General features: G+C 49.4%; 49 protein-coding genes and 1 riboswitch (2 of these 50 running past the window's edge). Of the genes, 22 read left to right on the top strand and 27 right to left on the bottom strand.

All coding sequences use genetic code 11. The features are described 5' to 3' along the window. The 5 genes from lpxA to C510_RS0101315 form a co-directional block, all read left to right on the top strand. Positions 1 to 522, top strand: the 3' portion of a protein-coding gene (gene lpxA, locus C510_RS0101335; protein ID WP_018709537.1) for an acyl-ACP--UDP-N-acetylglucosamine O-acyltransferase. The gene continues 246 nt to the left of window position 1, outside the view; the window shows 522 of its 768 coding nt (coding positions 247–768); its start codon lies beyond the left edge, outside the window; the stop codon is at positions 520 to 522. A 12-nt stretch (positions 523 to 534) separates the two neighbouring features. Further along, a complete protein-coding gene (locus C510_RS0101330) occupies positions 535 to 1176 on the top strand; it encodes a TetR/AcrR family transcriptional regulator (protein ID WP_018709536.1) in 642 nt (213 codons plus the stop codon). A 145-nt stretch (positions 1177 to 1321) separates the two neighbouring features. Continuing rightward, positions 1322 to 2698 carry an SGNH/GDSL hydrolase family protein gene (locus C510_RS0101325; RefSeq protein WP_025892114.1) on the top strand — a complete coding sequence of 459 codons (1377 nt, stop codon included), beginning with the start codon at positions 1322 to 1324 and terminating at the stop codon, positions 2696 to 2698. Continuing rightward, positions 2685 to 3644, top strand: coding sequence for an SGNH/GDSL hydrolase family protein (locus C510_RS0101320; RefSeq protein ID WP_022340551.1), 960 nt, complete (start codon positions 2685 to 2687; stop codon positions 3642 to 3644). The genes C510_RS0101325 and C510_RS0101320 overlap by 14 nt, the downstream gene beginning before the upstream one ends. Continuing rightward, positions 3610 to 5112 (top strand): MBOAT family O-acyltransferase, encoded by a 1503-nt coding sequence (locus C510_RS0101315; protein ID WP_018709533.1) that lies wholly within the window; start codon positions 3610 to 3612, stop codon positions 5110 to 5112. The genes C510_RS0101320 and C510_RS0101315 overlap by 35 nt, the downstream gene beginning before the upstream one ends. 100 nt (positions 5113 to 5212) lie before the next feature. On the opposite strand, the gene rfbB is transcribed toward C510_RS0101315, so the two are convergent. From rfbB to purL, 12 genes are all read right to left on the bottom strand, one after another. After that, entirely contained in the window at positions 5213 to 6352 is a 1140-nt protein-coding gene (gene rfbB / locus C510_RS0101310) for a dTDP-glucose 4,6-dehydratase (RefSeq protein ID WP_018709532.1), read from the bottom strand. A 65-nt stretch (positions 6353 to 6417) separates the two neighbouring features. After that, positions 6418 to 6912, bottom strand: a complete 495-nt coding sequence (locus tag C510_RS0101305; protein ID WP_018709531.1) for a metallophosphoesterase family protein — start codon at positions 6910 to 6912, stop codon at positions 6418 to 6420. 4 nt (positions 6913 to 6916) lie between these two features. Beyond that, positions 6917 to 8377 (bottom strand): potassium/proton antiporter, encoded by a 1461-nt coding sequence (locus tag C510_RS0101300; protein ID WP_018709530.1) that lies wholly within the window; start codon positions 8375 to 8377, stop codon positions 6917 to 6919. A gap of 116 nt (positions 8378 to 8493) precedes the next feature. Beyond that, entirely contained in the window at positions 8494 to 9534 is a 1041-nt protein-coding gene (locus C510_RS0101295; protein WP_018709529.1) for an ABC transporter ATP-binding protein, read from the bottom strand. A 3-nt stretch (positions 9535 to 9537) separates the two neighbouring features. Continuing rightward, positions 9538 to 10569, bottom strand: coding sequence for an iron ABC transporter permease (locus C510_RS0101290; RefSeq protein ID WP_018709528.1), 1032 nt, complete (start codon positions 10567 to 10569; stop codon positions 9538 to 9540). Between the two features lie 16 nt (positions 10570 to 10585). Next, entirely contained in the window at positions 10586 to 11722 is a 1137-nt protein-coding gene (locus C510_RS0101285) for an ABC transporter substrate-binding protein (protein WP_018709527.1), read from the bottom strand. Between the two features lie 16 nt (positions 11723 to 11738). Then, complete coding sequence (locus tag C510_RS0101280; protein WP_022340555.1) at positions 11739 to 12863, bottom strand: YncE family protein; 1125 nt, start codon at positions 12861 to 12863, stop codon at positions 11739 to 11741. Between the two features lie 20 nt (positions 12864 to 12883). Further along, the gene (locus C510_RS0101275) at positions 12884 to 14917 is read right to left on the bottom strand and encodes a TonB-dependent receptor plug domain-containing protein (RefSeq protein ID WP_018709525.1); all 2034 of its coding nucleotides are present in this window, start codon (positions 14915 to 14917) and stop codon (positions 12884 to 12886) included. Positions 14918 to 14971: 54 nt separating this feature from the next. After that, positions 14972 to 15183: riboswitch (cobalamin riboswitch) on the bottom strand. Between the two features lie 281 nt (positions 15184 to 15464). Next, entirely contained in the window at positions 15465 to 16028 is a 564-nt protein-coding gene (locus tag C510_RS0101265; RefSeq protein ID WP_018709523.1) for a chromate transporter, read from the bottom strand. Beyond that, positions 16025 to 16597 carry a chromate transporter gene (locus C510_RS0101260; RefSeq protein ID WP_018709522.1) on the bottom strand — a complete coding sequence of 191 codons (573 nt, stop codon included), beginning with the start codon at positions 16595 to 16597 and terminating at the stop codon, positions 16025 to 16027. The genes C510_RS0101265 and C510_RS0101260 overlap by 4 nt, the downstream gene beginning before the upstream one ends. Before the next feature lie 6 nt (positions 16598 to 16603). Continuing rightward, positions 16604 to 20620: a hybrid sensor histidine kinase/response regulator transcription factor gene (locus C510_RS0101255; protein ID WP_018709521.1), complete on the bottom strand. Its 4017-nt coding sequence runs from the start codon at positions 20618 to 20620 to the stop codon at positions 16604 to 16606. A gap of 111 nt (positions 20621 to 20731) precedes the next feature. After that, positions 20732 to 24439 carry a phosphoribosylformylglycinamidine synthase gene (gene purL / locus C510_RS0101250; protein WP_018709520.1) on the bottom strand — a complete coding sequence of 1236 codons (3708 nt, stop codon included), beginning with the start codon at positions 24437 to 24439 and terminating at the stop codon, positions 20732 to 20734. A 149-nt stretch (positions 24440 to 24588) separates the two neighbouring features. On the opposite strand from purL, the gene C510_RS0101245 reads away from it, so the two are divergent. The 5 genes from C510_RS0101245 (at position 24589) to C510_RS0101225 (ending at position 28506) form a co-directional block, all read left to right on the top strand. Beyond that, positions 24589 to 25248 (top strand): LysE family translocator, encoded by a 660-nt coding sequence (locus tag C510_RS0101245; protein WP_018709519.1) that lies wholly within the window; start codon positions 24589 to 24591, stop codon positions 25246 to 25248. A 1-nt stretch (position 25249) separates the two neighbouring features. Further along, positions 25250 to 25795, top strand: a complete 546-nt coding sequence (locus C510_RS0101240; protein WP_018709518.1) for a DUF4924 family protein — start codon at positions 25250 to 25252, stop codon at positions 25793 to 25795. Between the two features lie 25 nt (positions 25796 to 25820). After that, positions 25821 to 27389 (top strand): peptide chain release factor 3, encoded by a 1569-nt coding sequence (locus C510_RS0101235; RefSeq protein WP_018709517.1) that lies wholly within the window; start codon positions 25821 to 25823, stop codon positions 27387 to 27389. 212 nt (positions 27390 to 27601) lie between these two features. Further along, complete coding sequence (locus C510_RS0101230) at positions 27602 to 28225, top strand: hypothetical protein (RefSeq protein WP_018709516.1); 624 nt, start codon at positions 27602 to 27604, stop codon at positions 28223 to 28225. Next, a complete protein-coding gene (locus C510_RS0101225) occupies positions 28219 to 28506 on the top strand; it encodes a winged helix-turn-helix domain-containing protein (RefSeq protein WP_018709515.1) in 288 nt (95 codons plus the stop codon). Before C510_RS0101230 ends, C510_RS0101225 begins: the two co-directional genes overlap by 7 nt. A gap of 112 nt (positions 28507 to 28618) precedes the next feature. Here the strand turns inward: C510_RS0101225 and C510_RS0101220 are convergent, their stop codons facing one another. The 9 genes from C510_RS0101220 to C510_RS0101185 form a co-directional block, all read right to left on the bottom strand. Next, on the bottom strand, positions 28619 to 29632 hold the full coding sequence (locus tag C510_RS0101220) for an inorganic phosphate transporter (protein ID WP_018709514.1): 1014 nt from the start codon (positions 29630 to 29632) through the stop codon (positions 28619 to 28621). 15 nt (positions 29633 to 29647) lie between these two features. Continuing rightward, positions 29648 to 30295 (bottom strand): DUF47 domain-containing protein, encoded by a 648-nt coding sequence (locus C510_RS0101215; protein WP_022340560.1) that lies wholly within the window; start codon positions 30293 to 30295, stop codon positions 29648 to 29650. A 60-nt stretch (positions 30296 to 30355) separates the two neighbouring features. After that, complete coding sequence (locus C510_RS0101210) at positions 30356 to 31006, bottom strand: DedA family protein (RefSeq protein WP_018709512.1); 651 nt, start codon at positions 31004 to 31006, stop codon at positions 30356 to 30358. 143 nt (positions 31007 to 31149) lie between these two features. Next, positions 31150 to 31569 (bottom strand): hypothetical protein, encoded by a 420-nt coding sequence (locus C510_RS0101205; protein ID WP_018709511.1) that lies wholly within the window; start codon positions 31567 to 31569, stop codon positions 31150 to 31152. 156 nt (positions 31570 to 31725) lie between these two features. Beyond that, complete coding sequence (locus C510_RS0101200; protein WP_025892117.1) at positions 31726 to 32304, bottom strand: DUF4251 domain-containing protein; 579 nt, start codon at positions 32302 to 32304, stop codon at positions 31726 to 31728. A gap of 65 nt (positions 32305 to 32369) precedes the next feature. After that, the gene (locus C510_RS15930) at positions 32370 to 33572 is read right to left on the bottom strand and encodes an efflux transporter outer membrane subunit (protein ID WP_244870441.1); all 1203 of its coding nucleotides are present in this window, start codon (positions 33570 to 33572) and stop codon (positions 32370 to 32372) included. 6 nt (positions 33573 to 33578) lie between these two features. After that, positions 33579 to 33749, bottom strand: coding sequence for a hypothetical protein (locus tag C510_RS17690; protein WP_018709508.1), 171 nt, complete (start codon positions 33747 to 33749; stop codon positions 33579 to 33581). Further along, the gene (locus C510_RS0101190) at positions 33746 to 36886 is read right to left on the bottom strand and encodes an efflux RND transporter permease subunit (RefSeq protein WP_018709507.1); all 3141 of its coding nucleotides are present in this window, start codon (positions 36884 to 36886) and stop codon (positions 33746 to 33748) included. Before C510_RS0101190 ends, C510_RS17690 begins: the two co-directional genes overlap by 4 nt. A gap of 2 nt (positions 36887 to 36888) precedes the next feature. Further along, positions 36889 to 38025, bottom strand: a complete 1137-nt coding sequence (locus C510_RS0101185) for an efflux RND transporter periplasmic adaptor subunit (protein ID WP_018709506.1) — start codon at positions 38023 to 38025, stop codon at positions 36889 to 36891. 198 nt (positions 38026 to 38223) lie between these two features. Between C510_RS0101185 and C510_RS0101180 the strand changes: the two genes are divergently transcribed. Further along, positions 38224 to 39102, top strand: a complete 879-nt coding sequence (locus C510_RS0101180; protein WP_018709505.1) for a helix-turn-helix domain-containing protein — start codon at positions 38224 to 38226, stop codon at positions 39100 to 39102. A 78-nt stretch (positions 39103 to 39180) separates the two neighbouring features. Here C510_RS0101180 and C510_RS0101175 read toward each other — a convergent pair whose 3' ends face one another. Then, positions 39181 to 39591 (bottom strand): secondary thiamine-phosphate synthase enzyme YjbQ, encoded by a 411-nt coding sequence (locus C510_RS0101175; RefSeq protein ID WP_018709504.1) that lies wholly within the window; start codon positions 39589 to 39591, stop codon positions 39181 to 39183. Between the two features lie 170 nt (positions 39592 to 39761). Between C510_RS0101175 and C510_RS0101170 the strand changes: the two genes are divergently transcribed. Next, positions 39762 to 40907: a glycoside hydrolase family 43 protein gene (locus tag C510_RS0101170; RefSeq protein ID WP_025892118.1), complete on the top strand. Its 1146-nt coding sequence runs from the start codon at positions 39762 to 39764 to the stop codon at positions 40905 to 40907. 145 nt (positions 40908 to 41052) lie between these two features. On the opposite strand, the gene C510_RS0101165 is transcribed toward C510_RS0101170, so the two are convergent. Next, positions 41053 to 42129: a YeiH family protein gene (locus C510_RS0101165; protein WP_018709502.1), complete on the bottom strand. Its 1077-nt coding sequence runs from the start codon at positions 42127 to 42129 to the stop codon at positions 41053 to 41055. 318 nt (positions 42130 to 42447) lie between these two features. Here C510_RS0101165 and C510_RS0101160 point away from each other — a divergent pair, with 318 nt between their 5' ends. After that, positions 42448 to 43122: a DUF5715 family protein gene (locus C510_RS0101160; protein ID WP_025892119.1), complete on the top strand. Its 675-nt coding sequence runs from the start codon at positions 42448 to 42450 to the stop codon at positions 43120 to 43122. Positions 43123 to 43126: 4 nt separating this feature from the next. Next, positions 43127 to 43888 (top strand): tRNA pseudouridine(38-40) synthase TruA, encoded by a 762-nt coding sequence (gene truA, locus C510_RS0101155; protein ID WP_018709500.1) that lies wholly within the window; start codon positions 43127 to 43129, stop codon positions 43886 to 43888. A gap of 2 nt (positions 43889 to 43890) precedes the next feature. On the opposite strand, the gene C510_RS0101150 is transcribed toward truA, so the two are convergent. The 3 genes from C510_RS0101150 to C510_RS0101140 form a co-directional block, all read right to left on the bottom strand. Continuing rightward, positions 43891 to 44658: a TIGR03915 family putative DNA repair protein gene (locus tag C510_RS0101150; RefSeq protein WP_018709499.1), complete on the bottom strand. Its 768-nt coding sequence runs from the start codon at positions 44656 to 44658 to the stop codon at positions 43891 to 43893. Then, positions 44655 to 45941: a putative DNA modification/repair radical SAM protein gene (locus tag C510_RS0101145; protein ID WP_018709498.1), complete on the bottom strand. Its 1287-nt coding sequence runs from the start codon at positions 45939 to 45941 to the stop codon at positions 44655 to 44657. The genes C510_RS0101150 and C510_RS0101145 overlap by 4 nt, the downstream gene beginning before the upstream one ends. Before the next feature lie 151 nt (positions 45942 to 46092). Then, entirely contained in the window at positions 46093 to 47205 is a 1113-nt protein-coding gene (locus C510_RS0101140) for a glycoside hydrolase family protein (protein WP_018709497.1), read from the bottom strand. Between the two features lie 406 nt (positions 47206 to 47611). Between C510_RS0101140 and bla the strand changes: the two genes are divergently transcribed. Beyond that, a complete protein-coding gene (gene bla / locus C510_RS0101135) occupies positions 47612 to 48532 on the top strand; it encodes a class A beta-lactamase (RefSeq protein ID WP_018709496.1) in 921 nt (306 codons plus the stop codon). Between the two features lie 143 nt (positions 48533 to 48675). Here bla and C510_RS0101130 read toward each other — a convergent pair whose 3' ends face one another. Then, positions 48676 to 49749 carry a PD-(D/E)XK nuclease family transposase gene (locus C510_RS0101130; RefSeq protein ID WP_025892120.1) on the bottom strand — a complete coding sequence of 358 codons (1074 nt, stop codon included), beginning with the start codon at positions 49747 to 49749 and terminating at the stop codon, positions 48676 to 48678. A 283-nt stretch (positions 49750 to 50032) separates the two neighbouring features. Here C510_RS0101130 and C510_RS0101125 point away from each other — a divergent pair, with 283 nt between their 5' ends. The 7 genes from C510_RS0101125 to C510_RS0101095 all read left to right on the top strand — a co-directional run. Next, positions 50033 to 51283, top strand: a complete 1251-nt coding sequence (locus C510_RS0101125; RefSeq protein WP_018709494.1) for an efflux RND transporter periplasmic adaptor subunit — start codon at positions 50033 to 50035, stop codon at positions 51281 to 51283. A gap of 8 nt (positions 51284 to 51291) precedes the next feature. Then, positions 51292 to 51924, top strand: a complete 633-nt coding sequence (locus C510_RS0101120; protein ID WP_018709493.1) for a GIN domain-containing protein — start codon at positions 51292 to 51294, stop codon at positions 51922 to 51924. Continuing rightward, positions 51921 to 53225 carry an ABC transporter permease gene (locus C510_RS0101115; RefSeq protein ID WP_018709492.1) on the top strand — a complete coding sequence of 435 codons (1305 nt, stop codon included), beginning with the start codon at positions 51921 to 51923 and terminating at the stop codon, positions 53223 to 53225. Before C510_RS0101120 ends, C510_RS0101115 begins: the two co-directional genes overlap by 4 nt. A 6-nt stretch (positions 53226 to 53231) precedes the next feature. Further along, a complete protein-coding gene (locus tag C510_RS0101110; RefSeq protein ID WP_018709491.1) occupies positions 53232 to 54542 on the top strand; it encodes an ABC transporter permease in 1311 nt (436 codons plus the stop codon). 77 nt (positions 54543 to 54619) lie between these two features. Further along, on the top strand, positions 54620 to 55939 hold the full coding sequence (locus tag C510_RS0101105; protein ID WP_018709490.1) for an ABC transporter permease: 1320 nt from the start codon (positions 54620 to 54622) through the stop codon (positions 55937 to 55939). Positions 55940 to 55943: 4 nt separating this feature from the next. After that, positions 55944 to 57242, top strand: a complete 1299-nt coding sequence (locus tag C510_RS0101100) for an ABC transporter permease (RefSeq protein WP_025892121.1) — start codon at positions 55944 to 55946, stop codon at positions 57240 to 57242. 164 nt (positions 57243 to 57406) lie between these two features. Beyond that, positions 57407 to 57671, top strand: the 5' portion of a protein-coding gene (locus C510_RS0101095) for an ABC transporter ATP-binding protein (protein ID WP_025892122.1). Its footprint extends 401 nt past the window's final position; 265 of the gene's 666 nt are visible here — the first part of the coding sequence; it begins with the start codon at positions 57407 to 57409; its stop codon lies beyond the right edge, outside the window.

The raw sequence follows: 57671 nt of genomic DNA, 5'->3' as shown, positions 1-57671 counted from the left end.
AACAATGTTATCCGCGAGAATGCTGTCATTATCCGGGGTACTTTTGCTGGAAATGAAACCCGCATCGGTAACGATAATTTCATTATGACCGGTTCCCGTATCTCACACGACGTTACGGTTGGAAACCGTTGTATCATCGGTAACGGTTCTCAGATTTCCGGTAACTGTATTATCGAAGACCATGCTATCTTGACATCCAATGTCTTGATGCAGGGAAAAACCCGTTTGGGAGCCTATTCTTTGGTGCAGGGCGGTTGCCGCTTCATCAAGGATATCCCTCCGTTTATCGTAGCGGCACACGAACCGATTGAATTCTACAGTATCAATACTGTGGTGTTGGAACATGCCGGTTTTCCTGAGACACTGATCAAGCATATCGCTCAGGCTTACCGCATCCTTTATAAGGCCAATACATCTCAGCACGATGCTCTGCTCCGAATCAAGGAACAGGTACCTGGCAGCAAAGAGATTGACCATATTATTGAGTTTGTAGCTTCATCCAAATTGGGGCTTATTCACTGATAAACGAATGGAATGGCGGTAAAGCGTGTAAAGAAAGATCGATCGGAACTTCGGAATGAGGTGTTGCAACAGGCTGTAAAAGCTTTTTTTAGTCTGGGAATCCGCAATGTCCACATGGACGATATAGCGGCATCACTTTCCATTTCGAAGCGGACGCTTTATGAGCTTTTTCAGGATAAAAGGCAGCTCTTGCTGGAAGTCATGCGCTTTCAGCGGAACGAGATGCATGATTATATGGCGAAGATTGCTTCCAAGGCTGAAAATGCCTTGGAGGTAATCTTTGCCTTTTATGAAAAAAAATCCAGTGAATTGTGTGAGATGAATCCGGTGTTCTTCCGCGATTTGAGGAAGTATCCGGAAATTCTGGAGTTTTTCCGGCAGGAGCAGCGAGATTCGGATAAGGCAGCGGCCGAACATTTCCGCCAGGGAGTGAATCAGGGCATTTTCCGCGAAGACATTAACTTTGATATCATCAGTAAGGCCATGTCGATGCAGTTGGATGTTCTGGTGTATTCGGATTTGGCAGAGAACTATCCGCTGGATGAAATTTACAGCGAAATTACGATTCTGCACATGCGGGGAATCACTACCGAAAAGGGAGCCCGGATGGTGGATCATTTTTTACAGACAGTCCGTGAAAAGCGCGTAAACTGACGGCTCTTTTGCTGCTTCCAACTTTCCCTTTCTTTTCATAAGACTGGAGGCGGTTCAGGATTGTCAAACCTGAAAAACTCTGTTATTCGTTTGCCTCTCCACTCACCTTTCACTATCTTTGCAGCCGTCTTTATGAGAATTCTGTATGAAGAATAGAGTTGCTGCAACATTCCTATTGACTTTATTGCTGGTATTGGGTTTGGGGGCCCTGCATTGGTTGCCCCGTATCGAGCTGGGAGGTAAACCGTTACGGCGTGTGGACCTGTTGGCTGATATCCGTTTGGAGGCATCTCCGGTATCGGCCGATTCGGATACATCGGTCTTACCGGAACCGGTGAAGCCGACTTTTATAGATACGTGTAAATCCGGTATGACTTGTATCGAAGATTTTTCTGATTCTACCATGCGGGGAATGAAATCCTTTTACGAGGCTTTGATTAACCGCTCTTCGTTGGGGCGTCCGGTACGTATCGCTTATTTCGGCGATTCGTTCATCGAAGCGGACATCATGACGGGAGACTTACGTACTTTGCTTCAGCAGAAATTTGGTGGAAGCGGGGTAGGGTATATCCCAGTAGCTTCCAATTTATCCGGTTATCGTCCGACGGTTGTCCATTCCTTCAGCGGTTGGAGCAGCCATGCCATTACCGATTCGGTCTTTTTCGACCGGAAACGACAGGACATCTCGAACCATTATTTTATTCCTCGCCCCGGAGCTTCTGTCACGTTGAGGGGAAGAAAACAGGGGGAATACGCTGATTCCTGCAATATCTCTACGATTTATTTCCGGACCAATGATTCCATCCGTCTGTCCGCTTCTGTCAATGGAGGGGAGGCCCGGCATTTTGCGTTGGGAGGCGATAGCCTGATGCAGTCTGTATCGGTAACCGGAAATATCAAAAGCGTCTCCTGGAAAGTGGAGCAGCTGGATTCTGCGGCTACTGCGACTTTCTATGCCGCCACAATGGATCCGGCCAGCGGAATCGTGCTCGACAATTTCAGTACACGCGGCAGTAACGGACAGCAACTGATACACATTCCTTCCGCAATTTTGCAGCAGTATGAGCGTTTGCGTACGTATGATTTGATTGTCCTGCAATATGGATTGAATGTGGCTTCGGAACAGGGAGTGAACTATGCCTACTACCAGACGGCTATGGAAAAGGTGGTGAATTATCTGAAAAGGGAGTTCCCTCAGGCTTCTATCCTGATAGTGGGGGTAGGCGATCGGGATTACCGGACCGAGACCGGCGAATTGCGTACGATGCCAGGCGTGAAGAACCTTATCCGTTTCCAGAAAGCCTTGGCTGCCCAGACACATGTAGCCTTCTGGAACCTGTTCGAGGCGATGGGAGGAGAAGGAAGTATGGCGGAACTGGTCAACCGGAAGCCGGCTTTGGCAAATTACGACTACACGCACATCAACTTCCGTGGAGGTAAGTATTTCGCCAACTTGTTGTTTGAAACGTTCGTATATGGAAAGGAACAGTATGAAAAACGGAAAGCGTATGAGATGCAGTAGCCGATGGATATTTGGAATACTTTTCTGGGGAATGGCGGTCATGCTTCAGGCACAGGATGCTCTTCCTGAGAAGGTGTTGCCGGACAGGAATTCCGGTCCGGTATTCAGTGAGCAGGCAATGGTCCGTATGATGGGGTTGATAGACTGTGAACCTTCGATGCCCGTCGTGTTCCGGGAGACCCGGAAGAATGAAATCGAGGACCCGGAGCATACGCTTGACCCTTTTTGGAATAAGTTGATGCGTATGGAAGGGCCGGTACGTATTGTACATATCGGCGATTCGCACGTCCGTGGGCATGTGTTGCCATACGTTGTCCGGAAGAAATTGGAGGAGGAGTTCGGAAGCGAAGCGGTAGTGGACGAGGAAGTGACCTACCAGTCGTCCGGTTTGGCGGAAGAGACGGGCGAGCGGGGAATCGTGTATCACATGCTGGGAGTGAACGGCGCGACATACGGTACGTTTTATACGCCTGAACGCATACACGAGATAGCAGCATTGCATCCTGATTTGATTATTGTGTCTTTCGGAACCAATGAAGCTCATGCTCCCCGTTATGTGGCAGCCCAGCATCAGCAACACATGAGAACTTTGCTGGATGCCCTGAAGGAATCGTGCCCCGAATCGGCTATTCTGCTGACCACTCCTCCGGGGGCTTATAAGCGTCAAGGTCGAAGGGGAAGGGTCATCAATACCCAGACTCCTCAGGTGGTCGCTACCGAACAGAATTATGCCCGTGACCACCGGATGGCCATTTGGGACATGTATGACATCGTAGGAGGAAAGCAACGGGCTTGTCTGAACTGGGTAGCCGGCAATTATTACCAGAAAGACCGGATTCATTTTACCCGACAGGGATATACTGTTCAGGGATTATTGTTACACGAAGCACTGATTAAAGCATATAACAATTATGTGGCAACTCAATTTACCGGATCTCGAAATTGATTGGAAGAAACTGACGGACGTATTGACTTACGATCCTCAGCAGCCGATGATTTTCAGCAGTGGGCTTTTTCTTTGGCTGTTCCTCGGATTCAGCCTGATTTACCTGCTTCTGCAGCGTAAAACGACGGCCAGGCTGCTGTTCGTTTCGTTGTTTTCCTATTATTTCTATTATAAGAGCAGCGGGTTCTATTTTTTCCTGCTGGGCATCGTTACGGTGTCCGATTTTCTGCTGGCCCGTTGGATGTACCGGACGGAAACCTCCTGGAAGCGCAAGCTGATCGTCTGCTGCAGCCTTTGTATCAATCTGGGACTGCTCTGTTACTTCAAGTATACCAATTTCTTTTATGAGATGTTGGCACCGCTCTGGCACGGAACATACCATCCGTTGGATATTTTCCTGCCTGTGGGTATTTCGTTCTTCACTTTCCAGTCGTTGAGTTATACCATCGATGTCTATCGGAAGGGCTTGAAGCCTCTGTCCAACCTGCTGGATTATGTGTTCTATGTATCTTTTTTCCCTCAGTTGGTGGCGGGTCCCATTGTCCGGGCGCGCGATTTTATTCCGCAAATCCGGCAACCGTTGTATGTCTCGCCCGAGATGTTCGGTCAGGGAGTCTTCTTTATCGTAAGCGGCTTGTTCAAGAAAGCGGTGATTTCCGATTACATCAGTGTGAATTTTGTGGAACGTATTTTCGATAATCCCGGACTGTATTCCGGATTGGAGAATCTGTTCGGTGTCTATGGGTATGCGCTGCAGATATACTGCGATTTTTCCGGCTACAGCGATATGGCCATCGGTATAGCCTTGTTGTTGGGATTCCGTTTCCCCATCAACTTCAATTCTCCTTATAAGGCAGACAGTGTGACCGATTTCTGGCACCGGTGGCATATCTCTTTGTCCACCTGGTTACGCGATTACCTGTATATTTCGTTGGGAGGAAACCGGAAAGGGAAAATCCGTACCTACCTCAATTTGTTCCTGACCATGTTGTTGGGAGGGCTCTGGCATGGAGCTTCGTGGAACTTTATTGTTTGGGGAGGTCTTCATGGAGTGGCTCTGGCTGTCCATAAATATGTGCGTAGCCTGTTGGGGCGTGCCAAGAATTACCGGAGTACGGGATGGAAACGTTTCTTTGCCGTGGTACTGACTTTCCACTTCGTATGTTTCTGTTGGATTTTCTTCCGGAATACCACATTCGAAGGGTCGGCCACCATGATTCGCCAGATTTTTACAGCATTTCATCCGGAATTGGCCGGACAGTTGTTTACGGGTTACTGGAAGGTCTTCCTGCTTATGGGAGTCGGATATCTGCTGCACGCCTGTCCAGACCGTTGGCAGGAGGCTTGCAGCCGGGGAATGATACGTCTGCCGCTGGTCGGTCAGGCATTGGTTCTGATTCTGCTGGTATATCTGGTCATGCAGGTGAAGAGCAGTGACATCCAGCCTTTCATCTATTTCCAGTTCTGACCCGATTCTGTTCAGGCAGCTAAAAAGAAGACTGCGGTGCGATACTTCCCTTTTTAAGGGAGTATATCACACCGCAGTCTCTTTTTATGTTTATGGTGATTTACCGGTTCTTGTACATGTTTTCGTAGTAGTTCTGGTATTCGCCGCTGGTAACGGTCTTTACCCATTCCTGATTGTTCAGGTACCATTGGATGGTTTTGACGATACCTTCTTCGAAACAGGTTTCCGGATACCAACCCAGCTCTTCCTTGATTTTAGTCGGGTCGATGGCATAGCGTTGGTCGTGTCCCAGACGGTCTTTCACGAAAGTAATCAACGAATCGTTTATCCAGTCGATGCGGATCTGTCCCTGTTCGTCCAGTTCCTTTTTCTTCAGTACCTTGCGGTATTCCGGTTCTTCTTCCATCAGCCGACGGATGGTGGCGATGGTCAGCTTCACGATTTCGATGTTCTGTTTCTCGTTGTGTCCGCCTACGTTGTAGATACCTCCGTCCTGTCCTTTGTGAAGCACCAGGTCGATGGCCTTGCAGTGGTCCTCTACGTACAGCCAGTCGCGTACGTTGCTACCGTCGCCGTATACCGGCAGGCGTTTTCCTTCCAGGATATTCTTGATGATGAGCGGTATCAGTTTCTCCGGGAAATGATAGGGACCGTAGTTGTTCGAGCAGCGGGTGATGGTGACCGGCATCTGGTATGTATCGTGATAGGCCATCACAATCATGTCTGCGCTGGCTTTCGAAGCACTGTACGGACTGTGCGGACACAGAGGAGTCTCTTCGGTGAAAAATCCTTCCGCTCCCAGTGAACCGTATACTTCGTCGGTAGATACCTGATGGAAGCGTACGTTCTTGCGCCAGGTAGGATAACCTTTCTCGTTTTTTCCAGTTACCCACGCACGGCGGGCAGCATCCAGCAGGTTTTGGGTTCCCAGAATATTGGTCTGCAGGAAAAGCTGGGGATTCTCGATGCTCCGGTCTACATGACTTTCGGCGGCGAAGTTGACAATGTAGTCGAATCTGTAGTCGGCAAACAGCCGGTCGGCCAGGTTGTGGTCGCAGATATTGCCTCGGATAAAGATACACCGTTCGTTGTCGATATCATCGGCAATGGTACCCAGATTTCCTGCATAGGTCAGTGCATCCAAGACCACTATCCGGATATCGTCGTATTTCGACAACATGTATTTCAAAAAGTTGGAGCCGATAAAGCCGGCAGCTCCGGTCACAAGATAGGTTCTCATATAAGATGAAAAATTTTTAATCGTGCAAATTTCGGAAAGTTTTTTGAAAGTGCCAAGTTTTTACGTTAGGAATCATGCAGTTCTATCACTTCCAGATTCTGGAAAGTACCTTGTTCGATGCAGAAGCGTACCAGCGTCCGTACCTGGTGGAAGCCGTATTTTCCGGCAGCACCCGGATTGATGTGCAGCAGGTTCAGCCGGGGGTCGAACTTGACTTTCAGGATGTGTGAGTGCCCGCTGATGAACAGGGCGGGAGGCTGTTCCTGGAGCAGGGAACGTACCGAAGGGTCGTATTTGCCGGGATAGCCTCCGATGTGCTTGATGAGTACATCGGAGCCTTCGAGGGTGAAGCGGTTGATTTCCGGAAAACGCAGCCGCAGGTTCTGACCGTCTATGTTTCCGTAGACGGCACGTAGCGGGCGGAAGGCTTCCAGTCTGTCTGCCACTTCCTCCGAGCCGATATCGCCTGCATGCCAGATTTCGTCGCAGTCTTCAAAGTATTTCAGGTACCGTTCGTCCCAGTATCCGTGGGTGTCCGATAAGAGTCCGATGCGTTTCATGGCGTTAGGCTTGTTTGTTGTCCTTGTTTTCAGAGATGAAGAGCAGTTTGTCGCCGGTCTGCAGTTCCACCTGTCCGTTCGGGATGATGAATTCGTTGCCCCGTTTCACCAGCATCACCAGTGTTCCTTTCGGGATGTTCATGTCTTTCAGTCGGTTGCCGTGGGTCAGCATTTCGTCGGTCAGGGTAATGTCGTTCAGCTTGGAGTCGATTTCATCCGGCAGTTCCACGCCGAATTCATTTCCTTCCTTCTCTTCCGGCAGGTCCAGATGCAGCCAGCGTGCGACGGAAGAAATGCTCATTCCCTGTACCACCAGTGACAGGAGGGTGATGAAGAACACCGTATTGAAGAGTTGCTGGGAGCCTTCTATGTGGGCAATGACCGGATAAGTGGCGAAGATGATGGGTACGGCACCACGCAGACCTACCCAGGAGATGAAGACCCGGGCCTTGTTAGAGATGTGTCGGAAGGGCAGCAGGCAGGCGAATACGCTGACCGGCCGGGCAATGAAAATCATGAACAGGCCGATGAGTAGGGCTACTACGGCTACGTCCAGCATCTCGTGCGGATTGACCAGCAGTCCCAGGGTGAGGAACATGATAATCTGGAAAAGCCAGGTCAGACCGTTCATGAAGGTATTGATTTCCTTGCGGTATACCAGGCGGGCGTTTCCCACAATGACTCCGGCGATGTAGACCGCCAGGTAGCCGTTGCCTTTCAGCAAGTCGGTGATGGTGAAGGTGGCGAAGACCAGACTCAGCAGCAGGATGGGGTACAGCGAACTGTTGGACAGGCCGATGCGGTTCACCAGCCATACGGCGAAGCGGCCGAAGGCATAACCCACACTGCCGCCGATGAGGAATTGTACCAGCAGGTCTTTGCCCAGCAGGGCCAGACTCAGTTCGCTGCCGCTGGTGATAATCTGTATCAGGACGATGGTCAGCATATAGGCCATCGGGTCGTTACTTCCGCTTTCCAGTTCCAGCATGGGGCGAAGGTTTTCCTTCAGGTTCATTTTCTGCGAGCGCAGCAGGCTGAAGACCGAGGCCGAATCGGTAGACGACATGGTGGCGGCCAGCAGCAGGGAAGCCATCAGGGTCAGTTCGATGTTGGTACGGTTCCATTCGGACAAAAGGAAGATGAAACTACCGGTCAGCAGGGTCGTGAGCAGGACTCCTACCGTAGAAAGGATGATACCGGGTGTCAGTACCGGTTTGATATCTTGATACTTGGTGTCCATACCGCCGGAGAACAGGATGATACTCAGCGCCATCATACCGATGAACTGGGCATCTTCGGCACTGTTGAACTGGAGACCCAACCCGTCACTGCCGAAAAACATACCTACCAGCAAGAACAGAAGCAAGGTAGGGATTCCGAATCGGTAGCCGGTTTTACTGATAAGAATACTGGAGAAGATAAGGACAGAGCCTATCAGAAGGATGTTTTCTGCTGTAAAAATCATAGATTATGTAATGTTGATGTTTAATGAGTCGCAAATGTAGCGAAAAAAGCAGACACTTCTCTGTCTGTTTGGAAGGAAAAACGGGGATATAGCCCTTTTTTTGAAGCCGTGGCGGGTCAGTCCCGGCTTCCGCCAGTTGTTTGTACGGCTTCCAGCAATTCTTCGAACGAGGTACAGGTACGCGTTCCTCCTTTCGTCCGGATTTCGAAATGACGGGCAGATACCGCATGAAGCCGGGGGAGGGCAGCCGTTTCCGGAGCGTCGGCAGCCGAAAGGCAGAGGAAACCGTTGCGGTTCAAGGCGTTCTGGGTCCAGTGCCGCAGTACTTCGTCATCGGTTTCCAGGCAGATGTGTCGTTTCCCTTCAACGGTAGGCGAGTAGATGCCGTGCATCAGGTCGAACCGGATGTCCGAAGCGTTCGGGAAGAGCGAATCCATGGCGTGGCTCAGGATGAGGTCTTCGGTAGTGCCGCAACGCAGTCCGTCCGTATCGGTGAGCAGCCAGAGTCGGTCGGCCAGTACCAGGGCCTGTTCGATGTCGTGGGTAGACAGCAGGATGGCCTTGTCTTCTTCCTGGGCCAGCCGGTGGAGCAGGTGCATGATTTCAATGCGGCTCACTACGTCCAGAAAAGCCGTGGGTTCATCCAGCAGAATCAGCGGACATTCCTGTACCAGTGCCTTGGCTATCATGACTTTCTGCCGTTCTCCGTCGGAGAGCTCGGCGGTATAGGTCCGCGCTTTGTGGCCGATGCCGACAGCTTCCAGGGCATGGCCGATGATTTCCTTGTCGTGCGGATGAAGGCGGCCGAAAAAGCCCGTGTGGGGTTGTCGGCCCAGGGCCACCAGTTCGTATACCGTCAGTCCGCCGGCCTGTGTCTTGTCGGTGAGTACGACACCGATGTTCCGCGAGCGTTCCCGTTCCGAAAGCGAGGACAGGTCTTTTCCGTTCAGCGTGATGTGTCCTTCCAGCAGCGGCTGTGCAGCTGCAAGGGTACGCAGCAGGGTCGATTTACCGGCTCCGTTCGCGCCCAGCAGGCAGGTCAGTTCACCTTTGTGGAGTGTGAAGTTCAGGTGGCTGTGTACGGAGCAGGTATGTTTTCCGGTGCGGTAGCCTATGGTGGCGTCGGTAGCTTGCAGAAGGATGCGCGAGATGTCCATGGGTCAGTTGAAATATTGTATCTTACGTTGGTTGATGATGACATAGATGATGACCGGCGCGCCCAGTATCGGGGTGACGGCATTCAGCGGGATGACTCCCCAGCTTCCGGGCAGGATGCACAGCAGGTTGCACAGCAGGGCCAGTGCGGCGCCTGTCAGCAGGGTAACCGGCATCAGGCGGTTGTGGTTGGAGGTGCCCAGCAGCAGGCGGGCCAGGTGGGGCACAGCCAGGCCGATGAATGATACGGGACCGCAGAAGGCGGTGGTCACGGCTGTCAGGAGGCCGGTTGCCAGCAGGAGCAGGTTCCGGATGCGGCGGATGTTGATGCCCAGGTTCTCGGCATAGCGTGGACCCAGCAGCAGGGCGTTCAGGGGTTTGATGAGCAATACGGACATCGCCAGTCCCGTCAGGGTCAGCAGGGAGAAGGCGGGAAGCTGGCTGAGGGAGACGCCTCCGAAGTTTCCCAACCCCCAGATCATGAAGGAGTGTACCCCCTCTTCGGTCGCGAAGAAATTCAGCAGCGAAATGAGGGAAGAGGCGATATAGCCTATCATGATGCCGGCTATCAGAAGCATGATGCTGTTTCTGATGAGGGTAGACAGGAACAGGATAAGGCCCATTACGGCGATGGCGCCGGCAAAGGCTCCCAGCATGACCGTAACGAACCCCGACAGGGTGAATGTACCGGCAGCAATGCTTCCTCCGCCTGCCAGCATGACAAGGGCCACCCCTACGCTGGAGCCGGAGCTGATACCCAGGATGGACGAATCGGCCAGGGGATTGTTGAATACGGTCTGCAGCATCAGTCCCGAGGCGGACAAGGCGGCACCGCAGAGCAGGGCGGTAAGGGTTTGCGGAAAGCGTGACTCCCGGACGATGAAGGTCCAGCTGGCCTTTTCCACTTCGTTGCCGCACAGAATGTCCCATACGGCTCCTGCCGGAATGTGGACGGATCCGATGAGCAGGTTTGCCGCTATCAGTCCGATAATCAGCAGTATCAGTATGATTTCGTATGTAAATCCGTGGTGTCTCACTGGTCGTTTCGTTTTTTCAGTCGGCTAAGTTAGTGAAATATTTCAACGTATCGGCCGGAAAGACTTCCGGATGGAAGATTTTTACAATGTCTTTCAGCAGCAGGTCCGGCCGGAAAGGCAGTTCTTCGTAATAGGCGATGCGGTTGGTGTTGCATCCGTAGATACGTTTGTTCCGGTATGCGGCGAAGTTGGCATACGGCGCGTAGTCCGAAGCCAGTTCACGGTAAGTCTTGTCGGTGGCCTGGTTGTACTTGATGAGCCAGTAGTCGGCATCTTGTCCCTGGTCGAATACGGCTTCGAAGGACAGGGGAACGGAACCGCTGTTGGGCAGGGAGGCGAAGACGTAGCGTGCTCCGGCATCCGCATAGAGTTGACCGGTCGTACTTTTCCCTCCGGCTATGTACCATACCGAGCCGTATTTCAGGTCGCTCAGAACGGTAGGGCGGGTCTGGGTGGCGGCTGCTTTTCTTTTAATGTCCAGATAGGACTGCTCCACTTTTCGGAACAGGGAGTCGGCTTGGGCTTTCCGTCCGGTCAGGAGTCCGTAGAAGTACATCCATTCGGCTCTGCCCAGGGGAGAGGTTTCCATGTAGTCGGCACATTCGATGATGGGTACGTTGAGTTTCTCGATGCGTCCGTAGCCTCCGCTGTTCTCGAAGGGAGAAAGGAGGATGGCATCGGGGTGTATGTCGATAATCTTTTCGATGTCCGGGTTCATGCTGTTACCGCAGTCGGTCACGCTTCCGTTCCGGCAGCCTTCCTGTATTTCGGGTACTTTGATGTACTGTAGTCCGCATACGCCGGCTACGGCATCCAGGCTTTCCAGTTGCTTGAACAGGTTACAGTGTACAGACGAGTAGACCATGCTCCGCTCCAGGGGTACTTTCACCACGGTCCCTTCGGGCAGATGTGTGGGGGTAGGTTTCTCCTTGTCTACCAGGATATAGGTATGCAGGATGTTAGGCTTGTGCCAGGGATCCTGTAAGGTAGCTACCGTATAGTCGGGGTAGGTCGTCAGGCAGAGGTTCTCGGCATATTTCAGCCGGAGCGTATCGCCGCCGTCAGAAAGCGAAGAAGTCTTACTTCCTCCGCCGCAGGCAGAGAGAAGTAAGACTGAGATTACTATATGGGCAGATAGTAAGAATTGTTTCATGACAGGTATCTTTTCCTTAGTCTACAAACACCATCTTCTTCGGGTTCTGACCGCCGCAATCGAATTTTTCTACAAAGGTACCGTCCTGCTGGAATCGGTAGATGGTACCGTTGCTGTTTGAGTAGAAGGTAACACCGATGTAGATGTTTCCGTCTTCATCGTCTACGTCCATCGAGTAGATGCTGGAAGTAGCCAGTTCAGCCGGCGCATCCTTCAGGAAAGAGGTCTGGTTCAGTGTAGAAGTAGCGATGTTGTAAGAGAAGAAAGTGTTGGTAGTGCTGGTTTCCGGCCAGTGAGAATAGTCGGTTTCCGAGTTTACGAAGTATACGTTTCCGTTTCCGGCTGTCATGCTGGTAGCGGTAGCCAGTACGGTTACGGCATCGTTGTTGCTCGGGTCAATCATCTGGGCAGTGTAGCCTACAGCTCCGTAGTCGCCGAACGAAATCAGGAACACCTTGTCGTTTTCTTCCACCAGCTGGTTCGGGTTGACGGTTACGGTCAGTGTCTTTTCCAGCTGCATGGTCTGCGGGTTGATGACGAACACTTCGTTGTGATACTGGTAGCCTGCATCGGTCTTCGAGTAAGAGTTGGCTACATACAGTTTTCCGTTGCATTCGGCGATTCCTTCCAGGTTACTGCCACCTTCGAAGGTAGCCACTACGTCCAGTGTCTCGGCATCCAGTTTCGATACCTTGCCTCCGTATTGGGTCAGATAGATGTATCCGTCTTCGGCTGCCATGTAGCGCGGGTCACCTTCCGATTCGTTGAAAGCGTGACGGTCCAGTTCTACACCGGCTGTATTCAGGCGGGCGATGTATTTCGAGTTGGCTACGATGACATACAGGTAGTCGTTGTATTCAATCATGGACTGTCCGGTATCTCCCAGGCGGGCGTTGTTCTGCTGGAAGAACAGGTCGTTGATGAAATCGCAGTCCTTGTTCGGCGCATAGAGTGAGATGTTGGCGTTGTTGGCTCCCATGGTTCCTTCGTTCAGGATGAAGGCACGGTGGTGAGGCAGTGTCACTTTCGAGCCTTCGTCGTGGAAGTCGTTGTTCGGGTCATCGTTGTCACTACATGCGGTAAAAGCGGTTCCCAATGCCAGCATGCACAGGGTTGAGAAGAGTAATTTTCTGATCTTCATGTCTTTTGTTTTTATGGTTGTTAAAAAATAAAGTTCGCTGTCAGTTTCCACGACCGTCCGGGCATGGGGTAGAACTTGATGATGTCATACTGTTCGTCGGTGAAGTTTACCGCGTCTGCCTGCAGGCGCATCTGGAATGTCCGGAAACGGAAGGTGCGCGAAACCGACAGGGTCTGTTCTACATATCCGTCTATTTCGTTTTCCGGAATATTCTGCGACAGGTAATAGCGTTTTCCTACCCCGATGAGGCTGTAGCCCACTGTCACCCAGGGAGTCTCCAGACTGGCCGAAGCGCTTCCGTTGTGTTCCGGGGTATAAGGGAGCTGGTCCTTGTAGCTTTTCGAATCCGGATTGGTCAGGTCGATGGCCTTCTGCCAGGTATAGTTCCCGTTCAGGTTCAGGGCGATGCCTTTCCAGACAGCTATCCGGGTAGCCAGGGTCACGTCCAGTCCGGTGATGTGAGCCTTGCCGTAGTTGGCCATTTTCCAGACATAGGTGGAAGGGAAGGCCACAATCTTGTCGGTCACCCGGTTGAAATAGCCGTCTGCCGTGACAGACAGGTACTCGAAGCGGGAGTGTGGTTGCAGGCTCCAGGTGATGCCCAGGTTATACTCGGTCGCCTTCTCCGGGCGTAACGAACGGTTTCCCATCCGGTAATAGTACAGGTCGTTGAACGTCGGCGTGCGGAAAGTATTCTTGTACATGGCCCGCAGGTACAGCGGCTGGCTTTCCCACGGCTGCCAGCTGAGCGATACGGTGGGCGATATTTTCTTCAGGTCGTCGGGCCGTTCGCCTTCCTTCACGTGTTCGGTTATCCAGGTGTTCACCCACGTCGTGCCGAACTTGAAGCGCCGGTAGCGGTATTGTACCTGCAGCGCCGTCAGCGAGGTGAAGCGGGTGGGGAAGGGACAGTCCGGCAAGGTACTGCTCAGGGTATTGACTGCCACATCCTGTGCCAGCGAGACGGAGAGTCCGGTCAGCGGCTGGTAGAGGACTGTTCCTGAAGCGTAATATTCGTGTTGGGTATAGCGGTCGGTCGATACGCCTCCTTCGTACTGTGCGCCTTTATCCTGGTATTTGTTCCAGGAATAGTTGTATTTGGCCTGTCCCTGGAACGCCCATCGGTCTGAAATGCGGTGGCGGAGGCGGGCCTGGATGAATCCGTTCTTGTCCCACAGATGTTCCTGCGAGTTGGGGTTGTAAAGAATGACGGCACCCGGCAGTCCGCGGTCCGACTGGTAATAGTAGCCTTTCACGTCCAGCCGGCTGTTCTCGCCGAATTCGTGGAACAGGTTGGCCTCCGTATGCCAGGAGTCCACCTCGGAGTTATAGCGCTTCTCTTCGGAGGTATATTTTCCGTTCTGCAGGATGAACGGGTATTGTCCGTCCGAGCGGAGGTAGTCGGCGTCGATGGAGGCGATGGTCCGTTTTCCGAGCCGGTGGCTGTAGCGTAGGTAAGGGTTTACATAACCGAAGGAACCGCCTTTCAGTTGGGCTTTCAGTTGCCAGTTCTTTCCGTCGTTCAGGCGGGGGCGCTCGGTCTCGATGTTCAGTACTCCGGCCGAGGCGTACATCCGGGCAGACTGCAGCAGGTCATCGCTCTGGCCCACACTGAGCGACAGCGATTCCACGTTGTCCAATGAGAAGCGTCCGATGTCTATCTGACCGGCCTGGCAGTTGCTGACGGCTATCCCGTCGTAGCTGATGGCGGTATGGGCAGCACCCATGTTCCGTACCGAGACCGTTTTCAGTCCGCCGGTGCCTCCATAGTCCTTCACTTCCGTACCGGCAAAACGGCGCACGGCATCGGCTATATCCTGAATGCCCAAATCTTCGATGGTACTCCGGCTGAGGGTCTGCACAGGCGCGTTCGACGAGACACGGTTGGGCGCCCTCCGTGCCTCGATGGTCACGTTGGGGATGTCGTGTACACGTCCTGTAATGCTGTCCGGCTGGTTTACCTGTGCATGGACAGGCAGATAGCCGCACAGCACGGCGGCAGTCAGTACAATTTTCCAGCTGCCGATGCGGGTCAGTTGTTTCGGTTCAATCATGTAGAAAAAAACTAGCATTGCTGCATGGTCTTGCCATCCTTTCCTCGAGGATGCAAGCATGACTTTCGTTTTGCAGGTCTTCTGACTTACTCCGGTCGTTTCCGCCTTCCCACCCGTCAACGATTTCCGGGCAGTGGCAAGAGGGGATGGAAACGGCTCTTCAGGGAGCTTACAGCAGCGGGACTGTCCGGGACTTTCACCCGATTCCCTTTTCATCCGCAGGTCCGCATCGGAACCTGGTCGGAACAAAACTGCGACAAAGATAGGAATTATTTTTCAGACAAAAACAGAAAAGAATATTTTTTAGGAGAAGAACCGGTTGATGCTTGGGAGATTCTATTTTTGTTGATTTCAACGATGAAAGTGTTAACGCAAGAAAACGTCTGGACGTTCTGATAAAAACGAACTCATGTTCTGATGGAAACGTGAGTTTGTTTTCATCAGAACATGAGTTCGTTTCTTTTAAGTTAAAAGTTAACCTGAAAAAGGATGTTTTGTTATTCTGTACTCGGTATCAGTTTTACTGACCTCCGGCTTTTTTTTGAAATCAGTACAGGAAAAATCCGGCCACTCCACAAAGCACAATCAGCAGGATAGGGTTTACCTTAAACCGGTGTGAAGCCACAAAAGTAGCGGCAAACAGCAGGATGCTGACGACAATCTGGTAGGTATCCGTACCGAAATTCTCGCCGTTCATCAGGACCAGGGCAGCGGCGGCCAGCAGACCCACCACTCCCGGACGCAAACCGGAGAATACGGCGGCTACAGCGGGATGTTTCTGGTATTTCAGGAAGAATTTACTGATGGCTATCATCAGAATGAAGGAAGGCAGTACCACCGAGAAAGTGGCCAGCGCCGAGCCTAAGATGCCGATGGCGTGTGAGTAACCGGCATTGACCAGGGCGGTATAGCCTACATAGGTAGCCGAATTGATGCCGATAGGTCCCGGGGTCATCTGACTGATGGCGATGATGTCTGTAAACTCCGACGAACTGAGCCATTCATAACGGGTTACCACTTCGCCTTGAATCATGGATAGCATGGCATAACCGCCTCCGAAGCCGAACAGGCCGATTTTAAAGAATGTATAGAAAAGCTGTAGAAATATCATGCGTTGTTTCCTCCTTTGTCTTTAGAAAGTTTTTTGGACTTGTAACGGCCGTAGAAGTATCCTCCCACACCGCTCAGAATGATGACGTAGATGGGCGAGAAGCCGATGAGCCAGATAAGCAGGGCCGAAACGACCGGAATCCAGATGTTGTAACGGCTGATCTGGGCCGATTTGGCCATCTTGAAGGTAGGTGCCGCAATCAGGGCCACTACAGCAGGACGGATGCCTTTGAAGACCCGTTCTACCGGTTCGTAATGCTGGAATTGCCGGAAGAACAAGGCGATGGCCAGGATGATGAGGAACGAAGGCAGAATTGTTCCGAGCGCCATCCAGAACGCTCCCCAGAATTTCCGGAGTTTATAACCGATGAAAATGGATATGTTGACCGCAAAGATTCCGGGTACTGTCTGTGCCAGGGCCAGCAGGTCCAGAAAATCCTCTTTACTGATCCATTTACGTTTGTCTACCAGTTCCGCTTCGATGATGGGAACCATGGCGTATCCGCCTCCGATGGTAAATACTCCGATGCGGAAAAAGATGAGAAAAGATTTCAGATAAAAATTCGTCATGTGTATTTATACGTTGTTTTCTTGTTTCATATAGGTACTGGGCGGCATGCCGTAGAATTTCTTGAAGGTGTCCGTAAAGTATTTCGGATCGGCAAATCCCATCCGGTCCGAAACCTCGGCCACGGTGTATTTCCGGGTTTTCAGCAGCAGGGCCGCTTCCTGCATCCGGATGTTACGGATGAAATCGTTCGGCGCGATGCCTGTCAGTGCTTTCAGCTTGTTGTAGAAACTGGTTCGGCTCATATTCATCCGGCTGCATAGTACATCTACCGTCAGATCGTTGCCCAGTTCTTCCTTGATAATCTGGGTTACCCGCTGCATGAATTCATCGTCCAGACTGGTAGGAAGTTGTACTTCAACAGGTTCTTCCGGTAGTTTGGTTACTTGCTGGCGGTACTGTCGTCGTAACAGTTCGCGGTTCTGTAACAGGCTTTCGATGTATGCCTTCAATACTACCAAATCAAACGGCTTGACCACATACAAATCCGCTTTGGTTTCCAATCCGCTCAGGATATGCGACTGGTCACCCAAAGCTGTCAGCAGAATAAAGGGAATGTGGCTGGTGTCCAGCTGAGTCTTTATACGGTTACACAGTTCATATCCGTCCATTCCTGGCATCATGACATCCGAAATTATCAAATCCGGCATTTGTGTCTTTATCTTTTCCAAAGCGACAATTCCGTTCTCGGCCCCCATTGTATGGTAATGTGCAGAAAGGCTCTGACAGAGGAATTTCTGTAGGGCTATATTGTCTTCTACAATGAGTATCGTAGGACAGTCTTTCCGATTGTCTGACTGTGTGGCTTCCTTTTCTTTTCCGGATTCCTGTGCTGTACTTGCATTGAGAACAGATGCTGTTATTTCATTAGTCTCATCGGGAGAAAGGGTATGTTCCGGTTCATATTGGTACCGGCTGCTCCGTATCGGGAAACTGATCAGAAAACTGGTACCTACATTTTCTGTGCTGTGGAAAGAGATTTTCCCTTCATGGTTCCGGATGAGCCGATAAGTGAGAAGCATACCGATACCGCTCCCGGTAATGAGCTGGTTGGTGGCGTTTGCTCCTCGGAAAAGGTACTTGAAGAGTTTCTTCTGGTCCTTCTGTGGAATACCGATACCGGTATCGCTGATGGAGAGTGTCCAGTTTCCTTTATACTCACCGACTTCTACAGTGACTGTTCCTCCTTGTAGTGTATATTTCAAGGCATTGGACAGAAGATTACGCAGGATGGAATCTATCTTGTTCTGATCTATCCAGACTTCCAACTCCCGGGAGGCTGGTTTGAAATGCAAAGACACCCCTTTCCGCTCGGCATACTGCTGGAACTGTTGGAGATATTTGCTCAGGTATTCGTTCAGGTGAGTACGGGTAACCAGTACTTTCGAACTGTACAGTTCTTCCTTTTGGAAGTTCATCAGGTTGTTTGCCAGGTTCGAGAGATTGTCTGTGCTTTGAAGGGCCAGTGTCAGGTTCTGCATTCCTTCCGGAGTCAGTTGTTCGCTCTTTTGAATTTCGGCCAACGGTGCCTTGATGAGGGTAAGCGGGGTACGTATGTCATGAGCGGTATGCACAAAAAAATTAATCTTCTCTTGTGAAATACGCCGGTCTTTCCGAATCATCTGGTAACGGGTATACAGGTAGACAGCTCCTACCGTCAACAGAATATAGAGTGTGAAAGCCCAATAGGATAACCAGAAAGGTGGAAGGACTGTTATTTCCAGTTCGCGTTCCTGAAATACCTGGTGGGTATCCATCAGGATGGCACGTACCTTCAATGTATAAGTGCCTGGTGAGAGGTTGGTATAACGGATGGTGCCGTTGGCCGAAGGTTGTGACCAGGTATCGAAGAATCCTTCCAGTTTCCAGCTGTAGTGGATATTAGAAGGATTGTCGTAATTGATGGAAGAAACCTGCATGGAGAAGGAATTCTGGTCGTAGTCCAGCGTCAGTTCCTGCGTTTCGTTGATGAGGCGGGTCAACGGAGAACCTTTTTCTCCGGGATGTACCGACTGGTAGTTGATGGTCAGGTTACTGAAGACCATCTGACTGGTGAATTTATCGGGTAAATTCAAGCTGTCCGGCAGAATGAAAGCTCCTTCGTTACTGCCTAAAATGAGTTTCCCGGAACGTGTACGGATGGCCGCGTCCTGGGTAAAACTGTTCGATAGGAATCCCTGTTCCTTGGTCCAGTTGATGATTTCTTTCTTTTTCACATACAGCTGGCTCAGACAGCTGGCGGTACCCATGAAGATATCTCCGTACCGGTTCGGTACGATGCTGTAGATGTTGTTGGATGTCAGTCCGCTGTTTTGGGTATTGTAGTTTTCTATCTGGTTAGTACGGTTATCAATGACAAACAATCCTTCCGAATAGGTACCCAGATAGGTATATCTGCCGTCGGGAGTCTGGTAAATGGTATTGATTCCCCCCATGCGGTTGTCGTCGGCATAGGCGGTCAGTTGTCTGGATATCTTATCGAATACGTAGAGTCCTTGAGTCGTGCCTATCCACATTCGTTTTTCGTCATAGGTAGTGATGTTTGTTATGGGGTAGGGGGCATTGTATATTTCAGACTGCCCGGTTTCCGCATCGTATTTCCGGAAACTGTACGCTCCTCCCATCCAGAACATGCCGTCTTTGTCTTTATACAGGCTGCGGATGTATTTGTCGGGCATCATGCGTGGGGAATCCGCCATCTGTGGCGTGAAGGTCACTTGATGGGTCTTCTTGTTGATGCGGTAGATGCCGGACATATATCCGCCTACCATGATGATTCCCGGTGTCGTTTCGCACAAGGAGATGAAGATGCGGTTGTCGTTGGGAGTATCTTTGCTGTCGGCGGTAATGTAGTTGGTCCAGAGGTCACGTCCTGTGGAATAGCAGCTGATACCGTTGCTGGTGGCAAACCAGATATCGCCTTCAGAATCTTCAAGGATGGCATTCACTCGGTTGTCTATCAGTGAATTGGAACGGTCCGGAGAGCGCCGTAGCTGTGTGTAGGCCGGATACAGTTCCGAATAGATGGTGATACCTGTCGGGTATGTGACGTTCCATATCTGGTGTTTCTCGTCTACATACAGGTCCTTGATGATGCTTCCGTTCATCTTGTTCGGACTTTCGTAATCTTCTTGCAGCAGGTGTTCCATGCGGTAGGTCTGCATGTCGAGGGTATAGACACCGTCGGCATCGGTGGCTATCAGTACTTTCTGTCTGCCGGGCGAGGGATAGGGCTTGATGACATTGATACCTTCGTCTTTCAGTGAATTTCCCAGATTCAGCACAATACCCTTGTCCACTTGATAGGCAAACAGGCTGTTCTGTACGGTATTGATGAGGAGCTGCCGGGTCTGCGGATGATAATAGAGGTAACTGAACCGGAGTTTGGGGTCCTGGTAAATCCGTTTGACCTGACTGGGCTTGTCCGGATAGAACTGTACCTGGTAGATGTCCGAAATGGTAGAAAAATAGAAGATGGAAGATTCTCCTTCGGTGATGCTGGTTATTTCGTTGAGGACTTTCTCGTAGACGGTTTCGAACCGTTGCGTATCGGTATAGAAACGCACGATGCGGTTTCCGCAGCAGAACCATATCCGGTCATGGCTATCGAAGTAGGTAGCCGTGATGGGGGATTGTTTCAGATTCGGGAATTGGGCATAGAAATCGAAATCGAGCTTGAAGGTGTCCTGCAGTTCATCGTACTGGAATACGTAACCGTCTTTTCCATACACCCATAAGTCGTGGTTCGAACTGTTGGTGATACGGTTCATATCCGGAAAAAAACTGATTGCCTTGTTGTCTTTCCGTAGTTCATAAGGTGTGAAATTCTTTCCGTCAAAACGGTCCATGCCCTGGTGAGTCAGAATCCACATGTATCCGCGGCTATCTTTGTTGATAGCCAGTACACGACGGCTGCTGAGGCCTTCTGAGGTACCGATATATTTATAGATTTGAGCAGATACAGGTAAGGCGGCCAGTAAAAAGAGAAGCAGACTGGATATGTATAAAGACAATTTCCGTATCATATAATTTCTACTAAAAATAGAGTCTCATAAAAAAGGGTTTCCCCCGCTGGTAACAGGGGGAAAACCCTTAGAGAATTTATTCAGTTAAACTCCGGTCGGTAAGGCCGAAAATTATTTCTGCATATGGGTTTCTACCCATTTACGCGCGTTGACGAAGGCTTCCATCCATGGGGTAATCTGATCTTCTTTCACACGGTCTGCCGGGTAATAGGCATTTTCCCATGGGAAGCAGGCACGTTCCAGATGTGGCATCATGGCCAGGTGGCGTCCGTCTTGCGAAGCAATACCGGCAATGCTGTAGTCTGAACCGTTCGGGTTACCCGGATATTCATCGTATGAATATTTCAGAACTACGTTATAATGGTCTTCCGGATAAGGCAATGAGAACTTACCTTCGCCGTGAGCTACCCAGATACCCAGTTTGGAACCGCTCAGTGAACCGAACATGACACTGCGGTTCATCGGTACGGTTACGCCCAGGAAGGCTGATTCGAACTTGTGTGAATCGTTATGCAGCATCTTGCCCTGCTTCTTGTCTTCCGGAGTAATCAGCCCCAGTTCCATCATCAGCTGGCAACCGTTGCAGACACCCAGTGACAAGGTATCCTTACGGGCATAGAAGTTATCAAGAGCGGCTTTGGCTTTAGGGTTGAAGAGGAAGGTACCTGCCCATCCCTTGGCTGAGCCCAGTACGTCGGAGTTGGAGAAACCGCCACAGTATACTACCATGTTGATGTCTTCCAGTGTTTCGCGTCCGCTTACCAGGTCGGTCATGGTTACGTCTTTTACGTCGAAGCCGGCCAGGTACAGCATGTAGGCCATTTCGCGTTCACCGTTTGTTCCCTTCTCGCGGATGATGGCTGCCTTGATACCGCTCGGAGTGCGACGGTCCGGGTTGAGGCCGAACTGCGACAGTTTGCCGGTAAATGATTTGTCGAATACCAGTTCCAGCGGCTGTTGCTTGTAGTTTTCGAAACGTTTCTTGGCACAGCCGTTCATGCTCTGCTTGCGGTCCAGCAGGTACGAAGTGGAATACCATACATCGCGCAGATAGTCGATACCGAACTGGTAGGTGGCATCGTCTTTGGTTACCAGAATGTGACGTTCTTCGGTCGGTTTACCCAACTTGATGTAACCTACACCGGCATCTTCGAGAATCTTCTTCACTTCAGATTTGTGTTTGTCGGCTACTTGGATGACAACACCCGGATTTTCGGCAAACAGCACTTTTACGATGTCATGGTCTGTAAACTTGTCGAGGCTGATTTCCATACCGCCATCCATATTGGCGAAGCACATTTCCAGCAGTGTCGTAATCAGACCGCCGGCAGAAATATCGTGTCCGGCCAGAATCAGTCCCTTGTTGATGAGTTCCTGGATGGCCAGGAAAGCATCGCGGAAATATTCCGGATTCTGTACGGTAGGTACATCGTCGCCAATCTTGTTCAATGACTGGGCAAAAGCAGAACCTCCCAGACGGAGTTGGTCGAAACTGAAATCGATGTGGTAGAAAGTAGATTTTTCCTTGTTGACCATCACTGGTGAGATTACTTTCTTCACGTCAGAAACTTCACCGCCTGCAGATACGATGACGGTTCCCGGGCTGATAATCTTTTCACCGTTCGGGTATTTCTGAGTCATGGACAAGGAATCTTTACCGGTAGGTACATTGATTTGCAGTGCACAGCAGAAATCAGAAAGGGCTTTTACGGCAGTATACAGACGTGCGTCTTCGCCTTCCTGTGAACGGCATGGCCACATCCAGTTGGCAGACAGGGAAATACTGTCCATACCTTCGGCCAGCGGAGCCCATACCAGATTGGTCAACGCTTCTGAAACGGCCAATACTGAACCGGCTGCCGGATTAGCCAAGGCAGCTTGGGGAGCGTGTCCCAAAGCTGTAGCGATACCTTTTTCACCACGGTAATCGAGGGCTACCACACCACAGTCGCTCAACGGCAGTTGCAACTCACCCTGACACTGCTGACGGGCAATCTTACCAGTTACAGAACGGTCTACCTTGTTGGTCAACCAGTCTTTACAAGCCACAGCTTCCAGCTGTAATACATTATTTATATAGTCATTCAGTTTCGTTACATCGTATGACACGTTTTCGTAGTGGCGTTCTACGGTCTTGTCTACCATGTAGGTCTTCGGAGAAGAACCGAACATCTGGTCGACTGCCAGGTCGAACGGACGTACGCCGTCAGCCTGTTCGAAGGCAAAGCGATGGTCGCCGGTAGTTTCACCTACCACGTACATCGGAGCACGTTCACGTTCGGCAATCTGTTTCACGTGTTCGATGGATTTCTCGTCGATAAGCAGACCCATACGTTCCTGCGATTCGTTGGCGATGATTTCCTTGGCCGACAAGGTTTCGTCACCGATAGGCAGCTTGTCCATATGAATCAGTCCACCGCAGTCTTCTACCAGTTCCGACAGACAGTTCACGTGTCCGGCTGAGCCGTGGTCGTGGATAGAAACAATCGGGTTTGTATCTTCTTCGCAGAGGGCGCGTACTACATTGTAGGCACGTTTCTGCATTTCTGCATTGGCACGCTGTACGGCATTCAGCTCGATACCGGAAGAATAACGTCCGGTTTCTACAGAAGAAACAGAACCGCCGCCCAGGCCGATGCGGTAGTTGTCACCACCCATCACAACGACTTCGTTTCCGGCTGTCGGAGTTCCTTTCAGGCAGTCACGCTGAGTTCCGTAACCTACACCTCCTGCCAGCATGATGACTTTGTCGTACGCATATTTTTCACCGTTTTCCTGATGCTCGAAGGTCAGGACAGAACCGCAGATAAGCGGCTGGCCGAATTTGTTACCGAAGTCGGATGCACCGTTTGAAGCCTTGATCAGGATCTGTTCCGGAGTCTGGTACAGCCATTTGCGTACAGGCAGGATATCTTCCCATTCGCGTCCTTCGTCGGTACGTGGGTAAGAAGTCATGTAGACTGCGGTACCGGCAATCGGCCAGGAACCTTTACCTCCACCCATACGGTCGCGGATTTCACCGCCGGTACCGGTAGACGCTCCGTTGAACGGTTCTACGGTAGTCGGGAAGTTGTGGGTTTCCGCTTTCAGGGAGATGACAGTCTTGATATCTTTGATAATGAAATAATCGGAAGTGGCATGGTTCTGCGGAGCGAACTGCTCTACCACAGGACCTTCGGCAAAGGCCACATTGTCCTTGTAGGCCGAGATGATCTTGTTCGGGTTTTCCTGGGTAGTCTTCTTGATCATCTGGAAGAGGGAAGATTCCATTTCCTTTCCGTCGATGATGAATGTTCCACCGAAGATTTTATGACGGCAGTGTTCCGAGTTGATTTGGGCGAAACCGAATACTTCTGAGTCGGTCAGTTTACGTCCCAGGTCTTTTTCTACTTTCAGCAGGTAATCCATTTCTTCGCGTGACAGCGCCAGGCCTTCCTGTTCGTTGTATTCTTCCAGGTTTTCGATGTAGATGATCGGTTGCGGTTTGATGTTTACATCGAATATCTGCTGGTCCAATCCTTTGTACATGCGTTGGAGCATGGGGTCATATTCCGCATTTTCATCTTTTACCGGAAAATATTCTTCGATACGGCGGATTCCGCTTAAACCCATATTCTGAGTGATTTCCACCGCATTGGTACTCCACGGGGTAATCATCTCGCGGCGCGGACCGATGAAACAACCTTTCAGATTGTCTTCGGTCTCTACAGTGGCTTCACTGTAAAGCCAGCACAATTTCTTGACATCTTCAGCGCTCAACTCTTTGTTGCAGGCTGTGGCTATCACACTGTTTGCAGGGGTTCTGAAAAATAGAATCATAGTTCTTCTTGTATTTGTTATAGATAGTATTTCAAGTGTGTGTTGAATAAGCTTTGTTTGTTGTGCAAAGTTACATAAAACCCCGTTTGTAAGAAAGAAAATAAGAATGAAATATAGGTACTTTCACAAAAAAGTCTCATCTTTGCAGTATGAATTGGATAGAACAGGTTACCATACTGGATTTGTTGATAAAGGGGTTTATTATCGGGGTAGTCGTGTCTGCTCCGTTGGGCCCTGTGGGTGTACTGTGTATTCAACGGACCTTGAACAAGGGGCGCTGGTTCGGTTTTGTGACCGGGCTGGGGGCCGCGTTGAGTGACATCTGTTATGCCTTGATTACAGGTTATGGTATGAGTTTCATGGATGAACTGATTGTGAAGCATCAGATGTTCCTGCAGGTGGTGGGCAGTATCATGCTGCTTGCTTTCGGTATCTATACGTTCCGCAGCAATCCGGTCAAGGCGTTGCGTCCGGTTTCCGCCCGTAAGGGTACTTATCTGCATAATTTCATCACGGCTTTCTTTGTAACCTTCTCCAATCCGTTGATAATCTTCCTGTTCATCGGTCTGTTTGCCCGTTTTTCGTTTGTGATGCCCGGTAGCCCGATAGGTTTCCAGCTGGTAGGTTTCCTGGCCATCATTCTGGGGGCACTGGCCTGGTGGTTCGGTATCACTTATTTTGTCAATAAGGTACGTACCCGTTTCAATGTGCGGGGTATCTGGATGTTGAACCGGATTATCGGTGTGGTGGTCATCATCGCGTCGGTGGTAGGGATTATCATGACCTTGTTTGGAAAATCGTTGTCCTGATATGTATATTTCTCAACAGTTAAAACAACAGAATATCGCAGAATACCTGCTGTATATGTGGCAGGTGGAAGATTCGATCCGTGCCAATCAGTTCGATATGGCCAAAATCAAGGAACGGATTATCGATCCGTATCCGGTTTCGGAAGAGCAGAAACGTGATTTGTACCGTTGGTACGAAGACCTGGTGAACATGATGCACGATGAAGGGGTGATGGAGAAGGGGCACCTGCAGATCAACAAGAACATTATCGTATGGCTGACAGACCTGCACCTGCGGTTGTTGCGCTCTCCTAAATTCCCGTATTACAGTGCAGCCTATTACAAGGCTCTCCCGTTGATTGTAGAACTGCGGGCGAAAGGCGCCGATAAGGATGTACCTGAACTGGAAACCTGTTTCGATGCCATGTATGGAGTATGGATGCTGAAACTGCAGAAGAAGGAAGTTTCCGAAGAAACACAGAAGGCGATGAAGACCATCGGTGACCTGTTGGCGATACTTGCCGGTTATTACATCAAGGATAAGCAGGGAGATTTGGAACTGGAATAAGAAAAACAATCATTAAACAGATAAAATGAACGCAGAAATAGAAAGAAGACGAACGTTTGCGATTATCGCTCACCCGGATGCCGGTAAGACTTCGTTGACCGAAAAGCTGTTGCTCTTCGGTGGACAGATTCAGGTGGCCGGAGCGGTGAAATCGAATAAAATCAAGAAGACTGCGACTTCCGACTGGATGGATATCGAAAAGCAGCGTGGTATTTCGGTCACTACTTCCGTGATGGAGTTTGATTACCATGATTATAAAATCAATATCCTTGATACTCCGGGTCACCAGGACTTTGCGGAAGATACGTACCGTACGCTGACGGCTGTAGACAGTGTCATCATCGTGGTGGACGGTGCGAAGGGTGTGGAAACCCAGACACGGAAGCTGATGGAAGTGTGCCGTATGCGGAATACACCGGTTATCATCTTCGTGAACAAGATGGACCGCGAAGCAAAAGACCCGTTCGATTTGCTGGACGAGCTGGAGGAGGAACTGGTTATCAATGTACGCCCGTTGACATGGCCGATAGAAAGCGGTCCGCGTTTCAAAGGGGTATACAATATCTATGAACAGAAGCTGAATCTGTTCCAGCCGTCCAAACAGGTGGTGACAGAGAAAGTGGAAGTGGATATCCATACCGAAGAACTGGACAAGCACATCGGTTCGCCGCTGGCCGACAAATTACGCAGCGAGCTGGAACTGATTGACGGAGTTTATCCGGAATTCAATGTGGAAGATTACTTGAAGGGAGAATTGGCTCCGGTATTCTTCGGCTCTGCGTTGAATAATTTCGGTGTGCAGGAATTGCTGGATACTTTTGTGGAAATTGCTCCCAGTCCGCGTCCGGTACAGGCAGAAGAACGTACCGTACAGCCGGATGAACCGAAATTTACCGGTTTCGTATTCAAGATTACTGCCAATATCGACCCGAACCACCGTTCGTGTGTAGCTTTCTGTAAGGTCTGCTCCGGTAAATTTACCCGTAATACACCGTATCTGCACGTACGTCACAACAAGACGATGCGTTTTTCTTCGCCTACGCAGTTCATGGCACAGCGGAAGACTACGGTGGATGAGGCTTGGGCCGGCGATATCATCGGTCTGCCGGACAACGGAACCTTTAAAATCGGTGATACGCTGACCGAAGGAGAAATGCTGCATTTCAAGGGACTGCCGAGCTTCTCGCCGGAAATGTTCAAATACATCGAAAATGCAGACCCGATGAAGACCAAGCAGCTGAACAAGGGTATCGACCAGCTGATGGACGAAGGTGTGGCCCAGTTGTTTGTCAACCAGTTCAACGGCCGGAAGATTATCGGTACGGTAGGTCAGCTGCAGTTTGAGGTTATCCAGTATCGTCTGGAAAACGAATACAACGCGAAGTGCCGTTGGGAACCGGTCAGCCTCTACAAGGCATGTTGGATAGAGAGCGACGACCCGGAAGAACTGGAAGCTTTCAAGAAACGTAAGTATCAGTACATGGCAAAAGACCGTGACGGCCGTGATGTTTTCCTGGCCGACAGCGGTTATGTGCTGCAGATGGCTCAGATGGATTTCAAGCACATTAAATTCCACTTCACTTCGGAATTCTGATGATGGATTGGAAAGATGATACCATGAGAAAGGGCAGCCGATGACCGGTTGCCCTTTTTTCTTGCAAAATTAGTTCTCTTTTTATTTGGTTTATAAAATAAACTTCTCTATCTTTGTGAAAAGGAGGGGAGGTAAGCGCGCATCTCCCTTTTCTTGAAAGTTTGTGGTTTATAAAATAAACTTATTTGTTCTAACCTTTAATTCGATGCCTTATGGAAGAAAACAAATTGTCTGAAAGAGAGAGTCTGGAACTGATCAGTCGGATGATAAGTTCCACACGCGAGGGTCTGAAGGTGGGTGCCGGAAATACTTTCCTTTGTTTCGGTTATTTTACGGCGGCCTTGTCTATATTGCTTTTTATGCTGGTCTTTTTTACGCAGAATGATACGTGGGCATACGGCTGGTTCCTGATGTTCGTGTTCTGGGGATTCATGGAAGCCAGACGACGGAAGGATCTGAAACAGGAATCGGTGGTGACTTATACCGATACGGTACTGGCAAAAGTCTGGTGGATTATCGGTTGGCTGTTTCTGATAACGGTCCTGATGATGGGCGTGGTTTCGGCGGCACACGGTTATGGTGATTTTTCATTGATGCTGCCATTGTCTCTGTTGTATGGAGGAATCGGTACTTCCATTACAGGAATCATTATCAAGGAGCGGAGTGTCATGTATGCCCCGTTGGTGGGATTTGCCTTTGCTGTTTACATGTTGATGCAGTATACCTTCCACGAACCGGCTACGGTGGACTGGTACCTGTACTTCGGGTTGTCTTTCATCATCATGATGGTGATACCGGGGCATATTCTGAATAAAAAAGCGAAACATTCATGCTGAAAGAACTGAATCCTTTGCTGCATTCCCAGCTTCGTTTGTCCATCATGTCTCTGCTGCTTACAGTAGAAGAGGCGGAGTTTGTCTACCTGAAAGAAAAGACTCAGGCAACAGCCGGAAATCTGAGTGTCCAGTTGGACAAGCTGAGCGAAGCCGGATATGTTTCCGTCGAAAAAAGTTTTGTCGGAAAGAAGCCGCGTACGGTCTGTCGGATTACATCGGCAGGGCGGGAAGCGATGGCTGAATACGTGGAAGCCTTGAAGGGTTATTTCGTCGGCTTGTAAAATCAAGAAAAAACAAACGTTCGTTTCAGGTAAAACACGAGCACGAACTGTTTGAAACGTCCGTTCGTTTTCATCAAGACGAACGGACGTTTTTGATGACTTCTAACGGAAATCAGAATAAGTTGATAATCTGGTAGATGGCTGCAGCCAGCAAGGCACTTACCGGAATGGTCAGTACCCAGGCCGTCATCAGGCTTCTGGTTACCCCCCAGCGTACCGCCGAGAGCCGTTTGGTAGCTCCTACACCGATGATGGCTCCTGTTATGGTATGAGTGGTGCTGACCGGAATCTTCAGGTATTCCGTCAGATACAGGGTAAAGGCACCGGCAGTTTCGGCTATCACACCTTCCAGCGGGGTTACTTTGGTGATGCGGGTACCCATGGTCTTCACGATTTTCCATCCTCCGGACATGGTTCCCAATGAAATCGCGGTAAAGCAGGCGAAGGCTACCCAGTCGGGCAAGTCGTTGATGCTGTGGATTCCCATACCGATACCTTCCGAGTGGGCGGCTATCATGGCCGCCGCAATGATACCCATTACTTTCTGTGAATCGTTCAGACCGTGTCCGATGCTGAACATGGCCGAAGAAATGAGCTGGAGTTTCTTGAACCATACTTCGGCCGTATGTGGGTGGGCACGCCGGCAGATGTACAATACCAGCAGGGTAAATCCGAAGGCGATGACCATACCGATAATCGGGGCCAGGAAAATGAAGGCCGCAATCTTCAGGATGATATTCAGCTGGATAGCCTGGAATCCGTTGGCCATGATGGCGGCTCCGGCGAATCCTCCGATAAGGGTGTGCGAAGAAGACGAAGGAATTCCCTTCCACCATGTGAACAGGTTCCAGACAATGGCGGCAATGACCCCGGCCAGAATGATGGGTAGGGTAATGTAGTCTTCCACGACTGTTTTTGATACCGTATTGGCGATACCGAATCCACCGATGATACATTTGGCAATGAAGAAAGCCACGAAATTGAAGCAGGCCGCCCATATCACTGCCTGAAATGGTGTCAGGACTTTGGTAGAAACGATGGTGGCGATTGAATTGGCTGCATCGTGGAACCCGTTGATGTAGTCGAATATCAAGGCCAGCGCTATAATCAGGATAAGTATTTCCATGTGGCTTGTTTCCCTTTATGCATATTTTACAATCAGGTTTCTCAAAATCTTTCCTACGCGTTCGGCGGCGTCGGTCGTTTTTTCCAGTTCCTGCATGATTTCCTTGATTTTAATCAGTTCGATGCAGTCTTTTTCTTCTTCGAAAAGTTTCTTTACAAACAACTCGTACACATCGTCTGCCTGGTTCTCGATGTCGTGCAGCTTCACGCAATATTCACGCAACGCGGTAGGCTTTTTACGGAAAGTTTCCAGTTCGTCCATGGCTTTCGCGATGTATTGTGCCTCCTGCCGGATGAGTCGGCTCAGTTCCTTTCCGCTGTCTGAAATGGGACGCGGGTTGTAGATGGTGATACGCTTGGCCGAACTGTTGATGCCGTCGATGACATCGTCGATGGTAGAAGCCAGGTCGTGGATATCTTCGCGGTCGAACGGGGTGATGAATGTTTTTCCCAGTTCATCGAAAATCAGATGCGTCTGTTTGTCGCCTTCCCGTTCGATGTCCTTGATGCGTTTGTAATATTCGTTCCGTTCTTTCGGACTGTTGTGTTCCAGACTTTCTACCAGCAGGTCGGCAGAGACCATCAGGATTTCAGACAAGTGTTTCAACATCGGGAAGAACTTGGGTTCTTGTGGTGTAAATCGGCTAAAAAAAGAATTTTTCATAAGATGTATGCAATAAACTATTTTAAGTCCTGGTTATTTGATTGAGTATCGGATGACAGTTCAGACTGTCTGTTGACGGAGTTTCCATTTGGCCCGTACTACTTCGATGACAGCCGGTAGGATGGAGATGACCACAATGGCTACTATCAGCAGTTTCAGATTCTGCTGTACGAATGGAAGGTCGCCGAAGAAATATCCGGCGTAACAGAATGAGGCTACCCATAATGCACCGCCTATCAGGTTGTATATCATGAAATAAGTGTAGTGCATCTTACCCATGCCGGCCACAAACGGGGCGAAAGTGCGGACGATAGGTACGAATCGGGCAATGATGATGGTCTTTCCTCCGTATTTCCGATAGAACTCATGAGTCTTGTCCAGGTGTTTCTGTTTGAAGATGCCGGTGTTTCTTCCGTTGAAGAGTTTCTTCCCGAAAAGATGTCCGAGCATGTAGTTGCAGGAATCTCCTGCTACGGCAGCTATGAATAGAATCAAAGCCAACAGGTTGACCTCCAGGGGAGTGCCCGGAAGGGCAGCGATGGCTCCGGAGACAAAAAGCAAGGAGTCTCCCGGAAGGAACGGTGTCACTACGAGTCCTGTTTCACAGAAAATGATAAGAAACAGCAGGATATAAGCCCAGGTATGATAAGTCTGTACAATACCGATCAGGTATTGGTCGATGTGTAGAATAAAATCGAATATAAAATCCATGTAAACTGATAATTAGCATAATTAAAACAGGGGTTCCTTTCTCTTTCAGGACAGACAGATACAGGAACAAGTCTCTCATGGCGGAAACAGGCAAGATACGGGTATAAGATGCCCTACCGTCTTGTTGTATAACAATCGGTATGCTAAATCAGAATACGTTTTAAGCAGAAAATGTAATATTCGCTGGGATAGCGGTTGGATAGAATCGGGGGAGAAAAGAAGGTTTCTTTATCTTCGGGAAGAAGTATTTTCAGGAGTCTGGCTGTACGGGCCAATACGGAAGGGGTGGGATGGAATTTCAGAATCTTGGATGGGCAGCAAGTACGCCATGAACAGATGGATTCTGTGCGACCTATTCCTGTCTTGGCAAGGTGGTACTTTTCTTTATTGATTTCTTTTTTCCCGGATTGGGATTCGGATTTACGGTAGACTGTTTCATTCCCATAATATTGTTCAGTAGTACAGGAGGTATCGTACTGCTGAGTGTTATGGGTATCGGAACTGTATCCGGATAGCAGATATATTCCCAGTGCGATGTATAAAAGAAACAGATACTTTGCCATAGCGGGCGCAAATATACGAAGTATTTTCGGGCCGATGAAAAGATTTGCTGTTTTTGTTGCGGAATGAGTAAAAAAGGTCAGCTCCACCGGGATCGTTTCAGGCTATCCGTCGGATGGAGGCTGACCTCTGCTCAGTAATGATAATGATAAAGTATATTAGAATGAAGTTCCTTGAAATACAGTGGAACACTCTTTAGGTACCAGATAACCGCTGAAGGTTATCCGGTTTGAACTGAAATTCGGGTTGACGGTTACGGTAGCCCGATGGCTGCCTTGTGGCAAGGACAGGGAAACATTGGCAGAGATACCATTGCCTATAACGCTCATGGAAAAGCTGATGTTTCCCTTCTTGTCTGTTTTCATCTTGATGTTCGAAGCGCGGCCTTCCAGCGTAATGCCTCCTACACCGTTCGGCCCCCCGCTGTTGAACGGGGCGATTTGAACGACGGCCTGGTCGTCCGAAAGTGAAAAGAAATTGGTGTTCGAGGTGACATAGGCCGTCTCGCCGTGCTTGAATATCAATTTGTCCGCTTCGACTACGAAGTCCAGTTTTTCCAGACTTTTTACGGCTTCTACGAACAGGATAGAATCCTGTACTTCTTCTGTCCGCTTCTGTTCTTCCCGTTCCTGGGCAGCTTGTTGCTCTGCCTGTGTATAAATTCTCTTTTCTACCGTCTGCGCTTGGCCTGTTACATAGAGGAACAGGGAAAGCATTAACAATGTAATTTTTTTCATACTTCAAGGCTATTAAGTTGGTTATATTGCATTTATTTGAATTTTTCTGTCGGCATCCGTATGGACTATTCGGCTCCTCCTCCCAGTGCCTGATACAGATTGATGACCGCCTGGCACTGTGTGAAACTGTCGGTTACTACATTCAGCCGGGCATTCAGTAGCGATTGACGGGCGGTAAGCAGTTCCAGGTAGGTGGCGTTGCCGGTTTGGTACAGGGCTTCGGATGTCTGTACCGTACGTTCCAGTTCCCGGCATTGCTTCCGGTGACTTTCCAGACTCCTTCCGGCCGATTCGGTGGCATAGAGGGCATCGTTCACTTCCTGTCCGGCATCCAGCAATGTCTGTCTGTAGTTCAGCAAGGCAATCTGTTCTTCGTCTTTCGATACGCGCAGGTTGGAAATCAGTTTTCCGCGGTTGAAAAGCGGTTGGGTCAGTGAGGCGACTGCCGAGAGAATCCAGTCCCCCGGATTGGTGACTGCCTGTCCGAGGGCATTGGTCCAGCCTGCGCTACCGCTCAGGTTCAGGTTCGGATAGAAAGCCGAGCGTGCCTGGTTCGTAGTGTAATAGGCATTGGCCAGGGTCATTTCGGCCTGTACGATGTCCGGTCGGCGGGAAAGCAGACGGACAGGGATGCCTGTAGGAAGTGTTTCCGGAAATATTTGTTTGTCCAGTGTTCCATGTTCCAGACTGCGCGAAGTCATCCCCAGCAAGGTGCAGAGGGAATTTTCGGTTTCCCGTTGCTGGCGGAGCAGGTCGTTGTGGGTGGCTTCCAGTTCATACAGGCTGGCACGGGCTTGGGTGACGGCATTCTCGGTTTCTTCACCCACTTTCATCCGGGCTTCCATGGTTCGTACCTGCTCTTTCCAGACTTCCAGGGTAGACTGGCTGATGGCCACCTGTTCGTCCAGCATCAGCAGGGAATAATAGGTATTGGCGATACCGGCTATCAGTTCCGAACGGACAGCCTGCTGGTAGGCTTGCTGTTGCAGCAGGGTAGCCTGTGTACCTTTCTTGGCATTCCGCAGGTTGCCGAACAGGTCGATTTCCCAGCTGGCCTGTACCGGTAGTTCATACGTCTTTACGGTTTTGCTTCCGGCCGTGCTGGTCAAGGTACCTTGCGGAGAGAGGGTCAGCGAGGGCAGGAAAGAGAGCTTGGCAGCGGTCAGTTGGGCTTTTGCCTGGTCTACCCGTAGCAGTGCCGTCTGCATATCGGTGTTATGCTCCAGGCCGTACCGGATGTACTGCTGCAACAAGGTATCTTGGAAAATTTCCTGTCAGGGCAGATCCCCCAGGGAAAGGGAATCTGTGACAGGCTGATTGTCGGCATCCCGGAACAGGCTGTCGGTAGGCAGATTGTCCGGACGCTGGTAATTCCGATAAATGTGGCAACTGCTCAGCAGTACCATATTTATACAAATGATGGTTATGCAGGTTATCTTTCTCATAGTTTTCTGTCTTCTTTACGTTTACCCATAACCCGCTCTTCAATGTATTGGAAGGTGATGAAGAAGGCGGGGGTTACAAACAGCAGGACGATGGTACCGATCAGCATACCGCCTACCGCGCCTACGCCGAGGGAGGTGTTGCCGTTGGCACCTACACCCGATGCGAACATCAGCGGGAGCAGACCGAATATCATGGTCAGGGCGGTCATCAGAATCGGACGGAGACGGACACCGGCGGCGGAAATGGCGGCTTGGGTGAGCGACATGCCTTCCTTACGCCGTTCGGTGGCATATTCGGTCAGCAGGATAGCGGTTTTCGACAACAGTCCGATTAGCATGATAAGTCCTGTCTGCAAGTAGATATTGTTCTCTATGCCCCACATGCGTGCGAAGAGGAAGCTTCCCATCAGTCCGAACGGGACGGATAGGATAACCGCCATCGGGATGAACAGACTCTCGTACAGCGCGCACAATATCAGGTAGATGAACAAGATACATACGCCGTAGATGATGATTGTGTCGTGCGAGTTGGCCATCTGTTCTTCTTCACGGGTCATGCCGGAGAACTCGTAGCCGTAGCCGGTAGGCAGGGTCTGTGCGGCTACTTCCTTTACGGCATTGATGACATCGCCCGAACTGTAACCGCTGGCAGGCATTCCCTGTACGTTGATGGACGAGAACATGTTGAAGCGGGTCAACGATTCCGCACCGTAAGTCTTGGTCAGTTTGACGAACTGACTGACAGGGGCCATACCGCCCGAAGTCTTTACAAAGACGTTGTCGAGCGACTGCATGCTTTTTCGTTCGTCGGACGGAGCCTGGATGATGACACGGTACAGTTTGGTGAAGCGGTTGAAGTTGGAAACATAGAGGCTTCCATAGTAACCTGAAAGAACGGACAGTACCGCTTCGGTTGTCGTTCCGGCTCGTTGGCACTGTGCTTCATCTACATCCACCCGGTATTGAGGGAAGTTGGCGCTGAAGGAGGTATAGGCCATCTGGATTTCAGGACGTTTGTTCAGTGCCACCAGGAAGGTGTCGGTTACCTGGCTAAGCGCGTCGATTCCTTTTCCGGAGCGGTCCTGAAGGTAGAGTTCGAAACTGTTACCGGTTCCGTAACCGGAAATCATCGGTGGAGAGAATACGAAGAGGTTGCAGTTCTTGATGTGGGCGGTACGGCGGTAGATTTCCTGCGAGATGGCATCTACACTGCTGTTTTTGTCCTGCCGTTCGTCCCAGTGTTTCAGTTTGACGATGAACATACCGTGCGAGGCACCGCTGCCCGAACCCATTCCGAATCCGGCTACTTTGTTGAAGTTTTCTATCTGTGGTATTTCCTTTAGTTCGTCTTCCACTTCGTTCATGATGCTTTCGGTTTCGGCCAATGTACTGCCGGCAGGAGCATCCAGACTGATGAAGATGGAACCGGTATCTTCCGAAGGTACCAGACTGGTCTTGGTTGTTCCCATGAAATAGAAAAGTAATCCGACGGCTGCGGCGAAAGAGGTCCATGCCAGCCATTTCCGTTTGATGAAGAACTTGACACCGCTCTTGTATTTCAGGACTATCCGCTTGAAGGCAGAATCGAAAGCCAGACGGAAACGGGTGGAGAATTCCGGTTTCTTGCCGTCTGTCAGGATTTCGTTGGGTCGTAGAATCAGGGCACAGAGGGCCGGGGAAAGGGTCAAGGCGTTGGTGGCCGAAATACCGACCGCTACCGCCATGGTAATACCGAACTGGGTATAGAAGACGCCCGAGGTTCCTCCCATAAATGATACGGGTACGAATACCGCCATGAAGACCAGGGTAGAAGTGACGATGGCCGAGGAGATACCTGTCATGGCATCTACGGAAGCCTTGTAAGGCGACCGGTAGCCTTCGTCGAAACGTACCTGGACCGCTTCTACTACGATGATGGCATCGTCTACAATGGTACCGATGGCCAGTACCAGGGCGAACAGGGTCAGCAGGTTGATGCTGAATCCGGCGATGTACAGCGCGGCAAACGTACCGATAAGCGATACGAAGATACTGATGGTCGGGATGAGGGTGGAACGTGGATTCTGCAGAAACACGTATACCACGAGTACGACCAGCACGATGGCTTCCAGCAGGGTTTTGATGACTTCATCGATAGAAGCGTCGAGGAAATTTTTGGTACTCATCAGTTCCACGATTTCCATGTCTTCCGGCAGGGTTTCTTTCAGTTCATCCAAGTACTTGTCTATTTCTGTAATGATTTCGTTGGCATTGGTTCCGGCGGTCTGGTTAATCATACAGGTAGTTCCCGGTGCACCGTTCACCGTTCCGGTATAGGAATAGCTTTGGGCACCCAGTTCCACGGTGGCGATGTCTTTCAGTTTCAATACGCGTCCGTCATCGTAGGCCCGGATGACGATTTCTTCGAACTCCTGTTCCTTTTCCAGACGTCCGCGGTATTTCAAGGTATATTGGTACACATTTTTCGAATCTTCACCGATGGAGCCGGTAGAAGCTTCTATATTCTGGCTGGAAAGGGCGGCTTCTACATCGCTCGGCTCCAGTTCGTATTGGGCCATTACGTCCGGTTTCAACCAGATACGCATGGCATAGTCACCTCCCATGACATTTACTTCGCCTACTCCCGATATACGTTGTATCTGTGGCTTGACGTTGATGCTCAGGTAGTTGGTCAGGAAGTTCCTGTCGTAGGTACCGTTCGGACTGTAAAGCCCGAAAATTTTCAGCATACTGCTTTGGCGTTTCATGGTGGTGACACCTACTTTGGTCACTTCGGCCGGCAAAAGAGAAGTGGCTGTAGAAACCTTGTTCTGTACGTTTACAGCCGCCATGTCCGGGTCACTTCCTTGTTTGAAATAGACCGTAATTTCGGCGCTACCCGTGTTGCTGGCGGTAGAAGTCATGTAAGTCATGTTCTCTACTCCGTTGATGGCTTCTTCCAGTGGCACGATGACACTTTTCTGAACCGCTTCGGCATTGGCGCCGCTATAGGTCGTGGAAACTCGGATGGTAGGCGGTGCGATGTCCGGATACTGTTCTACCGATAGGGCATACAGTCCGATGAGGCCTGCCACCAGAATAACGACGGATATGACGATAGACAGAATCGGTCGGTCAATGAAATGTTGTAGTTTCATGGTTATGCCTCCTTCTTCTTATCGGTTGGTGCCTGTTCGTCTTGTGGAGTGCTGACTATGGTTCCGTCTTTGAGTAGACCGGCACCTTCGGATACGATGACATCGCCTGCCTGCAAGCCTTTTTCGACGATGTATTCGGTACCGTTATTGATTTCGAACACTTCGATAGGCGTGGAGACTGCTTTTCCGTCTATCACCTTGAAGGCAAAGATACGGTTCTGGATTTCATACGTTCCTCCTTGCGGGATAACAATGCATTGTGTCCGGTCATACGGAACGATGATATTGGCTGAACCGCCACTCATCAGCCGTTTGTCCGGATTGCTGAATATTGCCCGCAGGCTGACAGTTCCGGTTGTCTTGTCGATGATGCCACTGATGACATCTACTTTTCCTTTCTGGGCGTATGTACTTCCGTCGTTCAGTTCCAACGAAACTTCGGGAAAGGAAGCGAGCGCCTGGTCCAATGAACCGTATTGGGCTGTCAGGGTGAGTACCTGTTTCTCGCTTAGGGAAAAATAGGCATACATTTCCGAATTGTCCGAAACTCGGATAAGCGGGTCGGTCATCGAGGCACTTACCAGGGCGCCGATACGGTAGGAGGTCATACCGGCATAACCGTCTACCGGACTTTTCACTTCGGTATACGACAGGTTGTTTTGTGCGTCAGTAAGTTCCGCCTGAGCCTGTAACAAGGCTGCCTGGGCACTCTTGTATTCGTTCTGTGCCGTCCGCAATTCGAAATCCGAGATGACTTTATCTTCGTAAAGCGACATTTTTCCGTCGAGTGTCTGTTTGGCCGTCGCTTCGTTGGCTTCTGCGGTCGCCACGGCAGCCCGGGCTTTCTGCAGGGCAGCCCGATAAGGTACCTGATCAATAATGAACAGTACCTGCCCTTTATGTACGTGGGCACCTTCTTCTACCAGCACTTGCGTAATGGTACCTGATACTTGCGGACGCACTTCTACGTCCTGCTTTCCTTCTATCACCGCGGAATATTTTACAGAGAGCTGCCTGTCTTCCGGTGTCAGCGTCAGAAGCGGATACTTTCCACCTTCTTCTTGTGGTTTCCGGCTTTGCTGACAGGCAGACAATGCAAGGCAGCAGAGGCCGATTCCGAGAATACTTTTTACCTTCATAGTTCGTTTAATTTGAGATTCTGAGGTAAAAATAGAGGGCTAGAGAGGCGTACTGTTTGGACAAAAGGTACAATCATTTGTCCATATCACCCAGTATTAGAACTTATTAGTAAACCCTATGTCTATTTAGCGCAAAGATTTGTTTGCGGAAGACAGGATTCTTTATATTGGTTGCCGGTAAATGAAAATTGCATACGGATGACACAGAAAGAATTGATGCCTTTATTTCCGCCTACCTGTTATTTGAAGGGAGGAATCCTGCTGGTGTCTCCTTCCGATTTCGGACGACTGGAGGGACGTACGTTGGGAGGAAGCCGCCTGTTCATGTTGGTCTGCCACGGAAGTTTGTCGCTGCAGATTGCAGGCAGGAACTATGAAGTACGGGCATACGCTTTTCTGGATGTTATGGAAACGGTTTCTATCCAGATGGAGCAATTCAGCCCTGATTTACAGGCTTGGGGAGTATTTATTACATTTGAGTTTGCCAGTGAATCTTTGAAGAATCTGCGTCCGGGCCCTCAGGGATACCTGTTGGAACGGTTGAATATCCCTGTTCAGGAATTGTCAGAAAAGGAGTGTGGTACACTGGAACATCAGCTTCTGTTGCTTCGGGAATGCCTGTCTGATATGAAACATTTCTACCGTCAGGAGTTGGCACAGTTGTATTTCAAGAGTTTCAGTCTGGAGCTGGGAAACATCATGTTGTCTCATCGTGAAGACACAGATCGTTTTACTCCGCATATCAACAAATATGATTTCATTACGTTGGGATTCCTGAAATTGGTTTCCAGGTATTTTTCTTCGGAGCATACCGTCGATTTCTATGCCGAGTCCTTGTGTATTTCTACCAAACACCTGACACGGGTGGTCAAAGAGAAAATCGGAAAGACACCTCATGAGGTAATCTGCAACGAAATTGTGCATCAGGCCATGCTGATACTGGAGGATGAACGTATCCCGGTGGGACAGATTGCCGAAGAGTTGCATTTTTCTGACCAGGCTTCTTTCAGCAAGTTCTTTAAGAAGCAGATGAAGATGGCTCCCATGCTTTACCGGCGGAAGTACGAAAAGAAATGATGCTGATTCTCTTCGTACATCTTATGCCTGACGGCTGTCTTCTTCCTTAGCTTTATCGGGGGACAATTCATTAAAAAATCATCCTATTATTGTGGCGATAATTCTTCTGCCACCGCCATGGTTACGGAATTCACACAGGTAAATACCTTGCCACGTACCCAGATTCAAAGAACCGTCTGTGATGGGAATGGAAAGACTGGCACCCACCAGGGTCGATTTGGCATGGGCCGGCATGTCGTCCCAACCTTCCAATGTATGGTTGTACCACGATTCCCGTTCGCGTACCAGGTTATTGAATATCTTTTCCAGGTCACTTCGTACATCCGGGTCGCAGTTCTCGTTGATGGAAAGTGCGGCGCTGGTATGTTGGATGAACAGGTTCAACAAACCAGTCTTGGGTAATTCCGGTAATTTGCTGATGACTTCGTCTGTAATCAGGTGAAAACCGCGGGAGCGTGGGCGTAATGTAAAGGATGTCTGTTGTATCATGATATGGTTGTTGGATTTCTATACAAAGGTAGACGTTTTCGGTCAGACGAGCAAAATGTGATGGTGCAAAGGTGCGGATAGAAAAAGATTCTTTTCTTTTAAAAAAGTGGTTGTTTTTGCTGCTTGTGTTAAAAAAAAATACTTCTTTTGCCGGAAAATAAGAAGAAACTATGAAAAAGACATTTTTAGGTTGTTTATTCGGTGTTTTGTTATTGGTATCCTGCGCTCAGACGGAACCGATGAAACCGATCAGATCGGGTGAATTATGGCTCGATGATAAAGGAGTCCATGTGAATGCTCATGGTGGTGGAATGCTTGTTTACGATGATACTTATTATTGGTATGGCGAAAACAAATGTGATTCTACCAGTGCAGCCATGGTAGGTATCATGTGTTATTCTTCGAGGAATCTGACGGATTGGAAAAATGAAGGTGTTGTTCTTCCTGTCGAGATGAACGATACAACCAGTGACATCATTCAGGGTTGTATCATGGAGCGTCCGAAAGTCATTTATAATGAAAAGACAAAGAAGTTTGTGATGTGGTTTCATCTTGAGCTGAAGGGAAAAGGTTATTCGGCCGCAAGATCCGCTTGTGCTGTTAGTGATTCCCCGGTAGGTCCGTTTCAGTATATCGGTTCGCTTCGTCCGAATGCCGGTAAGCTTCCTTTCGATATGACTGAAGAGCAGAAAGCGGTATTTGATACGCTTAATCTTGAGAACTTTAAAGAATGGTGGACTCCGGAATGGAGAGAGGCCATAGCGAAGGGACTATTTGTAAAACGTGATCTGGAAGGAGGTCAGATGGCCAGAGATATGCAGCTATTTGTAGATGATGACGGTAAGGCTTATCATATCTTCTCTTCGGAGGATAACCTGACATTGCACGTTGCGGAACTGAGTGACGATTATTTGAGCCATACCGGTAAGTACGCCCGTATTGCTCCGTGTGGACATAACGAAGCTCCTGCCATCTTCAAGAAAGATGGAACGTATTGGTTAATTACTTCCGGTTGTACGGGATGGGATCCTAACGAAGCCCGTATGTTTTCTGCTCCAAGTATTTGGGGACCGTGGACTCAGCATCCGAATCCTTGTGTGGGACCAAAATCAGAAATTACTTTCGGTGGACAAAGTACTTATGTACTTAACATCCCAGGCAAGAAGGATGCGTACATGTTTATGGCTGATATCTGGCGTCCGAAACATCCGAGTGATGCACGTTATATCTGGTTGCCTGTTCAATTCAAAGAAGGAACACCGGTGATTGAATGGATGGACAGTTGGACACTCGATTACTTCGATAAACAGGAATAAGATATTGTCAGACTTCTTGAGAGTCTGTTATCCTGATAATTCGTCGGATATAGATTAAAAAAAAAGCTGCCCTCCCGAATGGGAAGACAGCTTTTTGTCCTTGATACGAACAAATTTATTGCGTTTGATTTTGAGCCGAGCGAAGTTATCCGAGCATCGGAACGAGGTATTTAGTCAGCAGGTATCCGCCTACAACCAGCCAGATATACAGCAGTCCGGCCAAGACAAACGGTTTGGCGCCTGCCTGTTTGAACTTGTCGATGCTGGTATCGGTACCCAGCGCTGTCATGGCCATGGTCAGCATGAATGTATCGATGTATTCGATAGCACCGTTTAACGGGATTTCCTTTACGCTTTCTACTCCTAAAGTGGCTTGCAGCAACGAATTCAGACAGATGATACCGATGAAACCGAAGGCAAACCAAGGAATTGTAATTTTACTTTTTCCATTGTTGGCATCCGGAGTTGCTTTCTTGCGGCCCGCCAAAGCGAAACTCATGATAACCAGTACGGGAGCCAGCATCATGACACGAATCATTTTCGTGATGGTAGCTGTTCCGGCGATTCCCAGGGCATCGGTCGGGTCCATGGCATTACCGGCACCGGCTACATGTGCCACTTCGTGTAGGGTACTTCCGGTATAGATGGCAACGCCGGTATCACCCAATGCGCTCAGCATGCCCGAACGGTACATGATGGGGTAAAGGAACATGGAGATGGTTCCGAAGATAACTACGGTAGAAACCGCAATGGCTGTCTTGTGTCCTTCACAACGTACCACAGGTTCAGCACCCAGTACGGCGGCTGCCCCACAGATGGCGCTACCCGTTGAAGTCATCAAAGAAGTGTCACTATCCATTTTCAGCAGTTTTCCCAAGAAGATTCCCAGGAAAATGGTACCGGCTACGATGATGGTATCGATTACTACGGCCGGAAGTCCTACGGCAGCTACTTGGGTCAGAGTCAGACGGAAGCCGTACAGTACGATACCGGCGCGCAGAATCTGTTTGGTACAGAACTTGATACCCGGTACCCATGTTTCCGGAAGTTTGTTCCGTAAGCTGTTGGCATATAGCATACCGAGAATGATTCCGACGATAAGCGGGCTGAAGGATAATCCTTTTACAAAAGGAATTTCTGCGATGTAGAACGCCGCAAACGAGAATAAGGCAATCAATAGAATACCATGCAAGGTATTGGCTCTGTTTCCTTTCTTGAACATATCTTTTATCTTTGATTAAGTTTGTAATTTCTTTTTCGCCGGCAAAGGTACGACATTTATCAACTTCAACCTATTCACATTTTTTTATGTACTATAACCTGAAGTTATAATATCGGTTTTGGGGAGGCGTTCAGGTGCCTGGTGCTAGCGGTTGGACGCTCTTGGTCGGGGATTGGGAGGGAAGCATGATGGGTATCGGTTGATAGGGAGGTCCTTTCAAAGGATAAGCGTATTCATTCCCTCGTTTTTACTTATTAATTTTTACTTATTGATTTATTCTCTATCTTTGCACGGCTAAACATGAATTGAAAGAGAAATATGAAAAGATTATTGGGTATTTATGGTCTGGTCTTCTTGATGGGAAGCCTCATCTGTCTGGGGTGTAAAGAAGAGGCAAAAGACATGTCTATGAAAATGAACAATCCACACAATATCCGGGGAGTCATCAGTTATAAACGTTCGTTCGGCGATTTGAATGCTGTACAGCTGGCTACTGCCAAGAAAATCGGTATCCGTCCCATCGGTAGCCGTGAAGAAGCGGTCGGACTGGGAGAACGTCTGATTCACATCGTTCCTTGTGAACGGTATGATGTCGATTCACTGACGCACTCCATTCCTTATTTGATTCCACAGGCCAGTGCCTTGCTCGATACTATCGGAGTGAACTTCCTGGATTCATTGGAGAACAAGGGGTTGAATCCGAACAAGGTAATCGTCACTTCGGTAACCCGTACCAAGGAAGATGTGAAACGGTTACGCCGCACCAACGGAAACGCTTCGTTGAACTCCTGTCATTTCTACGGTACGACGTTCGATTTGAGCTGGAAACGTTTTGCCAAGGTGGAAGACCCGGATGGCCGTCCCATGCAGGATGTGAATGCCGATACCTTGAAGCTGGTGTTGTCGGAGGTATTGCGTGATTTGCGTAAGGCCGACCGTTGCTACGTAAAATATGAGTTGAAGCAAGGATGTTTCCACATTACCGCCCGTTGAGTTTATGCATCGATATTTCATTTATCTGGCCTATGACGGCACGAATTATCACGGATGGCAGATACAGCCGAACGGTGACAGTGTGCAGGAAACGCTGACACGCGGTCTGAAGACTTTTCTACGGGATGAGACCTTGGAAGTGACCGGGGCCGGTCGAACCGATGCGGGGGTACATGCCCGGCTGATGGTAGCGCATTTCGATTCTCACCGGCCGTTGGATGCAGATGTTGTGACTGATAAGTTGAACCGGATTCTGCCGCCGGACATTTCGGTGTACCGGGTGAGGGAGGTACGTCCGGACGCACATGCCCGCTTTGACGCGACTTACCGGACATACAAGTATTACATCACAACCCGGAAAGACCCGTTCAGCCGGGCGTATTCGTGGCGGATTTTCCAGCCGTTGGATTTCGAAACAATGAATGAGGCGGCGAAAACACTGTTCGATTACATCGATTTTACCAGTTTCAGCAAGCTGCATACAGATGTCAAGACCAACAATTGCAGAATCATGCAGGCACATTGGGAGCAGACGGGTCCTGACGAATGGGTGTTTACCATTCAGGCCGACCGTTTCCTGCGGAACATGGTACGGGCGGTGGTTGGTACGCTGGTAGAAGTGGGGCGCGGAAAACTTTCGGTGGAGGGTTTCCGAGAGGTCATCGAAGAAAAGAACCGCTGTAGTGCGGGAACTTCTGTTCCGGGGAATGCCTTGTTTCTGGTAGATATCGGTTATCCGGAGGCTCTTTTTAACCTGGATGAATAGGATTATCCCTTTTCGGTCAGGTATTTCCAATAGCGGACCGGCATGTCTTTCCGGTGTTTTACCGGATTGAGCCGTTCCTTGATGCAGATAGATTTGAAATAGCTTTTCCACAACTGCTGGAAAAGTTTTTCGTCTTTATCGAGGAGGCTGTCTTCCAGTTTTCCGGTCAACAGATGTTGCTGGTGAGGGTCGGCGAAGGTGATTTCGTTCACTTCCTTCCCGTCGTAATAATAGCCGTATTTCCGTTTGCCGTCGTAAATCAGCCAGCGCTGGTCGGCAAAACGGTCGCGGAAATGACCGATGGTGAGCGGATAAACGTTGTAGAGCGGTTCCATGACTCCGAAATAGATGCCTTCGGCCGTCTTCTGGAAACGCATGAATTGCAGGACCCGAGTCCGTTCATCGCTCACCTTTTTGCTCAGTTTGGCCATAGCCAGGATGTCAGGGTCGGTGAAATTGGTTTCGATGGAGCGAGGCGTATCGACTACTTTTCTCAGATAACGGAATAGCAGCATGGGCGTTTCGGGAAGTTCGGAAAGCCAGCATCGTGTCAGTCCGGACAAGGCGAAACGGGACAATTTCTTCTGCAAGGCTTTCCACACCCTTTCCGCCTTTTCAGTATCGGTGATGACGGTATGTACCTCGTCGTAGAACAGGGGGAGAGGAAGCTCTTCTGCCTGTAGCAAGTCCGGAAACTGTTTCCGGCTATAGGCATCGAAGAGGGCGGTCAGCAATCCCTCGAAGCTTTGGTCGTATCGGAAAATAATCATGGCTTTTCGTGGGTCGTAAACGAGTCTCCGAAGTCGAAACTCAGTTGTAAATCGTCTTTTTTCTTGGCCGGATGGGGAAGGAGGAGCTTGCGTACTTGTGTAGGACCCAGTTCCAGAATCGTCTTGTCTGGCAATTCGTTGCAGGTGATGAAGTACTTGGCTTTCTTCATGACCGCTCCCATCTTTTTCAGTTCATAGAAGCCTACGCGTGAAAAGCGGCGGGAGGTGACGATGAGTTTGGCCGAACGTACTCCGATACCCGGTACACGCAACAGGCTTTCGTAATCGGCCGTCTGGATATTGACCGGGAAAAATTCCGGGTGACGCAGAGCCCAGGCCAGTTTCGGGTCAATTTCCAAATCCAGGTCCGGGGTACGGTCGTCCACCAGTTCATCGACCTTGAATTCATAGAAACGGAGCAGCCAGTCGGCCTGATACAAGCGGTTCTCGCGGACCAGTGGCGGTTGTTTCAAGGCAGGGAGGCGCTTGTCGTAAGTATTCACGGAAATGTAGCCGGAATAATAGACACGCTTCATGGTAGGACGTTCGTAGAGGCTAGAGGAAACCCGGAGAATGTCACGGTCGGTCTCGGAGGTGGCACCGACTATCATCTGCGTGCTTTGTCCGGCCGGGGCGAAACGGGGCGCTTTCCGGTATTTCTTCCGTTCCTCGTTGCTCTCCAGTACCCCTTGCTGGATGTATTTCATGGGCAGGTACACGCTTTGGTGGTCTTTCTCCGGAGCCAGCCGTTTCAGGTTTTCTTCGGTAGGGATTTCCAGGTTGACGCTCAGACGGTCGGCATAGAGTCCGGCCTGACGGACCAGTTCCTCGCTGGCTCCCGGAATACTTTTCAGATGGATATAGCCGTTGAAGCGATGTACCTCGCGTAAATCCTTGGCCACACGTACCAGACGTTCCATGGTATAGTCGGGGTTGCGTACTACGCCCGAGCTGAGAAAAAGCCCTTCGATGTAGTTACGCCGGTAAAATTCCATGGTCAGGTCCACCAGTTCGCTTACAGAAAGGGTAGCCCGGGGAATGTCGTTGCTGATGCGGTTGATGCAGTAGGCGCAATCGTAGATGCAGTAGTTGGTGAGCATGATTTTCAGCAGGGAGATGCATCGTCCGTCTTCGGCGAAGCTATGGCAGATGCCCCATCCGCCGACGGTGTTTCCCACTCCTCCTTTGGAGTTGCGCCGGACGGTTCCGCTGGAAGCGCAAGATACGTCGTATTTGGCCGATTCCGCCAGTACCTTCAGTTTCTGTAATACCTGCTCGTTCATCTTTGTTGCCTTTGTTTCGTGGTATCAAAGGTAGAGAGAGTTTATGAGATGTGCAACTTCAGGCCCAGGAAATACATAACGGGTGAAACTCCTGGCATAATCGTACAACCAGAGTTCCACCCGTTATCTTTTGTTTAAAGTAAGATACGGCTTACCGTTTCATGTGGATGGCCTTATCGAATTCTGCCCAATGTTCGTCGGTCATGTTCGATGGAGTGAACAGGGCGACACCGGCCGCACCCGCTTCGATGGACCCGCGTACAGCTTCCATGATTTCAGAAGGAATCAGTCCGTGTCCTTCCGGGTCTTTGATATTGGCCTTGTTCTGCCAGTCGTGACAGATGAACAGACCGCTGTATACCGGAATCTTTCCGTTTACGGAGTTGACTTCTTCCTGGGTGATTTTGCCTACCCAGGAAGCCGGTTCCAGGTAGAAGTCGTTGTAGTTCATCGGGAAGAACGCGTCGATGTTCCATTTGTTCCATTCCTGGCGTACCAGTTTCTTGGCATACGATTCCGGTCCCGGGAAGACCGCTGCGCTGACTTTCTTACCTTTGGCATGTACTGTTTCGGCAATCTTGTTCACCAGGCTGGTGATGACGTTGTAACGGAACTGTTTCCATTCTTCACAGGTAGACGGGTCTTCTACACTCTTGATGTCGATACCGGTCGCAGCCTTGAAATCGGCTACACACTTGTCGCAATAGCAATAGTCGGCGGTAGGATATTCTTCGTTCATCACCAGACCGTATTTTTCCCACAGGCCGCGGGCCAGAATCACATCTACGTAGCGGATGTAGTCCAGATGGATGAAGTCCACTTCCGGAATATCGGCAATCTTTCCGTATTCAGTCACCAGATAGTTGATGACATCCGGGTTGTTCGGACACATGCATTTGTAATAAGGAACGTAGGCCTGTACGTTGTAGGCCGATTCGCCTTTCCGGTTTACGGCATACCAGGTAGAGTCTGCATCGCCTTTCAGCATCGATGGAATCCAGGCATGGTATTCCAGTCCGTTTGCATGGGCGATTTTGGCGGCACGGGTATGCTTTTCGACGTTGAATCCGCCGGCATTGTAGCACATACCGTCCAGTCCGTGCTCTTTCCATTTCTTGAAATCTGCCTGGATGGAGGCTTCTGTAGCGTCTCCGCCTTCCCCTTGCCAACCGTATACAGGAATTTTAGTCGTTGATTCGTCCGAGCATGAAGACATGCCCAGTACGCAGGCTGCCGCAACAGCCAAGAATGATTTTACTTTCATAGTTTTAGTATTGTTTAGTGATAGAGTTATTTTCAGATAACTGCTTGCCGGCCTGTATTTTCGGTTCTTCCGGCAATACATTCTTTGCAAATATCCGAAAAAAAAGTCTTTCTCAGGTTGTTTTAGGGAAAAAACTTCACGGTAAAGGTGGTCCTGGCGCGTTATCGGCTATTTCCCGTTTATCGTTTGTGCGGATTCTGTCTTTTCATTATTTTCCGGACAATTGTCTTTTCATGCGAAAAAACGGTTATTTTTGTAAAGTGCTAGGTCTCGGAAAAACAAACGGACATTTTGTGTGAAACGAACGTTCGTATCACACAAGACAAACGTTCGTTTTGCTTCGAATGAACGTTCGTTTTTTCAAGGGATGAAAAGTGGTGTTTGCGGTTGATAAAATTCAGGACTTATGGGAATACAGATGATAAAGACAAGGTATATCGGTAGATTGTTTTTGACAGGTATATTGTGGGGCATATCCGTTTGGGCATGGGCGCAACCGGATGCCTCGTTGAGGCAGGAACTGGCAAATCGGATAAAGAATTGCCGGGCGCAGGTGGGGGTTGCTCTTGTGGTGGATGGGAAAGACACGCTGACTTTGTTTAATGAGGTGCCTTATCCGTTGATGAGTGTGTATAAACTCCATCAGGCGATGGCCGTAGGAAAGTATCTGCATGAGCGGGGGAGAACTTCGGAGAGCCGCATCGCAATTGGAAAAGAAGATTTGAAACCGGATACATACAGCCCGTTACGCGACAAGTATCCCGACGGAAATGTGTCGTTATCGGTACGGGAGTTGTTGGAATACACGTTGCAATGGAGCGATAACAATGCCTGTGATATCTTGTTTGCGCATACCGGAGGAACCGCCGGAACGGACCGTTACATCCGTTCGTTGGGCTTGAAGGAGTTTGCGATTTCGAGTACGGAAGATGAGATGCACCGGGATTTGGACAAATGCTACGATAATTGGAGTTCTCCGCTTGAGATGGCCCGGTTGTTGGAAATACTTTTTACGACTGATTTGGAGATGGGAGAGTTCCAGCCGTTGATTCGGCAGATTCTAATGACCTGTCGTACCGGACTGAACCGTTTACCCAAGCCGTTGGAAAGTAACGGGGCGCAGATTGCCCATAAGACGGGAACGGGAGACAAGAATGCCGCAGGTGCCCTTATCGGAATCAACGATGCTGGGATGGTTTTTCTACCGGACGGGCGACGGTATACCTTGGTCGTGTTCGTGAAGGATTCCTGGGAAAGTATGGAAAAAACGGAACAGCTTATTGCCGATGTATCGGAAATCGTTTACCGGTATGTTACCGGGAAATAGTGGTTGATTAAGGATTGGATTCCACGTTTAGGGTAGGGGCGGGGGTTGCCCGCCCGAATACATCACATTTTGTTTTTAGTAGGTTGGTAAGTTAAGACAGATTCCGGAAAGTTCCATGTCTTCTGCCAGCAACACACCGTTGTTTATAAAGCTTCTATTTCCGCTTCGCTCAGACCGGTGGCCTGCATTATCTGTTCGGTAGTGAAGTGCAAAGACTTCAGGTTACGTGCAATGGATTTTCTTTCTTCTGCACGACCTTCTGCACGACCTTCAACACGACCTTCTGCATGTCCTTCAGCCCGTCCTTCAGCTCTTCCTTCCTCTAACCCTTTCGCTCGCCCTTCCTCTAGCCCTTCAGCTCTTCCTTCCTTTAGTCCTTGCTTCCATCCGGCTTCACGGGCATCTTCTTCCACTATGCGGCTTACCCGGTAACGGTCCAGTGCCTTGTCGTAGGCAATGCGGTCTTCCAGGGAAAGGTTGGCTACGGCAGCCAGTTCTTCCAGTCGGTTGAAAACCTGTTCTTTCAATGCTTCGGGCATTCGGTTCCAGTGTTGCATATTCTTCAGGGTATAAATCAGTTTGTCATACAGAGTTTCACAATCGTTGAGTTCCTTCGTGAAATAAGGGAACTGAAGAAAGATTTGCCGGAAATGCGGATTGACTTGTTTACCACTTTCCCGGTCGGCTATCACGGTATCCGTACGGAACTTGGCTTCCAGTTCCGGTTCACGGAAGTTCATCAGGAAGATGCCGTACACCGTAGAGAGCTTGTATCTCGCTCCGTAGTAGTCCGCTTTCGCTTCGTTCAACATGAAGTCGTCTTCCTCTTCCGGGGCAGGATTTTCGGTGCGGAGTTCCCGTTCTTTCTTTCGTTTCTCGCGTATGTTCTCCACCTGTCTTCCGATGGCACGACACATGTAGAATAAGGTCCGGTCCAGGAAATTGCTATGGAAACGGTTCTGCATTTCCACGATGATGTATTCGCCTGTCGTTGTCAGGCAATAAAGGTCGTAGATGATACCCGCGTCGTCCAGGTTGTCGGAGTGATTCTCCTTGTCCAGGAAGGTCAGGTTCTCTATTTGGTGCTCACCGGCCAACAGCTCGTTCAGTAACGTGATGAGTAGTTCCTTACTGGCTGGTTGGCCGAAAATAATCTTGAAGCCGATGTCGGTAAACGGATTCACGAAGTGTCCGCAAGTCAAATCCTTGTTGCTCATGTTTCTTCCTTCTTTTTGCAAAGATACATTTTTTTGTGATGAAACCCAATGAAAACACTTGTAATTGATGGATTTCCAGTCTGGAAGAATGGATGTTTTCGTGTCCGCCTGGATTTCCGCTCTTGTGTCCGGAAATGAGAGGGTATGTATTCCAAAACCGTACAGAGTGTTCGGAATCGGACACTCTGATTTTTTAACTTTCCTTGTGAATCAGTTAGTTGCGGTTTTGGCACGTATCTTGCTCGGGAAATGTGTAAAAAGTCATTTATATAAACAGATAGTTATGGATAGGGAAATACCTAAAGAAGTGCGTACCAAGGAACGCAACAAGCGGATTATCAAATATGGAGGTATCGGGGGAGGATGCGTAGTGCTTCTCATCGTACTGATTTCATTGATGCGGAGCAGTGTGAAAGAGAAAGACCTCGTCTTTTCGGAAGTGAGTCAGGGCACCATCGAGGTGAGTGTCAGTGCATCGGGAAAAGTGGTTCCGGCTTTCGAGGAAATCATCAACTCGCCCATTAACACCCGTATCTTGGAAGTCTATAAGAAAGGGGGCGATAGTGTGGATGTAGGCACCCCCATTCTGAAACTGGATTTGCAGAGTGCCGAGACCGAATACAAGAAGCAGTTGGACGAGGAGCAGATGAAACGGTACCAGTTGGAGCAGTTGAAGGTGAACAACAATACGTACCTGAGTGACCTGGAGATGCAGGTGAAGGTGGCCGAGATGAAGGTGAACCGTATGGAAGTGGAACTCCGGAACGAACGTTACCTGGATAGCCTGGGCTCCGGTACCACGGACCGGGTACATCAGGCGGAACTGAACTTCAAGACCGGAAAGCTGGAACTGGAACAATTGCACCAGCAGCTGGCCAACGAGCGGAAAGTAAAAGCCGCCGATTTGAAAGTCAAGCAGCTGGAATATGAAATCTTCCTCAAGGGATTGGCGGAGACCAAACGAACCTTGGACGATGCGCAGGTACGCTCGCCCCGTAAGGCCATCCTGACGTACATCAACAACCAGATTGGCGCGCAGGTGACCGAAGGTTCGCAGATAGCCGTCATTTCCGATTTGAGCCACTTTAAGGTAGAAGGCGAGATAGCCGATACGTATGGCGACCGTGTAGCCGCCGGTGGAAAGGCCATCGTCAAGATTGGTAGCGAGAAGCTGGAAGGTCAGGTGAGCAGCGTGACACCGTTGTCGAAGAACGGAGTCATTTCCTTTACCGTACAACTGGTGGATGATAGCAACCGCCGTCTCCGTTCGGGTTTGAAGACCGATGTCTATGTGATGAATGCCGTCAAGGAAGATGTATTGCGCATAGCCAATGCCAGCTATTACGTAGGTCGTGGCGATTATGAGCTCTTCGTACTGGACGGTTCGAACGAACTGGTGAAGCGGAAAGTCCAGTTGGGCGATTCCAATTTCGAATACGTGGAAGTGGTTTCCGGACTCCAGCCGGGCGACCGGGTAGTGGTGAGCGACATGAGCCAGTATAAGAACAAGAACAAGTTGAAACTTAAAAAATAAATACGACAATGAAGACTAATTTTTTGAAGAAAGTGATGGGATGGTTGATGGTAAGTGTTTTTTGTGTCATCGAAGCTATGGCCGGAACCGGTGAAACCGTCAAAAAGAATTGGAAAGTAGGGAATTTCTCCTCCATCGAATTCAATTCGGTGGCTCAAATCTTCTTTGTGCAATCGGACAAGTGTTCGATGACGGTAGAAGGAAAGCAGGAAGAGGTAGATAACCTGATCGCTGAAGTGAAGGGAGGGTGTCTGTATATCGACAACAAAAATCGGAAATCCAAAGTTTCTGCCCGGAACCAGAAGCAGGGAGTGAAGATTTACCTGTCGGCTCCTATGTTGGAGGAAGTCCGTTTCAGTGGGGTAGGTACCTTCTATTGCAAGGAACCGATGAAACTGGGTGATGTGGATTTCAAGGTGGAAGGAGTCGGAAGTCTGGAAGTGAAAGATTTGACCTGCGATGACCTGACGGTATCGCTTTCGGGAGTGGGAAATGCCGAGTTGCACGTAGATTGCGCGGACCTGGATGCCTCCGTAGAAGGGATTGGTAGTGTAACATTGAGCGGAAAGGCTGATAGGGCACACGTGGAGCGTAGCGGGATAGGTAGCGTGAATACGAAGCATCTAAAGGTCGGTTTATGATTTTGAACTATTTCAGACAAGCCTGGACGCTTGTCAGACAACACAAACTTTTTACTAGTATATACGTGGTGGGCACAGGCCTGTCCATCGCCCTGGTGATGACGTTGTTCATCATCTTTTATGTGAAGTTCGGCCCGGTCTATCCGGAGTATAACCGGGACCGGACGCTGGTTGTCAAGCCTATAAAACGTTATCCGAAGGGAAAGCCCGAAAACTGGACTATCAACGGTGGTATGGCTTATTATGTGATTGATGAAATGCTTGTAGACCTGCCCCATGTGGAGTTGGTAGCCGGTAGTATGTTTGATTCTTGGGAAAATTATCAGGTGTCTGCTACTGGTGTAAAACCTTTCAAGGCAGTTCCCCGTTTTGCCAACGAAGACTTCTGGAAACTCTTTTCTTTCCGTTTCATCGAAGGCCACCCTTTTACACAGGAAGATGTTGAAGCCAAGTCACCGGTAGCCGTCCTTAACGAATCACTGGCCAGACGCCTGTTTGCTACGGTCGAAGGAGTGACGGGGCGTCATTTCAGTTTCAATGGGCGTGATTATCGGGTGTGTGGTGTGGTGCAGGATGTATCCAATGCCACTCCCGAAACGGTAGGCGACCTTTGGCTACCCTTGCTCAATGCGCAACACATCCAGAAAGAATTGGGTAGTATGGGGTTATTGGGTAATGTGTACGCTTACCTGTTGGTAGATGATGAGGCGAATGTTGAAACAGTGCGTAGTGAGGTACAGGATGTGTTCCGCCGATATTCCCAGCAGGACAAAGACTATGAATACGACCTGATGGGGCAACCGGACAGGTATTGGCTCAGTACCTTCCGTCAGGAATTGGAGAAGGTACCGGATACCATGGAGCTGGCAAAAGACTTTCTTTATATCTTGCTGGCTTTGCTTTTCATTCCGGCGTTGAACCTGAGTGGTATGATTTCATCGCGGATGGATAGCCGTATTTCAGAGTTGGGCATCCGCAAGGCATACGGGGCTACGCGTCGCCGGTTGTTGGAGCAGGTGCTTTGCGAGAATCTCTTGTTGACCTTGTTGGGTGGACTGGTGGGATTGGTGTTCTCATATTTGATTGTATGGACGGCCAGCGATTGGATTCTGACACTATTCGACAAGAACATTAACGATACTTCCCTTTCCACTTCGTTCACGGTAGAGATGTTGTTCAATCCTGCGGTATTCGGCATTGCCTTGGCCGTGTGCGTAGTGCTCAATGTGGTATCGGCACTTGTACCCGCTTTGTATGCGTTGAGGCACCCCATCATGGAATCGTTGAACTCGAAAAGATAGAATGTCATGATACGAACTATTTTACATCAACTTTGGAACCAGCGTCGTCAGAACGGATGGATATTTCTTGAATTGCTGGTTGTCAGTTTTTTCTTGTGGACAGTTATCGATCCAATTTATGTATTGACCGCCAACCATGCTATCGACCGTGGCTATAATCCCGAAGGACTTTATGTGGTGAACATCGGCATGTACGACGCGACGAACGGGAACTTCAATCCCGATATGGCTTCCGACTCTATGAATCTGGTGGCTTACCATCGTATCGCCCGTATAGTGCGTGAGCAGCCAGAGGTGGATAGCTGGACTATTTCCGCTAACCAAAGTTTTCCTAACAGCAATTCGTGGAGCGGAACACAAGTTTTTGCCGATACCGCCTCTTTACATAAAAGAGAAGGCTACGTACATGCCCAGTGGTACAATTTTATAACACTGGATGGCAGTAATCTGCTCCGTACCTACGGCATGAAGGATGCCCGTACGGGGGGTGATATCCGGTTACCCGAACAGACTCAAGGAAAAGTCTTCATCTCTGAACTGTTAGCCCTACGTCTATTCGGTACGGCAGATGCAGTTGGGAAAAAAGTTTATGAGGACGATGAACCTTCAGAAGTGGCAGGTGTATTCCGTGACTTCAAGCACCGTGATTACGAACAGCCTTATCCGCTCATTGTCCACATGTATGATGATATACACGGAAGTCCTTACATGGCATGGATGTATCCTTTTGTTATCCGTTTGAAGCCGGGTGTGGATGCTTCAGCTTTCAAGAAACGTTTCCAGCAGGAAGTGGGACCTCAGCTTTCCGTCGGTAACTTCTATTTTGATAGTTTGAAGGAGTTTTCGGCCTTGAGCGAGGCCTATGCGATGGAAAGCGGTGTTACAAACAAGCTCCGCCTGCAATACGCCTTGACTGGTTTCGCTCTGCTTTGTATCTTCTTGGGCATGGTGGGCACCTTCTGGATTCGTAGCAATGCCCGTAGGGAAGAGATAGGTGTGATGCGTAGTATGGGAGCTTCGCAAAGGTGTATTGTGCGACAATTCCTTATCGAGGCTTGGTTGTTGCTTACATTAGCTTTCATACTGGTAATCCCATTACTACTCTATCATGCGCAAGCCAACGGACTATATGCAGTGGAAATGAACCGTTATTTTGTACCAAATCCGGCATACGGGCAAAACCGCTTCGGTTTCCATTTTATGGTTGTCTTGATAATCAGTTATCTGATACTGTTGCTTATTGCCCTTATCGGTACTTATATTCCGGTACGCCGGGCAGCCCGGACATTGCCTGCCGATGCCTTGCGCGATGAATGATAGCGTGGGATATGTTGACAGAAGCATGATATTCCAGTGTTGAGCGCTTTTCTCGTCTCTATAATGAAAGAATACAAATGATAAAGATTTATTTCAAACAAGCCTTTGCATTGATGAGGCAGAACCGCCTCTTCAGTACGCTTTACATTACCGGTACGGGACTGGCTATTGCTATGACGGTAATTGTAGCGGTAGTTTACTATGTGAAGCTGGCACCGGTGTATCCCGAGGAAAACCGGGGGAATACGTATTACTTGTCGGGAACATCTTTCGAGCGGAACAAGGACGGTCGCTTTCAGTCGTGGAGCTTTGCTTACTCGTATAGGGCGTTGCAGGAGTGGTTTTATCCGTTGAAGAATGCCCGTGAGGTGAGTGCTTCTACTTTCGGAGCTGTGAAGTACATTCAGCCTTCCGATCGTAGCGGGGATTTTCCGGTGCAGATTGTAGAAACCGATCCGGCTTATTTTCGGATTTATGCGTTTTCTTTCTTCGATGGGCAACCTTTTACTCAGTCCGATCTGGAAAGTGGTATGCGCAAGGCTGTTATAACAGACAAGTTGGCCCGTCGTTTGTTTGGAAAGGAGAACGGAGTTATCGGATGTCAGTTTCTGCTGGATTACGAAACTTATCAAGTTTGTGGAGTGGTTCGTGGTGCCAGCCACCTGACAAACCGTTCGTACGCAGACCTGTATGTGCCTTATAGTACGGTGGATGGATATCGTGATCCGGCATATTCAGAAGTCCCTTATTGTGGCCCTTTCCAAGTAACGGTATGGGTGGAAGACGGAAAGCAGGGTGAGGCCTTGTGTGAAGAAGTTCATGAAATTGTACGGAAGCAGAATTTGTTGCACGAGGTCGATGGCCTGAAGATGAACATTGAGAAGGATCCGGTTTCCCATTTACGTGCATCTTTGATGATGTCGGTCGGTGGAGGAGAGGGCGACTGGTGGAGAGCTGTCCGCTATCTATTATTCATCTTGTTGACTTTATTGCTGGTGCCTGCATTGAACTTGAGCGGATTAATCGCTAGCCGAATGGAGAGCCGTTTGCCTGAAATGGGGGTTCGCAAGGCTTTTGGAGGGAGAAGAAGCAAGTTGCTCTCGCAAGTGCTTTGGGAGAATTTCCTGTTGACTTTGGTTGGGGGAGTACTGGGTATGGTAGTAGCTTGGATTGCTTTATATGGTTGTCGGGAATGGGTGTTCCGTGTATTCGATCGTTATGCATGGTTGGTGCCTGATGGTACTGATGTTTATGTATCGGGTGAAATGCTGTTTGCACCTTCCGTTTTCTTGATAACTTTACTCTTCTGTTTGATACTGAACATACTTTCGGCCCTCATACCGGTATGGTTGTCTCTACGTAATCCGATTGTATATTCACTTTATGAGAAAAGATAAAACTATGTTTAAACTTATTCTTAAAATGCTATGGTTCCGTCGGCATCGCAACGGTTGGCTACTGGCTGAATTGATTGTTGTGTGCATTGTGTCTTGGGCGATATTTGACCCGGTAGTGGTTGTGACGCATGACCGGATGATTCCTTTGGGATATGATGCCGATCGTCTCTGTTTGGTATCGCTGAATGTATTTCGCCCCAATGCTCCCGGTTTTGACAGACAGGCCACAGATTCGGCTTCGCTGATAAGGGCTTACGACAATCTGGTACAGAGAGTGCGTAACTATCCCGAGGTAAAACATGCAACTCCTCTTTTAGGGTGGCTGTATCCTAATTCACAAGGACAAGGAGTTATGACACGGATGCCTGTGGAAGATACCATTCCTTGCCGGATGCGTTACATTGAGTTTTTACCTCACACACAGTTTTTCGAAACGTATGGCTTTCGTCCGGGCAAGGGAATGACATTGGAAGAACTTTCAGATTATCCTTACAAGGATGGTGATTTGGTCCTTTCGGAAAATACGTTGGAAACATTCTTTCATACAGACAATCCTCAGGGATGCCGCTTTTGGCAAATTCATAGCCAAGACACACTGTATACGGATGTAGTAGGTACTACAGGTACTTTCCGCATGTATAGTGACTGGCAACCCATACCTGTGGCTTTTGTTCCGATGAATTCCATTGACTTGAGTTATTTTCCCAGTGATGTAAAAATATTGGTTCGGCTGGAAGAAGGGGTTAGTATGGATCGGTTCTTGCACCGGTTTCATCCGTGGATGGTGCGTGAACTGCGTGCGGGTAATTTGTATGCACAAAAGGTGGAGTCTTATCAGCAATTGATAACCAACCGCGAGTATAAAACGGGAACGATGACACTTTACCAACGAAACGTGGCGATGGCGGTGTTCTTCCTTATCAATTTGTGCCTGGGTGTGTCCGGGACCTTTTGGGTGCAGACTCGCAATCGTCGTGAAGAAGTTGGTATTATGTTATCTTACGGTGCTACTCGGGGAGCAATTGTTCGTTTCTTATTGGGTGAAGGCATTGTGCTGACTACAGTTTCTACTCTGGTAGGCTGTCTGTTTTATTTGCAATATGCTATCAGTGAAGGATTGGCCCAAGGGCAGACAGGCATGGAAACGACCGGTTCTTATTGGGTGCATAACTTCGGTCTGCACTTCTTCATCGTTTCGTTCATCATTTACCTGATTCTATTGGTAGTGGTGCTGGTAGGTATCTACATTCCTGCCCGGAAGATAAGCGCCATTTCGCCCACGGATGCTTTGCGCGATGAATGAAACCGTACGATAAAAGCGGACAGGGTGTTCGGAAACGGACACCCTTGATTTTGCTAAAATGCAGATAATCAATGAAAATTGTTTTTGGCACGACTTTTGACTATCAGATATTGAAAATAGAAAAACAAGAATTTGTATCACTTAATAACGATTAGACTATGAATATGATTGAATTGACTGGAATCAACAAGATTTACCGTACCAATGAAATAGAGACTCAGGCACTGGAGAACGTGAACCTGAATGTGGAAAAGGGGGAATTCCTCAGTATCATGGGGCCTTCCGGATGTGGAAAATCAACCTTGCTGAACATCATGGGATTACTGGACGCGCCGACAAGTGGAACCATCCGGATAGCCGGAACGCTGGTAGAAGGCATGAAGGACAAGGAACTGGCTGCCTTCCGTAACAAGAACCTGGGATTTGTCT

Source organism: Phocaeicola barnesiae DSM 18169 = JCM 13652 (assembly GCF_000374585.1).
Lineage (GTDB): Bacteria > Bacteroidota > Bacteroidia > Bacteroidales > Bacteroidaceae > Phocaeicola > Phocaeicola barnesiae.
The sequence above is the reverse complement of the archived record's forward strand: the minus strand, read 5'-3'. Positions and strand labels throughout refer to the sequence as shown.

Coding starts and splice junctions, on each gene's coding strand:
- C510_RS0101190 (WP_018709507.1), bottom strand. CDS start 36,886: ATGAAACTACAACATTTCATTGACCGACCGATTCTGTCTATCGTCATA.
- C510_RS0101285 (WP_018709527.1), bottom strand. CDS start 11,722: ATGAAACAATTCTTACTATCTGCCCATATAGTAATCTCAGTCTTACTT.
- C510_RS0101110 (WP_018709491.1), top strand. CDS start 53,232: ATGATACGAACTATTTTACATCAACTTTGGAACCAGCGTCGTCAGAAC.
- C510_RS0101210 (WP_018709512.1), bottom strand. CDS start 31,006: ATGGATTTTATATTCGATTTTATTCTACACATCGACCAATACCTGATC.
- truA (WP_018709500.1), top strand. CDS start 43,127: ATGCATCGATATTTCATTTATCTGGCCTATGACGGCACGAATTATCAC.
- C510_RS0101215 (WP_022340560.1), bottom strand. CDS start 30,295: ATGAAAAATTCTTTTTTTAGCCGATTTACACCACAAGAACCCAAGTTC.
- C510_RS0101315 (WP_018709533.1), top strand. CDS start 3,610: ATGTGGCAACTCAATTTACCGGATCTCGAAATTGATTGGAAGAAACTG.
- C510_RS0101330 (WP_018709536.1), top strand. CDS start 535: ATGGCGGTAAAGCGTGTAAAGAAAGATCGATCGGAACTTCGGAATGAG.
- C510_RS0101200 (WP_025892117.1), bottom strand. CDS start 32,304: ATGAAAAAAATTACATTGTTAATGCTTTCCCTGTTCCTCTATGTAACA.
- C510_RS0101170 (WP_025892118.1), top strand. CDS start 39,762: ATGAAAAAGACATTTTTAGGTTGTTTATTCGGTGTTTTGTTATTGGTA.
- C510_RS0101115 (WP_018709492.1), top strand. CDS start 51,921: ATGATTTTGAACTATTTCAGACAAGCCTGGACGCTTGTCAGACAACAC.
- C510_RS0101260 (WP_018709522.1), bottom strand. CDS start 16,597: ATGACGAATTTTTATCTGAAATCTTTTCTCATCTTTTTCCGCATCGGA.
- C510_RS0101235 (WP_018709517.1), top strand. CDS start 25,821: ATGAACGCAGAAATAGAAAGAAGACGAACGTTTGCGATTATCGCTCAC.
- C510_RS0101105 (WP_018709490.1), top strand. CDS start 54,620: ATGATAAAGATTTATTTCAAACAAGCCTTTGCATTGATGAGGCAGAAC.
- C510_RS0101225 (WP_018709515.1), top strand. CDS start 28,219: ATGCTGAAAGAACTGAATCCTTTGCTGCATTCCCAGCTTCGTTTGTCC.
- C510_RS0101220 (WP_018709514.1), bottom strand. CDS start 29,632: ATGGAAATACTTATCCTGATTATAGCGCTGGCCTTGATATTCGACTAC.
- C510_RS0101245 (WP_018709519.1), top strand. CDS start 24,589: ATGAATTGGATAGAACAGGTTACCATACTGGATTTGTTGATAAAGGGG.
- C510_RS17690 (WP_018709508.1), bottom strand. CDS start 33,749: ATGAGAAAGATAACCTGCATAACCATCATTTGTATAAATATGGTACTG.
- C510_RS0101180 (WP_018709505.1), top strand. CDS start 38,224: ATGACACAGAAAGAATTGATGCCTTTATTTCCGCCTACCTGTTATTTG.
- C510_RS0101240 (WP_018709518.1), top strand. CDS start 25,250: ATGTATATTTCTCAACAGTTAAAACAACAGAATATCGCAGAATACCTG.
- C510_RS0101160 (WP_025892119.1), top strand. CDS start 42,448: ATGAAAAGATTATTGGGTATTTATGGTCTGGTCTTCTTGATGGGAAGC.
- bla (WP_018709496.1), top strand. CDS start 47,612: ATGGGAATACAGATGATAAAGACAAGGTATATCGGTAGATTGTTTTTG.
- C510_RS0101325 (WP_025892114.1), top strand. CDS start 1,322: ATGAAGAATAGAGTTGCTGCAACATTCCTATTGACTTTATTGCTGGTA.
- C510_RS0101130 (WP_025892120.1), bottom strand. CDS start 49,749: ATGAGCAACAAGGATTTGACTTGCGGACACTTCGTGAATCCGTTTACC.
- C510_RS0101145 (WP_018709498.1), bottom strand. CDS start 45,941: ATGAACGAGCAGGTATTACAGAAACTGAAGGTACTGGCGGAATCGGCC.
- C510_RS0101175 (WP_018709504.1), bottom strand. CDS start 39,591: ATGATACAACAGACATCCTTTACATTACGCCCACGCTCCCGCGGTTTT.
- C510_RS0101185 (WP_018709506.1), bottom strand. CDS start 38,025: ATGAAGGTAAAAAGTATTCTCGGAATCGGCCTCTGCTGCCTTGCATTG.
- C510_RS0101205 (WP_018709511.1), bottom strand. CDS start 31,569: ATGGCAAAGTATCTGTTTCTTTTATACATCGCACTGGGAATATATCTG.
- C510_RS0101120 (WP_018709493.1), top strand. CDS start 51,292: ATGAAGACTAATTTTTTGAAGAAAGTGATGGGATGGTTGATGGTAAGT.
- C510_RS0101150 (WP_018709499.1), bottom strand. CDS start 44,658: ATGATTATTTTCCGATACGACCAAAGCTTCGAGGGATTGCTGACCGCC.
- C510_RS0101125 (WP_018709494.1), top strand. CDS start 50,033: ATGGATAGGGAAATACCTAAAGAAGTGCGTACCAAGGAACGCAACAAG.
- C510_RS0101305 (WP_018709531.1), bottom strand. CDS start 6,912: ATGAAACGCATCGGACTCTTATCGGACACCCACGGATACTGGGACGAA.
- C510_RS0101300 (WP_018709530.1), bottom strand. CDS start 8,377: ATGATTTTTACAGCAGAAAACATCCTTCTGATAGGCTCTGTCCTTATC.
- C510_RS0101265 (WP_018709523.1), bottom strand. CDS start 16,028: ATGATATTTCTACAGCTTTTCTATACATTCTTTAAAATCGGCCTGTTC.
- C510_RS0101275 (WP_018709525.1), bottom strand. CDS start 14,917: ATGATTGAACCGAAACAACTGACCCGCATCGGCAGCTGGAAAATTGTA.
- rfbB (WP_018709532.1), bottom strand. CDS start 6,352: ATGAGAACCTATCTTGTGACCGGAGCTGCCGGCTTTATCGGCTCCAAC.
- C510_RS0101230 (WP_018709516.1), top strand. CDS start 27,602: ATGGAAGAAAACAAATTGTCTGAAAGAGAGAGTCTGGAACTGATCAGT.
- C510_RS0101320 (WP_022340551.1), top strand. CDS start 2,685: ATGAGATGCAGTAGCCGATGGATATTTGGAATACTTTTCTGGGGAATG.
- C510_RS0101255 (WP_018709521.1), bottom strand. CDS start 20,620: ATGATACGGAAATTGTCTTTATACATATCCAGTCTGCTTCTCTTTTTA.
- C510_RS0101100 (WP_025892121.1), top strand. CDS start 55,944: ATGTTTAAACTTATTCTTAAAATGCTATGGTTCCGTCGGCATCGCAAC.
- C510_RS0101280 (WP_022340555.1), bottom strand. CDS start 12,863: ATGAAGATCAGAAAATTACTCTTCTCAACCCTGTGCATGCTGGCATTG.
- purL (WP_018709520.1), bottom strand. CDS start 24,439: ATGATTCTATTTTTCAGAACCCCTGCAAACAGTGTGATAGCCACAGCC.
- C510_RS0101140 (WP_018709497.1), bottom strand. CDS start 47,205: ATGAAAGTAAAATCATTCTTGGCTGTTGCGGCAGCCTGCGTACTGGGC.
- C510_RS0101165 (WP_018709502.1), bottom strand. CDS start 42,129: ATGTTCAAGAAAGGAAACAGAGCCAATACCTTGCATGGTATTCTATTG.
- C510_RS0101295 (WP_018709529.1), bottom strand. CDS start 9,534: ATGGACATCTCGCGCATCCTTCTGCAAGCTACCGACGCCACCATAGGC.